General features: G+C 63.3%; 52 protein-coding genes (2 of these 52 running past the window's edge). 32 read left to right on the top strand and 20 right to left on the bottom strand.

The annotated features are described in order from the left end of the window. Both KCX59_RS18245 and KCX59_RS18240 read left to right on the top strand, forming a co-directional pair. Positions 1-242: the 3' end of a RidA family protein gene (locus tag KCX59_RS18245; RefSeq protein WP_091470391.1), read on the top strand. 295 nt of this gene lie to the left of the window's left edge; 242 of the gene's 537 nt are visible here — the last part of the coding sequence; its start codon lies beyond the left edge, outside the window; it ends in the stop codon at positions 240-242. Positions 243-259: 17 nt separating this feature from the next. Further along, complete coding sequence (locus tag KCX59_RS18240) at positions 260-1,171, top strand: NUDIX hydrolase (protein ID WP_179017075.1); 912 nt, start codon at positions 260-262, stop codon at positions 1,169-1,171. A 130-nt stretch (positions 1,172-1,301) separates the two neighbouring features. Here the strand turns inward: KCX59_RS18240 and aroQ are convergent, their stop codons facing one another. Together aroQ and KCX59_RS18230 are read right to left on the bottom strand one after the other, a co-directional pair. Further along, positions 1,302-1,766 carry a type II 3-dehydroquinate dehydratase gene (gene aroQ / locus KCX59_RS18235; RefSeq protein WP_026005528.1) on the bottom strand — a complete coding sequence of 155 codons (465 nt, stop codon included), beginning with the start codon at positions 1,764-1,766 and terminating at the stop codon, positions 1,302-1,304. A 40-nt stretch (positions 1,767-1,806) separates the two neighbouring features. Further along, positions 1,807-2,991 carry a MarP family serine protease gene (locus tag KCX59_RS18230; RefSeq protein ID WP_091470396.1) on the bottom strand — a complete coding sequence of 395 codons (1,185 nt, stop codon included), beginning with the start codon at positions 2,989-2,991 and terminating at the stop codon, positions 1,807-1,809. A gap of 234 nt (positions 2,992-3,225) precedes the next feature. On the opposite strand from KCX59_RS18230, the gene KCX59_RS18225 reads away from it, so the two are divergent. Beyond that, the gene (locus KCX59_RS18225) at positions 3,226-3,903 is read left to right on the top strand and encodes a Crp/Fnr family transcriptional regulator (RefSeq protein WP_011775987.1); all 678 of its coding nucleotides are present in this window, start codon (positions 3,226-3,228) and stop codon (positions 3,901-3,903) included. Between the two features lie 165 nt (positions 3,904-4,068). On the opposite strand, the gene KCX59_RS18220 is transcribed toward KCX59_RS18225, so the two are convergent. From KCX59_RS18220 to KCX59_RS18205, 4 genes are all read right to left on the bottom strand, one after another. Continuing rightward, positions 4,069-6,258: an alpha-galactosidase gene (locus KCX59_RS18220; protein WP_179017074.1), complete on the bottom strand. Its 2,190-nt coding sequence runs from the start codon at positions 6,256-6,258 to the stop codon at positions 4,069-4,071. A gap of 106 nt (positions 6,259-6,364) precedes the next feature. Then, complete coding sequence (locus tag KCX59_RS18215) at positions 6,365-7,729, bottom strand: ABC transporter substrate-binding protein (protein WP_179017073.1); 1,365 nt, start codon at positions 7,727-7,729, stop codon at positions 6,365-6,367. A gap of 73 nt (positions 7,730-7,802) precedes the next feature. After that, positions 7,803-8,729, bottom strand: coding sequence for a carbohydrate ABC transporter permease (locus KCX59_RS18210; RefSeq protein WP_178995238.1), 927 nt, complete (start codon positions 8,727-8,729; stop codon positions 7,803-7,805). 9 nt (positions 8,730-8,738) lie between these two features. After that, positions 8,739-9,698, bottom strand: coding sequence for a carbohydrate ABC transporter permease (locus tag KCX59_RS18205; RefSeq protein WP_178995236.1), 960 nt, complete (start codon positions 9,696-9,698; stop codon positions 8,739-8,741). 214 nt (positions 9,699-9,912) lie between these two features. Between KCX59_RS18205 and KCX59_RS18200 the strand changes: the two genes are divergently transcribed. Both KCX59_RS18200 and KCX59_RS18195 read left to right on the top strand, forming a co-directional pair. Further along, positions 9,913-11,112, top strand: a complete 1,200-nt coding sequence (locus KCX59_RS18200; protein WP_091470405.1) for a Gfo/Idh/MocA family protein — start codon at positions 9,913-9,915, stop codon at positions 11,110-11,112. A gap of 14 nt (positions 11,113-11,126) precedes the next feature. After that, positions 11,127-12,146: a LacI family DNA-binding transcriptional regulator gene (locus KCX59_RS18195; RefSeq protein ID WP_091470407.1), complete on the top strand. Its 1,020-nt coding sequence runs from the start codon at positions 11,127-11,129 to the stop codon at positions 12,144-12,146. 110 nt (positions 12,147-12,256) lie between these two features. Here the strand turns inward: KCX59_RS18195 and KCX59_RS18190 are convergent, their stop codons facing one another. The 4 genes from KCX59_RS18190 to acs form a co-directional block, all read right to left on the bottom strand. Then, positions 12,257-13,612, bottom strand: coding sequence for an FtsX-like permease family protein (locus tag KCX59_RS18190; protein WP_179017091.1), 1,356 nt, complete (start codon positions 13,610-13,612; stop codon positions 12,257-12,259). 7 nt (positions 13,613-13,619) lie between these two features. Further along, the gene (locus tag KCX59_RS18185; protein WP_179017072.1) at positions 13,620-14,369 is read right to left on the bottom strand and encodes an ABC transporter ATP-binding protein; all 750 of its coding nucleotides are present in this window, start codon (positions 14,367-14,369) and stop codon (positions 13,620-13,622) included. Positions 14,370-14,520: 151 nt separating this feature from the next. Further along, complete coding sequence (locus KCX59_RS18180; RefSeq protein WP_178995230.1) at positions 14,521-15,309, bottom strand: DeoR/GlpR family DNA-binding transcription regulator; 789 nt, start codon at positions 15,307-15,309, stop codon at positions 14,521-14,523. A 177-nt stretch (positions 15,310-15,486) separates the two neighbouring features. Continuing rightward, positions 15,487-17,532: an acetate--CoA ligase gene (gene acs / locus KCX59_RS18175; RefSeq protein WP_179017090.1), complete on the bottom strand. Its 2,046-nt coding sequence runs from the start codon at positions 17,530-17,532 to the stop codon at positions 15,487-15,489. Between the two features lie 470 nt (positions 17,533-18,002). Between acs and KCX59_RS18170 the strand changes: the two genes are divergently transcribed. The 3 genes from KCX59_RS18170 to KCX59_RS18160 are packed head-to-tail and all read left to right on the top strand — an operon-like array spanning position 18,003 to position 20,897. Continuing rightward, positions 18,003-19,418 (top strand): hypothetical protein, encoded by a 1,416-nt coding sequence (locus KCX59_RS18170; RefSeq protein ID WP_179017071.1) that lies wholly within the window; start codon positions 18,003-18,005, stop codon positions 19,416-19,418. Between the two features lie 10 nt (positions 19,419-19,428). Continuing rightward, the gene (gene nth / locus KCX59_RS18165; RefSeq protein ID WP_179017070.1) at positions 19,429-20,223 is read left to right on the top strand and encodes an endonuclease III; all 795 of its coding nucleotides are present in this window, start codon (positions 19,429-19,431) and stop codon (positions 20,221-20,223) included. Further along, the gene (locus tag KCX59_RS18160) at positions 20,220-20,897 is read left to right on the top strand and encodes an NUDIX hydrolase (RefSeq protein WP_178995224.1); all 678 of its coding nucleotides are present in this window, start codon (positions 20,220-20,222) and stop codon (positions 20,895-20,897) included. The genes nth and KCX59_RS18160 overlap by 4 nt, the downstream gene beginning before the upstream one ends. Positions 20,898-20,935: 38 nt before the next feature. Here KCX59_RS18160 and KCX59_RS18155 read toward each other — a convergent pair whose 3' ends face one another. Both KCX59_RS18155 and KCX59_RS18150 read right to left on the bottom strand, forming a co-directional pair. Then, positions 20,936-21,136 carry a YegP family protein gene (locus KCX59_RS18155; protein WP_054808913.1) on the bottom strand — a complete coding sequence of 67 codons (201 nt, stop codon included), beginning with the start codon at positions 21,134-21,136 and terminating at the stop codon, positions 20,936-20,938. Positions 21,137-21,324: 188 nt separating this feature from the next. Continuing rightward, positions 21,325-23,016: a bifunctional 3'-5' exonuclease/DNA polymerase gene (locus KCX59_RS18150; RefSeq protein ID WP_179017069.1), complete on the bottom strand. Its 1,692-nt coding sequence runs from the start codon at positions 23,014-23,016 to the stop codon at positions 21,325-21,327. A gap of 154 nt (positions 23,017-23,170) precedes the next feature. Here KCX59_RS18150 and ssd point away from each other — a divergent pair, with 154 nt between their 5' ends. The 7 genes from ssd to KCX59_RS18115 all read left to right on the top strand — a co-directional run bounded on the left by ssd (position 23,171) and on the right by KCX59_RS18115 (position 28,278). Next, a complete protein-coding gene (ssd, locus tag KCX59_RS18145) occupies positions 23,171-24,325 on the top strand; it encodes a septum site-determining protein Ssd (protein ID WP_256871361.1) in 1,155 nt (384 codons plus the stop codon). Beyond that, positions 24,322-25,569, top strand: a complete 1,248-nt coding sequence (locus tag KCX59_RS18140) for a TadA family conjugal transfer-associated ATPase (RefSeq protein WP_179017068.1) — start codon at positions 24,322-24,324, stop codon at positions 25,567-25,569. The genes ssd and KCX59_RS18140 overlap by 4 nt, the downstream gene beginning before the upstream one ends. Positions 25,570-25,751: 182 nt before the next feature. Further along, positions 25,752-26,360 (top strand): type II secretion system F family protein, encoded by a 609-nt coding sequence (locus tag KCX59_RS18135; RefSeq protein ID WP_370629173.1) that lies wholly within the window; start codon positions 25,752-25,754, stop codon positions 26,358-26,360. Further along, positions 26,360-26,956, top strand: coding sequence for a type II secretion system F family protein (locus KCX59_RS18130; RefSeq protein ID WP_178995217.1), 597 nt, complete (start codon positions 26,360-26,362; stop codon positions 26,954-26,956). Before KCX59_RS18135 ends, KCX59_RS18130 begins: the two co-directional genes overlap by 1 nt. 169 nt (positions 26,957-27,125) lie before the next feature. Then, positions 27,126-27,536 carry a DUF4244 domain-containing protein gene (locus KCX59_RS18125; RefSeq protein WP_178995215.1) on the top strand — a complete coding sequence of 137 codons (411 nt, stop codon included), beginning with the start codon at positions 27,126-27,128 and terminating at the stop codon, positions 27,534-27,536. Next, the gene (locus tag KCX59_RS18120) at positions 27,533-27,919 is read left to right on the top strand and encodes a TadE family type IV pilus minor pilin (RefSeq protein ID WP_179017066.1); all 387 of its coding nucleotides are present in this window, start codon (positions 27,533-27,535) and stop codon (positions 27,917-27,919) included. Before KCX59_RS18125 ends, KCX59_RS18120 begins: the two co-directional genes overlap by 4 nt. An 11-nt stretch (positions 27,920-27,930) precedes the next feature. Continuing rightward, on the top strand, positions 27,931-28,278 hold the full coding sequence (locus KCX59_RS18115; protein WP_370629172.1) for an Rv3654c family TadE-like protein: 348 nt from the start codon (positions 27,931-27,933) through the stop codon (positions 28,276-28,278). A gap of 85 nt (positions 28,279-28,363) precedes the next feature. On the opposite strand, the gene KCX59_RS18110 is transcribed toward KCX59_RS18115, so the two are convergent. Together KCX59_RS18110 and KCX59_RS18105 are read right to left on the bottom strand one after the other, a co-directional pair. Then, a complete protein-coding gene (locus tag KCX59_RS18110) occupies positions 28,364-30,706 on the bottom strand; it encodes a DEAD/DEAH box helicase (protein WP_179017065.1) in 2,343 nt (780 codons plus the stop codon). Between the two features lie 84 nt (positions 30,707-30,790). After that, complete coding sequence (locus tag KCX59_RS18105; RefSeq protein ID WP_179017064.1) at positions 30,791-31,483, bottom strand: GNAT family N-acetyltransferase; 693 nt, start codon at positions 31,481-31,483, stop codon at positions 30,791-30,793. 137 nt (positions 31,484-31,620) lie between these two features. Here KCX59_RS18105 and KCX59_RS18100 point away from each other — a divergent pair, with 137 nt between their 5' ends. After that, positions 31,621-32,517 carry a rhodanese-related sulfurtransferase gene (locus KCX59_RS18100; RefSeq protein WP_091470428.1) on the top strand — a complete coding sequence of 299 codons (897 nt, stop codon included), beginning with the start codon at positions 31,621-31,623 and terminating at the stop codon, positions 32,515-32,517. Between the two features lie 8 nt (positions 32,518-32,525). On the opposite strand, the gene KCX59_RS18095 is transcribed toward KCX59_RS18100, so the two are convergent. Further along, positions 32,526-33,056, bottom strand: a complete 531-nt coding sequence (locus KCX59_RS18095) for a hypothetical protein (RefSeq protein ID WP_179017063.1) — start codon at positions 33,054-33,056, stop codon at positions 32,526-32,528. Positions 33,057-33,117: 61 nt separating this feature from the next. Further along, a complete protein-coding gene (locus KCX59_RS18090) occupies positions 33,118-33,561 on the bottom strand; it encodes a hypothetical protein (protein WP_256871360.1) in 444 nt (147 codons plus the stop codon). 94 nt (positions 33,562-33,655) lie between these two features. Between KCX59_RS18090 and KCX59_RS18085 the strand changes: the two genes are divergently transcribed. The 7 genes from KCX59_RS18085 to proC all read left to right on the top strand — a co-directional run bounded on the left by KCX59_RS18085 (position 33,656) and on the right by proC (position 42,568). Then, complete coding sequence (locus KCX59_RS18085) at positions 33,656-35,305, top strand: DUF7059 domain-containing protein (protein ID WP_370629171.1); 1,650 nt, start codon at positions 33,656-33,658, stop codon at positions 35,303-35,305. Next, positions 35,302-36,012 carry an ArsR/SmtB family transcription factor gene (locus KCX59_RS18080; protein ID WP_178995202.1) on the top strand — a complete coding sequence of 237 codons (711 nt, stop codon included), beginning with the start codon at positions 35,302-35,304 and terminating at the stop codon, positions 36,010-36,012. Before KCX59_RS18085 ends, KCX59_RS18080 begins: the two co-directional genes overlap by 4 nt. Positions 36,013-36,136: 124 nt before the next feature. After that, positions 36,137-38,860 carry a type I DNA topoisomerase gene (gene topA / locus KCX59_RS18075; protein ID WP_091470435.1) on the top strand — a complete coding sequence of 908 codons (2,724 nt, stop codon included), beginning with the start codon at positions 36,137-36,139 and terminating at the stop codon, positions 38,858-38,860. Between the two features lie 66 nt (positions 38,861-38,926). After that, entirely contained in the window at positions 38,927-39,361 is a 435-nt protein-coding gene (locus tag KCX59_RS18070) for an SseB family protein (RefSeq protein WP_017199191.1), read from the top strand. Between the two features lie 89 nt (positions 39,362-39,450). Next, positions 39,451-40,572 (top strand): Ppx/GppA phosphatase family protein, encoded by a 1,122-nt coding sequence (locus tag KCX59_RS18065; protein ID WP_179017060.1) that lies wholly within the window; start codon positions 39,451-39,453, stop codon positions 40,570-40,572. A 1-nt stretch (position 40,573) separates the two neighbouring features. Next, the gene (locus KCX59_RS18060; RefSeq protein WP_179017059.1) at positions 40,574-41,407 is read left to right on the top strand and encodes a sugar phosphate isomerase/epimerase family protein; all 834 of its coding nucleotides are present in this window, start codon (positions 40,574-40,576) and stop codon (positions 41,405-41,407) included. 330 nt (positions 41,408-41,737) lie between these two features. Continuing rightward, positions 41,738-42,568 (top strand): pyrroline-5-carboxylate reductase, encoded by an 831-nt coding sequence (proC, locus tag KCX59_RS18055; RefSeq protein WP_179017058.1) that lies wholly within the window; start codon positions 41,738-41,740, stop codon positions 42,566-42,568. A gap of 33 nt (positions 42,569-42,601) precedes the next feature. Here proC and KCX59_RS18050 read toward each other — a convergent pair whose 3' ends face one another. Together KCX59_RS18050 and KCX59_RS18045 are read right to left on the bottom strand one after the other, a co-directional pair. Continuing rightward, positions 42,602-43,240 carry a potassium channel family protein gene (locus tag KCX59_RS18050; protein ID WP_178995321.1) on the bottom strand — a complete coding sequence of 213 codons (639 nt, stop codon included), beginning with the start codon at positions 43,238-43,240 and terminating at the stop codon, positions 42,602-42,604. A 40-nt stretch (positions 43,241-43,280) separates the two neighbouring features. Then, a complete protein-coding gene (locus KCX59_RS18045; protein ID WP_179017057.1) occupies positions 43,281-44,714 on the bottom strand; it encodes a TrkH family potassium uptake protein in 1,434 nt (477 codons plus the stop codon). Between the two features lie 102 nt (positions 44,715-44,816). On the opposite strand from KCX59_RS18045, the gene KCX59_RS18040 reads away from it, so the two are divergent. The 3 genes from KCX59_RS18040 to gdhA all read left to right on the top strand — a co-directional run bounded on the left by KCX59_RS18040 (position 44,817) and on the right by gdhA (position 48,199). Then, positions 44,817-46,043, top strand: coding sequence for an acetoin utilization protein AcuC (locus KCX59_RS18040; RefSeq protein WP_179017056.1), 1,227 nt, complete (start codon positions 44,817-44,819; stop codon positions 46,041-46,043). Positions 46,044-46,102: 59 nt separating this feature from the next. Then, entirely contained in the window at positions 46,103-46,654 is a 552-nt protein-coding gene (locus KCX59_RS18035; protein WP_178995187.1) for an ArsR/SmtB family transcription factor, read from the top strand. A 207-nt stretch (positions 46,655-46,861) separates the two neighbouring features. Beyond that, positions 46,862-48,199: an NADP-specific glutamate dehydrogenase gene (gdhA, locus tag KCX59_RS18030; protein ID WP_179017055.1), complete on the top strand. Its 1,338-nt coding sequence runs from the start codon at positions 46,862-46,864 to the stop codon at positions 48,197-48,199. Positions 48,200-48,279: 80 nt separating this feature from the next. On the opposite strand, the gene KCX59_RS18025 is transcribed toward gdhA, so the two are convergent. Continuing rightward, positions 48,280-49,626: an alpha-hydroxy acid oxidase gene (locus KCX59_RS18025; protein ID WP_306294648.1), complete on the bottom strand. Its 1,347-nt coding sequence runs from the start codon at positions 49,624-49,626 to the stop codon at positions 48,280-48,282. A gap of 76 nt (positions 49,627-49,702) precedes the next feature. Here KCX59_RS18025 and KCX59_RS18020 point away from each other — a divergent pair, with 76 nt between their 5' ends. Continuing rightward, a complete protein-coding gene (locus tag KCX59_RS18020) occupies positions 49,703-50,401 on the top strand; it encodes a FadR/GntR family transcriptional regulator (RefSeq protein WP_179017054.1) in 699 nt (232 codons plus the stop codon). Between the two features lie 41 nt (positions 50,402-50,442). On the opposite strand, the gene KCX59_RS18015 is transcribed toward KCX59_RS18020, so the two are convergent. Next, complete coding sequence (locus KCX59_RS18015) at positions 50,443-51,474, bottom strand: LacI family DNA-binding transcriptional regulator (RefSeq protein ID WP_178995183.1); 1,032 nt, start codon at positions 51,472-51,474, stop codon at positions 50,443-50,445. Between the two features lie 180 nt (positions 51,475-51,654). Here KCX59_RS18015 and KCX59_RS18010 point away from each other — a divergent pair, with 180 nt between their 5' ends. The 5 genes in view from KCX59_RS18010 to KCX59_RS17990 are tightly spaced (at most 29 nt apart) and all read left to right on the top strand, a layout consistent with a single transcriptional unit that may run on beyond the window. Beyond that, positions 51,655-53,061 carry a Gfo/Idh/MocA family protein gene (locus KCX59_RS18010; protein WP_179017053.1) on the top strand — a complete coding sequence of 469 codons (1,407 nt, stop codon included), beginning with the start codon at positions 51,655-51,657 and terminating at the stop codon, positions 53,059-53,061. Between the two features lie 29 nt (positions 53,062-53,090). Further along, positions 53,091-54,089 carry an NAD-dependent epimerase/dehydratase family protein gene (locus KCX59_RS18005; RefSeq protein WP_179017052.1) on the top strand — a complete coding sequence of 333 codons (999 nt, stop codon included), beginning with the start codon at positions 53,091-53,093 and terminating at the stop codon, positions 54,087-54,089. Next, complete coding sequence (locus tag KCX59_RS18000; RefSeq protein ID WP_178995178.1) at positions 54,086-54,991, top strand: 5-dehydro-4-deoxyglucarate dehydratase; 906 nt, start codon at positions 54,086-54,088, stop codon at positions 54,989-54,991. The genes KCX59_RS18005 and KCX59_RS18000 overlap by 4 nt, the downstream gene beginning before the upstream one ends. Continuing rightward, positions 54,991-56,133, top strand: a complete 1,143-nt coding sequence (locus KCX59_RS17995) for a mandelate racemase/muconate lactonizing enzyme family protein (RefSeq protein WP_179017051.1) — start codon at positions 54,991-54,993, stop codon at positions 56,131-56,133. The genes KCX59_RS18000 and KCX59_RS17995 overlap by 1 nt, the downstream gene beginning before the upstream one ends. Next, positions 56,114-57,190, top strand: partial view of an aldehyde dehydrogenase (NADP(+)) gene (locus KCX59_RS17990; RefSeq protein WP_179017050.1) — the 5' portion only. The gene runs 375 nt beyond the window's last position; the window shows 1,077 of its 1,452 coding nt (coding positions 1-1,077); the start codon lies at positions 56,114-56,116; its stop codon lies off the right edge, out of view. Before KCX59_RS17995 ends, KCX59_RS17990 begins: the two co-directional genes overlap by 20 nt.

Raw genomic sequence — 57,190 nt, 5'->3', positions numbered from 1 at the left:
CCCTCGCTGCAGTCAAGAGCGTCATCGGCGACCTCGACCGTGTTACCCGCATCGTCAAGGTAGTGGGTTTCGTATCCTCCGAACCCACCTTCACCGGTCAGCCCGGCGTGATCAACGGTGCGTCCGAACTCCTCGGACAGGTATTCGGCGACGCCGGCAAGCACGCACGCTCCGCCGTCGGCGTCTCTGTCTTGCCGCTCGACTCTCCCGTTGAAGTCGAGCTCATCGCTGAATTCAGCTAAGGAACCGGTTCACCCAATTGCCGCAGCTTGCCCGCCGTCTGTTCGTACTGCCCCCGGAACTTGAGGGGGCAGCACGAAACTGGCTTGAGCTTGGCGAACGGACCCCCAGGGCCGCCCGCTACGCCTCCTCAGTTGTGCTGTTGCGCGACTCGCCCACCGGCTTGGAAACCTGGCTTGGATACAGGCCGGGTTCCTCGCCGTTGGGCGTTGTCGCGTTCCCGGGCGGCTCCCTGGACCCGTCCGACGACGACCCCGTGGGTTGGTTGGGCCCCTCACCCCAGCATTGGGCTGAGCAGATGGGAACGGACGACGTCGGACTCGCCCGCCGTCACGTTGTGGGCGCCATCCGCGAACTCTTCGAAGAAACCGGTGTCCTGCTCGCAGGCCCTGATGCTTCCTCTACGGTCGAGGCGAACTCCACCGTCGACTGGATGCGCGCCCGCGAAGCCGTGGCCGCCCAAGAGAAGTCCTTCACGGAGATGCTCTCCAAACGCGGACTCTCCCTCCGCACCGACCTCCTGAAGCCACTGGTGAATTGGCTCAGCCCGGACTTCGCCCATGCGCGTTTTAACACCCGATACTTCGCCGCCACCGTCCCCGTGAACCAGCAACCCACCATCCTGGGCAGTAAGGGGGTTTGGGGCCGCTGGGTCACCGCCGCCGAAGCCATTGCCCTGCGGGACACTTCAGCACTCGGTGACGAAGTCGGCCAGGAAAATACCGTCGGCCTGAAGCTTGGTCAGCTCCTGGTGCCAGGCTCCGAGATCATGCTCGAAAAGATGGCCAACGCCAACGGCTGCATCGCCTACCTGAGCTACAAACGCAAGGCCCACGTGTACCAGGCGAAACTGGTGGACGAGGGCGGAATTCTGATGCTCGAGGTCGAAGCCGCCCGCACCGTGGCAGGGGAGCCCCAGCGCGAGCGCTAACCGCCATTTGACGCTCGCTCACATCCCTCGGGCTTGAGCCGGTCGCTCTCTCACGTCCCTCGGGTTTGGGCCGGTCGCTCGCTCACGTCCCGCGGGTTTGGGGCGGTCGCTCTCTCACGTCCAGCGTGCGTTAGACCGTGTCTGCCAGATACTCGATGGCCAGCTTGTAGCCCAGCACACCCGCTCCTACGATGATCGCGTTGCACACACCCGACAGGTAGGAGTGGTGGCGGAACTCTTCACGTTGGTGCACGTTGGTGATGTGGACCTCGACGGCGGGCAGTTGCACAGCCGCCAGGGCGTCACGAAGGGCCACGGAGGTGTGCGTGTACGCGCCGGCGTTGATCACAATTCCGACGGCGGTGCCCCGGGCAGCGTGGATGGCGTCCAGGAGGTCGCCCTCATGGTTCGACTGAACGCAGTCAACAGTGAAGCCATGGGCAGCGGCCGCAGTCATGGCCAGTTGCTCCACATCGGCCAGGGTGGACGTGCCGTACTTCTCCGGTTCGCGGGTTCCCAGAAGGTTCAGGTTGGGGCCGTTGATCACAAGGATGGTGCCGCGACCGGTTTCGGTGGCAGGAGTGGCTTCAGTCATGGCTCCCAATCTATAGCGGTCCGGAGGAGTCCGGGAATCGTTACTTACGGGTGCACTGACCTGCCGAGACGGGGTCGCTGAGGCCGGGAGCCTGCGCGGCCACCGGTTCCAGGTCCTGCATGGTGAGGGCGAAGCCGAGGGCGGCGTCTGTAGTGGTCTTGGCGAAGATCAGCCCGGCCACCTGCCCCTGCATAGTCAGCAGCGGGCCGCCCGAATTACCCGGCTGGACGTCGCCCGCCAGCCTGTAGACCAGCTCCGGCGAAGGATTGTTGCCGTAAATATCGGGAACCAGAATGGTTGAAATGCCTTGAATTGTAGCCGGCTTGGATTGGAACGGACCGCCGTGCGGGTACCCCGCAAAAGCGGCGGGACTGCCCGCGGCCAAGTCGGCGCTCAGAGGAAGCGGATTGGACTGCAGCCCATCAACGGCCAGGACTGCGATGTCCCGCTGGGAGTCGAAGTACACCACCCGACCCGGCAACGCGCCGCCGTCGGGAACTTCCACAACCGGCTGCGACACGCCCGCCACAACATGCGCGTTGGTGACGACGCGCCCGGGCGAGACAACGAATCCGGAACCGGTCTGGTTCTGCCCGCATTCGAATGCGGTGCCGGCGATCTTGAGGACAGAATCGGCGGCCTGGTTGAGGGCTGGAGTGTCTGTGGACTCGTTGGGAACGGGCACCGGCGTGACGGGGCCGACGCCCTCAATGAGCTTCGGAATCCCGTCGCCGATCACGGTGGACCGCAGCTGTGCCATGGTGCTCTTGACGGGCGTGGGAGTCACATTGTCGATGTAACGAATGACGCGGGACTCGGCCAATTGCTGCGAAACGAACGGCACGCCGAGAGAACTGATGCTGAACGCCAGCATGGACATCACCAGCGCCGCCACCACCACGCTCACCACGCCACCGATCAGCCGGTCCACGGCATGCAACGGCTTGATCCGCACGGCGTGGCGGACTTTACGCCCGATCATGGTGCCCAGCCCGTGCCCCAAAGCGATAAGCACGACGGCGGCACCCACCGTGGCGGTCAGCCTCCAACCGCTGTCGGTCACCCAGCCGCTGACGAGTGGAACTGCCATGAAGGCCGCAATGGCGCCGACGACGAATCCTGCGATTCCACCCAGCGTGACCATAAAGCCGTTGCGCAGGCCATAGATCAGGTAGGACAGCAGCATCAAGATCAATGCCAAATCCAATATCGTCAAGCCAAACACCAATGCTCCTCATAGCCGGGGTAGCGCCAATTCTAGGTGGCCACCCTGACAACCAACCGTTAGTCCGGTCACGATATGGGCCACTTCTACCGCCGTTAAGGGCGTCAGGAGGGGTTGGATGCCCCGAAACCCGCGCCATTTCAGCGTTTCACGTGCCAAGTACGTCACAGAAGCTTAAAAATTCTGAAACAATGGCCTGAGCGCCACGACCGAAACTTATATTCAGGAGATTTCATGGACATCGAGGTATTGCGCCGCGCACCCCTCTTCGCCACCCTTGACGACGACGCATTCCGCTTGCTGACGGACGAACTCACCGAGGTGGACCTTTCACGTGGAGCTTCGGTGTTCCGCGAAGGCGACCAGGGTGACCAGCTCTACTTCATCGTTTCCGGCAAGGTAAAGCTCGGCCGCACGTCCCCCGATGGCCGCGAGTCGCTCCTGGCCATCCTCGGCCCGGGTGAGCTCTTCGGCGAAATGGCGTTGTTCGACCCCAGCCCGCGTACCGCAACGGCCACTGCCGTCTCGGAAACCCGCCTGGCTGGCCTCAAGAACGAGAGCCTCAACGCCCTGCTCCGCACGCGCCCCGAGGTTTCCGCGCAGCTGCTGCAGGCTCTGGCCCGCCGTCTCCGCCGGACCAACGACTCCCTGTCCGACCTCGTTTTCTCCGACGTCCCTGGCCGTGTAGCCAAGGCACTCCTCGATCTGGCAGACCGCTTCGGCCGCCCCGCCACTGACGGCGTCCTGGTAGCGCACGAGCTCACCCAGGAAGAGCTTGCCCAGCTGGTAGGAGCTTCCCGAGAAACCGTGAACAAGGCACTTGCCGAGTTCGTTCAGCGCGGCTGGCTCCGCCTGGAAGCCCGCGCCGTGGTGATCCTGGACATGCAGCGCCTGCGCCAGCGCTCACGCTAAACAGCAACAAAAGAAGCCGCCCTGGTTGCGAACCAGGGCGGCTTCTTTTGTGTTGACCGTGAGCGAGCGTTCGTCTCAAGTCGGTGGGATGTGAGAGAGCGTGCGGCTCAAGCCGGTGGGACGTGAGAGAGCGTGCGGCTCAAGTCGGTGGGATGTGAGCGGGCGTCAGAGGGTCGTGAACCGCAGCAGGATGGCGTGCTCCGGGTTCAGGACCGGCATGGGAAGGCCCACCTCGCCAAGGAACCGCCCCGAAGCGTCAGCCCCGGACGCCAGCCACGGCACCGGCTTTGCCTCGGTGAACGTGTGCCCGTAGTCGGCATCCCCGGGTGCAGGGAAGATGGCTTCCACCCGGTATGAACGGGAGGCATCCAGCCCCGGGAAGGTTACCCGTCCGGGTTGTTCGTCAAAACCTGTCCGGGTCTTCACCACGGCGAAAAGAGCAGCCGTGGCACCACCTGGCGTGCCGCCGTCGAGCCCTTCAGTGTCAGCCACCACGCCGTGCACCATCAGCGATTCGTCCGGCACATCGGCCCGCACCATTCGGCCACTGTGGATGAGGCCGCGGTGTTCCTTGTAGAGGCCGATGAAGCGCTTGAGTTCCTCGCGCTCCGCACCCGTGACGGAGCGGACGTCCCACTCCATGCCGAAGTGTCCAAACAACGCCGTAATAGCGCGGAACGAGAGGTCGTGCGTCCGCCCCGTTGTGTGCGAGGTGGTGGGTCCAATGTGCCCGCCCACCAGTTCCGGCGGGACTACCATTCCGGTCCATCGTTGGATGGTTTGCCGTTCCAAGGCGTCGTTGCAGTCTGAAGCCCAGATCCGGTCAGTCCGCTCCAGGATCCCAAGGTCCACGCGGGCGCCGCCGGAGGAGCAACTTTCAATTTCAACCCCGGGATGGGCCGCATGGAGCGCATCGAACAGCCGGTACGCGGCCAGGGTTTGCTCGTGCACCGAAGCCCGGCCCGCATGCCCGTGTTCCAGGAGGTCGCGGTTCTGGTCCCACTTGAGGTAGCTGATGTTGTTCTCGCGCAGCAAGCTGTCCATGCGTTCGTAAATGTACTGCCACGCATCCGGGTTCACGAGGTCGATCACGTGCTGCTGCCGCCACCCAAGGGGCAGTCGGCCGCCGTCCTTATGGGAAACTGCTGAGGGGCCCACAACCCATTCCGGATGAGCTCTGGCGATGTCGGAGTCAAGGTTGACCATTTCCGGCTCGACCCACAGACCAAACTCCATGCCCCGGCTGGTCACGGCATCAATCAACGGCGTCAGGCCGTTGGGCCAGAGTGTCTCGTCGACGTACCAGTCGCCCAACCCGGCGTGGTCGTCGCGGCGCCCGCGGAACCAGCCGTCGTCGAGCACGAAACGCTCAACCCCGAGGTCCGCAGCCGACTCGGCCAGCTCGATCAAGGTGTCCAGGTTGTGGTCGAAGTACACCGCTTCCCAGGTGTTGAGGACTACTGGGCGGGTCTTTGCGGAAGCTGCGCCCACATGGTGCGGCCGCGAACGGAACCACGCGTAGAAGGCCTCGGAGATCCCGTCCAGCCCACGGTCTGAGTAAGCCGCAAACAGGGCAGGGGTTGTGTAGCTTTCGCCCGGCTGCAGGACTACTTCGGCTGGTCCCAGCAGTTCGGAGCCGCCCACCATCGTGCGGCCATCGGCTACGCTGTCCGCAAACTGCTCGTGGTTCCCGCTCCATGCCAAATGTGTGGCCCACACCTTGCCGTGCCGGTTCCCAAAGCCCGCAGTTCCGGCCGCCAGCAGCAGGGAGGAGTCATGCCCGGTGCGGCCATGGCGGCCGGTGCGGACCCAGGTTCCTTGTTGGATGGCCCTGCGCTGGGGGTGGCGCTCACGGCACCAGCGGCCGGTCAGGTCCAAAAGTTCGACGGCGTCAGGCGCCACCGGAAGCATGGTCGCCAACTCATCTACCTGGAAAGGTGACGTGCCGTCGTTCGTCACCGAGTGCCGCAGTTCGAGAAGCCCGCCCGGGTGCAAGGTGAGGTTGCTTGTCACCGCGATGCCGGCGTCGGGATCCGACTGGACAACCACCGCCGTGCTGCCGTCCGCCGTAGCGCTCGCAACCCGCAGGCGTAGTGAGAAATCGAAGCCAGGTGTGCCGTCTGTGATGCGGTGCCCGCGAAGTCCCGGCCGTCCTTGCCACGACGACGACGCCTGGGGGAGGAGCCCCGCTGGGACGTTGGCATCGATGGACGAGGGCGGAATGGGCTCGCTGAGGATGGACAGGTCCGGCAAGGAATCGCCCAGGTCGGCTCCCCAGTGGATGATCTCAGCCTCTCCACGGTGGGTGGCGATCACCAAGCTGGTACCTGCGGAACGGAGATGGAGCGGGTGCATGTATGGATTCACTTTCACATCGGGTCGTGGGGGGTGTTGTGAGGCCCGCTCTGCGCGCTATTTCGATACGAAAACGCGCAGAGCGGGCCCCACAACGGGTGGGTTGTTACTTCGCGAAGAGGGCGTTGACTTGTTCGTTGGCCTCAGTCAGTGAACTGGCGGGGGACTTGCCGGCGATCACGGCGTCCATTGCCGGCTTCATGATTCCAGAAACCTTGGAAGCGTTGTCAGTGATCGGGAGCATGAAAGTGGTCTTGTCCTTCACGTGCTGGGTGAAGGCAGTGACGTCCACGTTCTTGGCCTTGAAGGCGTCTGCGGCTTTCTCGGAGGAGGTGGTGATGGCCGGGAACACGACGGCCTTGGAAGCCACGACGTCCTGGCAGGCGGCGGAGCCGAGGTATTCGACCCACTTAATGGCGGCGTCCTTCTTCTTGGTGCCCGCCCAAACGGAATCGGCCAAGCCATTGAACATGGAGGCGCGCTTGCCTTCGGGGCCCTGAGGTGTGGGGGCGATGCCGACGTCGATGCCCTTGTAGCCGGTGTACTGGCCGATCATCCAGGAACCATTGCTGTTGATGGCGGCCTTGCCTGCGCCGAAGCTGTCGGCTGCGTTGGCGCCAACCGTGGTTTCAAGTTTGGGCATGTAGCCCTTCACTGCGAGCGAGGCCCACCAGTCGATGGTGTCCTGGAGCTTTTTGTCGTCGTAGTTGAAGTGGGTGCCCCAGGGGTTCTTGTCTGTGGTGGTCCAGCCAGTGGTGGCGGAGAGGTAGCTCCACTGTGTCTGGCCGGCGTTCTCAGCATCGGAGCCTGGCAGGCCCAATCCGTAGACGGCAACATTGTTCTTGTCGAAGCCTGCCTCGTCGCCGCGTTTGCCGTTCTTGTCCACAGTGAGTCGGGCGATTGCCTTCTCGTAGGTTCCGCCGTCCTCGGGGTTCCAGGTCAGGGAGCCCATTTGTTCAGGGGTGATGCCGGCGTCGGTGGCCATCTTCTGGTTGTAGAACAGTGCGACGGTGTCCCAGTCTTTGGGCAGGCCGTAGCGCTTGCCATCCTGACCCACCCAGAGGTCCGCGAGGCCTTCGTTGTACTGGGAAAGGTCTATCTTGTCCTGAGTGATGCTGTCGTCAAGGGCCACCAACTGCTTGGTCTTGAGGAAATCGGGATACTTGGACAGGTGGTCCGTAAAGACGTCCGGCGCCGTGCCGGAGGCCATGCCATTGGTGAGCTTGGACCAGTAGTCGTCCCAACCGGTCTGGGTGATCTTGACGGTGATGTCCGGGTTGGCCTTGGTGAAGTCAGTGGCGCACTGCTGGTAGGCAGGGAGCTGATTGGCGTCCCAGAGCCAGTAGCTGATCTCGCCCTGGGCAGCGTCTCCTCCGGAACTCCCTCCGGAGCTGCCGCCCGAGCAGGCCGACAGTGCGAGGACAGCAGCTGCTGCGACGGCGACGGTGCCTAATGCCTTCTTGTTCATCATGGTTGGTCCTTTCAGGACGGGATGGGGTGCGTTCCGGCACATGCCGGTTTCCGCGTGCGGGAGGTGGAGAAAGCTATTTGGTGCCGTTGAAGCCGATGGAGTTGACGATTCGTTTGCCGAAGATGGCGAAGAGGATCAGCACAGGCGTGGCGGACACGAGCGTTGCGGCCATGAGCCCGGACCAGTCCGGCGCCCCTTGCGGCGACTGGGATTTGAAGACTCCCAGTCCCACGGTGAGCACCCTGGATTCCTCGGAGGTGCCTACGAGCAGGGGCCAGAAGTATTCGTTCCATTGACCCATGAAGGTCAGCAGGGCCAGGGTCGCGATTGGGGCAGCGGCGTTGGGCATGATGATTTGGAAGAAGATCCGCCAGTGCTTGGCGCCGTCGAGCATTGCAGCCTCTTCAACTTCCCTGGACATGTTCAGGAAGAACTGGCGCATGAAGAAGATCGCGAACGGGGTCATGAACAAGTAAGGCAGCACGAGTCCGAGCATGGAATTCAGCAGGCCCAGGTTCTTGATGAGCAGGAAATTGGGCAGGGCGGTGAAGATCGGCGGAACCAGCATGGTGGCAAGGAACAGGGAGAAGACCGCGTCGCGGCCCTTCCACCGCAACCGGGAGAAAGCGTAGGCGGCCATTGAGCTGAAGAACACAGCGCAGGCTGTCGTGATGCCGGAGAAGAGCAGTGAGTTCCAAAGGTACTGCCAGAAGTTGATCGAAGCGCCTGAACCGCCTTCTGCGATGGCTTCGGAGGCACTCTGGAGGCCGAAGACACGCTTGAATGCGCCCAGGTTGAAGTCGGCCGGCAGCAGGTTGGCGGAGTTTGCGGCGAGGGAGCCGTTGGAGGACAGGGCTGTGCGCAGCACCCAGTAGAAGGGCAGGATGCTCACGGCGACGGCCAGGGCAAGGAGGGTCAGGGCGATGGCTCGGCGCCAGTTGAAGGGACGGCTGAGCGGGCGACGGCGGCCGTCGTTCTTGGGCGATGCAAGAGTGGTCATGGCGTGTCCTTAGTCCAGGTCCGACTGGTTGCCGCGGAGGAATTTCATCTGGATGAAAGCGACGATGGCGAGGATGAGGAAGAGGATGACAGCCAGGGCGGATCCATAGCCGAAATCCTGTTCATTGAAGGCGCGCTGGTAGATGTAGAACTGCAGCACGCGGGTCGCGTTGACAGGCCCACCGGCCGTGGTGACGGCAACGGTGTCAAAGACCTGGAAGGAACCGATCACGGTCACTACGAGGACGAGTACCAGGACTGGTCGCAGCAGCGGTAGGGTGATCCGCCAGAAAGTGCTCACGGCCTTGGAACCGTCGATGCTGGCGGCCTCGTAGACGCTGTTCGGGATGGCTTGGAGCCCGGCGAAGATCAGGAGCGCTGTGTAGCCCATGTGCCGCCACGTGTTGATGAGCGCCTGGGTGGGGATGGCCCATTGCTCGCTGCCGAAGAAGGCAACCCTGGGCAGTCCGGTCCATTCGATGATTTGATTGATGACGCCGATCTGGTAGTCAAGCATCCAGAACCACAGCAGGGCCGCAATGACGTTCGCCATCAGATAGGGCATCAGGAGCGCACCGCGGATGAGGGTCGACTTTGCGACCCGGTGCATCAGGATTGCAAGGCCCAGGGCCAACGCCGTCTGAAGGACAATGTTGATAACCACGTATTCCGACGTGACGCCCAAGGCGTTCCAGAACAGCGGATCCTTGGCTATGCGTTCGTAGTTCCGTGCACCAATCCATTCCGGGTCGCCCAGAATGCTGTACTCGGTAAAGCTGAGGTAAATGCCCCGGATGGTCGGGACGAGGTAGAAGAGGATCAATCCGACCATCGCCGGAGCGATGAAGAAGAGTGCGACCTTCAGGTCCCCGATGCCGCGGAACCCGTCGGATGGCTTTCCCCGCTTCCGTGACTTCCGCGGCACCCTGGCGGAGAGCCCTGGATCTGGTTGCTTGGTTAGCGTGGTCATCGTCGACCCTTTCCTAACTGTGATGTGAGTAACAACTGGATGAGAATCTACACGAGTAGATCCCGATAGTGCAAGAGCGTCCGCAACATTTTGGTGGGAAATGTTCAATTATGTTGCTTCTGTTGACTCGAGTAGATGGCAGTGCAAGACTCGACGGGAAATCACATGAGGGACGTAGCGGAGGCTGCTTCGGCAGCCCCAGGGAAGGTAAACAATGACGTTTTCGATCGGTGTTGTGGGTGCCGGACAGTTCGGCAGTCAATTCGCCCACTTGTTCAAGCTCCACCCCGGCGTCAGTGCGGTCTACGCCATCGACGAACTTCCCGAGCGGGCTACTGCTGCGCAGGAACGCTGGGGGCTGGACGGCGTGATGGGCAGCTTCGAGGAGCTGTTGGAGTCCGACGTCGATGCTGTCGCCATCTTCACGCAGCGGTGGACGCACGGGCCACTCGTCGAGCGTGCCCTGCGGGCCGGAAAGCACGTCTATTCAGCGGTACCCATGGCCATCTCCGAAGAGGAAATCGAACGGATCATCGAGGCCGTGCGTGAGACCGGGTTGGTCTACGCGATGGGCGAGACCAGCTACTACAACCCCGCCACAGTCTTCGCCCGGCAGCAACATGCGGCCGGCAAGTTTGGCCGGATTTTCTACACCGAAGGCGACTACGTCCACGACATGGATCTCGGTTTCTATGAGGCATACCAGTACAGCGGCGGAGAGCGGTGGAAGGAAACCGCCAGCTACCCGCCCATGCTCTACCCCACTCACGCAATCGGCGGCGTCCTCGGAGCCGTCCCCGGACATGCGGTCAGCGTCAGCTGCATCGGCGTGAAGGACCAGCGTGGCGATGGCGTCTTCGACAAGGACGTCAGCATGTTCGCCAACGACTTCTCGAACGCCACGGCGCTGTTTGAAATGAACGACGGCGGCGCGATGCGCACCAACGAGATGCGCCGCGTAGGATACCCGTCGCATATCCGCGAGTCCCGCTTCCGTTTCTTTGGCACCGATGCCAGCTTTGAGCAACTTGCCACCACCACCGTGTGGCAGGACAAGTCCACCGTGGAAGACGTGTCCCAGCAGGTGGAAACCAAGCCAACCATGTCCCTGGATGACCCCTCGCTGGCAGACGTGGCCCCTGAGCTGCGGGACGCCTTCATCTCTGGGCTGGCTCCAGTACACGACCAGTCCAGGCTTCCCCAAGAGTTCCTGGGAGCGCCCAACGGGCACGAAGGAAGCCATCAGTTCCTGGTGGACGACTTCGTCACTGCCGTGAATAACCGCAGCCTTCCTCCGGTAAACGCCTGGGTGGCGGCCCGGTTCACGTTGCCGGGAATCGTAGCCCACGAGTCTGCGCTTCGTGGCGGGGAGCGCCTTCCCATCCGCGACTTCGGTGATGCTCCCGTGGAGTAGCTAGCATTTACCTCATGACAACTTCGGCGGTACAAACCTCGCGCGGCCCGGTTACACGCAAAGACGTGGCCCGGTACGCCGGGGTGAGTACCGCCGTCGTGAGTTATGTGGTGAACGGTGGACCCAAGAACGTTGCCCCGGCGACGGAAGCCAAGGTTCGCGACGCCATCCGCGTTCTCGGTTACCGGCCCAACGCCGCCGCCCGGGCCCTGAAGCTGGGATCCAGCGAGACCATTGGCGTGGTGGTTCCGGATAACACCAACCCGTTTTTCACGCAGCTGGCCCACGCTGTGGAAGACGCCGCAGCGGAACTTGGCTTTGGCATGGTGCTCACCAACTCGGACGGAAGCCTGACGCGCGAACGCAAGAACATCCGCACGTTGGCCGCCCGCCAGGTGGACGGTGTATTTTTGGCCAGCTGTGTGTTCGATCCCGATGTCACCGAACTGGAAGCTTCGGAGATTCCGTCGGTGCTCCTGAACAATGCAGGGTCGCCCCCGGGACTTAGCAGCGTGGGTGTCGATCTCCAAGCAGGAGCGCGGGCTGCCGTGGAACATCTCATTGGTCACGGGCACACGAATATTGGCTTGGCAATCGGAACCAATACCGGCAACCAACTGGATGGGCGCGAGGTGGGCTGGCTGGCCACCTTGCGCGATGCCGGGCTGCCGGACGGGCCTATGCTGCACGGTCCCTTTAGCCGTCCGGGCGGCTACGAGGTAGGCAAACGCTTCCTCGCCATGGCCAATCGCCCCACCGCGATCTTCGCGAGCAACGATATGCAAGCCATCGGCATCCTCCGGGCGCTGCATGAGGCAGGCGTTCGTGTGCCCGAGGACCTTGCGCTGGTGTCCTTCGACGGCTCACTGGACGCCGAATACTGCTGGCCCGCGCTGACTACTGTTGCGCAGCCCGTCAAAGCGATGGCCGAAGCCGCAGTGCAGGCATTGGTGGGCAAGGGCCGCGGCGATGAACTGCAACACCAGATCCTGCCCACCGAGTTGATCATCCGACAGTCCTGCGGCTGCAAATAGCCCCGGCGGCTGCGATCAGCCCCGCCGAGATGGCATTTAATGCCAATGTTTGTGGGAAACACCGTCATTAACTGCCATCTCGCGGGGGATTACGACGGCGGCTGGCTGGGTTACGAGTCCATGCTGGCGTAACGCTCGGGGCGGGCCAGCACCTGGCCGATCTGCGCCGTGCCCGCGGCCACGGCCAGCCGGACCAGCAGGAAGCCGGCGGCGAACACCCCGCCGATGGTCAGGATCACCACAGGCTGGGTCAGCAGCGCAGCACCCGTGAGCGGCAGGACCAGGACGGCAGCCGCGGCAGCTGAAATGCCCGCCACCAGGAACAGCGGCGACATCACGGCTTTGACCCGCGCCGCCACCATGAGCTTCCGTGGCATCCCAACCCGGTCCAGTGCCACCAAGGTGGAAGCCCGGTCCAGCACGGCGGCGGCCTGGTTCACACCCGCGGAACACGCAACCATCAGGAACGAGCCCAGCAGGGTGATCATCACTCCGGTGTTGATGTCCCGGACCAGCAGCGTTGCTTCAGCGTCAGCGCCGGTGCCCATGGTGTCGGCTACAGCCATGCCGACACCCACGAATACCCCCACAAAACTGGTCATCGCGACGCCCCCGACTTGTCGCCACGATTCCTTGGGGCTCTCCAAAACGGTCCGCGCGGCCAGCAGTTGCTCGGGTCGTTTGGCCCGCTTGAGCTGGGACGATGCCCTCAATCGCAGGATCCACGGTCCCATGAGGTTCAATGCCAGCAGCGCCAGCCCGAAGCAACCGCCCATCACGGCAATGATCACTATGAACGCACCGAAGCTGCTGAGCATCCCCATCGCCACCACTCCAACAACCACCACCACAGCCGCGATGAGTCCGCGAACCCAGTGCGCGCCGTCGGCCGTTTGCCGGGTCCGGACACCCAGCGGTGTCACCACAACTTTCCGGAGCCCCAATGCGGCGCTCGCCGCAGCAAGGACACAGACGGCCAGAACGCAGCCGAGGATGGACGGCACTGACAGCCACGCGTGGCTCCCGATTTTCTGGCCCCGAAACTGGATCAGCCCCAGGAACGGCGCCATGCAGGCATATAGCCCAGCGCCTGCCAACGCTCCCACGGCGGCGAGGACGGTGGACTCAATGACTGTCATCCAGACCACCGTCGCGCTGTTGGCGCCAAGTAACCGCAGGGAAGCCAAGCGGTCATCACGACGTCGGGCGGCGAGTCGGGCGGCCGAGGCACCGAGCGTCAACAACGGGATGATGAGCAAGACCACGGCGACGACGGCCAATGCCTGGTAGGTGCCTGCGATGTCGTCGGACCAGGACCAGAAGACCTGTGAACCTCCGGCCACGGTGAGCAGCAGGGCGGTGACCGTCCCAAAAGCCAAGATCGGGAGCCCGGCATCGCGGAGACCTGTTTCCCGGAAGCTGCTCCCGTTGCTTCGGGCGAGATATGGCGTGAGGCGCAGGGCCATGGAGAGACTAGACATTAAAGGCACCCTTGAAGTTGGCGGTGGCAGGCTCGGCCTGCGTCGGAGCCGGAACGGGGCTGCTGCTATCCGCCACGATCCTGCCGTCGCGCAACTCCACAACGCGCTGGCAACGGGAAGCAACGTTGGGATCGTGGGTGACCACCAGAAGCGTCCGGCCATTGGCAGCTACGGAGTGAAGGAGTACGTCCAGGACTTCCTTGGAGGTCGCCGAGTCCAAAGCGCCGGTGGGCTCGTCCGCGAAGACAACCCGGGCGCCCGTGACCTGGGCACGGGCGATAGCCACACGCTGCACCTGTCCACCCGAAAGCTCGCCCAATCGGCGTTGTTCCATCCCGGCCAGCCCCAACGCGCCAAGCCATTCGGCGGCCCTCGCCTCTGAAGTATTGCGGTCCGTGCCGTTGAGCATGAGCGCCAGCGCCACGTTTTCCAAGGCAGTGAGCTCCGGAAGCAGCATGCCTTGTTGGAAGACGAAGCCGAACTCCTCGCGCCTCAGGTGGGACAGCGCTGCATCTCCCAACGTGTCCAGCCGCAAAGGTGCGGACGGCGTGTTCAAGGTGATGGCACCGGCGTCGGGCCTCAAAATCCCGGCGAGGCAGTGCAAAAGGGTTGTCTTACCGGAACCTGAGGGTCCAATAATCGCAATGGACTCGCCGGAGTTTGCTGTGAAGTCGACGTGGTCCAAAGCGATGCTTCCGGGGTAGTGCTTGGTGAGCTGCTGGGCGTGGAGGATGGCGTTCATATATCCAGCATCCCTGCGGCCCCTATCCTGGGGCGTCAGTCCCGCGGCTGAACTCTGCGGGCAGGCCTCCACCCGGGGTATGAGACCCAACTGAGTCGCAGATAACGTCGTTTTGAGCTCTCAGAACGCGCTCAACTGCGACCTACTTGGGTTAGGCCTCGGCGATCCTAAGTTTTGCAACGTTCTCGGCCAGTACGCGCCGGGCGTCTTCACCCAGCAGTGAGTCCGTGATCAGTTCGTCAGCCTCTTCCAGTTGGGCGATCGAGGCTATGCCCACCACGCCCCACTTGCTGTGGTCGGCCAGGACAACGGTGCTCCGGGCAGATGCCATGAAGGCGCGGTTGGTTTCCGCTTCCAGGAGGTTGGGGGTTGTGAAACCTGCGTGGCCATCCATGCCGTGGACACCCAGGAACAGGACGTCCAGGTGGAGCTGCTTCAGCGAGGATGTGGCTATCGGGCCCACCAGGGCGTCGGACGGTGTTCGCTCGCCGCCGATCAGGATCACTGTGGATCCGAAGCGTGCGGGGCCGGATGAGGAGCCGTGGTGGAAGAGGTCGGCGATGCGCACCGAGTTGGTGACCACGGTGATGCGGGGCCCGTTGACGAGTTCCTTCGCCAAGGCCCACGTGGTGGTGCCGGCGCCGAGGCCGATTGCCATTCCTTCCTGGACAAGGGACGCGGCCTCAACGGCGATTGCGTGTTTCTCCGCGGTCAGCTGCGTGGACTTGAGCTCGAAGCCGGGTTCGTGGGTGCTCGCATCACCGGGCAGTTTGGCTCCGCCGTGGATGCGCTCAACGCGGCCGGCTTCCTCAAGGGCTTCGATGTCGCGGCGCACGGTCATGGGGGACACGCCCAGCAATTGCGCGAGGTCCGAGACCCGCACCACGCGTTCCCGCTGGACGGCGTCGATGATGGCGGAGTGGCGTGCTGCCTGAAGCATCAGGGCCTTTCTGGGAACCTCGTCAAACATGGGGCTGAATCTGGCTCCAGTCTAGGGCGGGAGGCTTCCGGAGCCGGGCAGGCCCAGCGCGGCGGCGTCACCGCTGCGTCACGCAAGGCATTTAACGCACGACGGCGCCGCTCGCCTCAAGAGGTGAGTGGCGCCGTCGTGAACTACTTACTTGCGGAGGGACTCCGCGATCTGGGTCATGATGCCGGGGTCTGCCAGGGTGGTGGCATCGCCGGTGTCGCGGCCTTCTGCGATGTCCTTAAGGAGGCGGCGGACGATCTTTCCGGAGCGCGTCTTGGGCAGTTCCGGAACGATGAGAAGCTGCTTGGGCTTGGCGATCGGGCCGATTTCCTTGCCCACGTGGTTGCGCAGTTCCAGGACGGTTTCGTCGCCGTTGTTCACTGCGTCACCGCGGAGGATGACGAACGCGACCACTGCCTGGCCGGTTGTTTCGTCTGCGGCGCCAACCACGGCTGCTTCGGCGACGGACGGGTGGCTGACGAGGGCGGACTCGATCTCCGTGGTGGAGAGGCGGTGGCCGGAGACGTTCATGACGTCGTCCACGCGGCCCAGGAGCCAGACGTCGCCGTCTTCATCCTTCTTGGCGCCGTCTCCGGCAAAGTACATCGCCTCGAACCGGGACCAGTAAGTGTCCTTGAAACGCTCGGGGTCGCCCCAGATACCACGGAGCATGGAGGGCCACGGTTCGCGGACCACCAGGTAGCCTCCTTCGCCGTTCGCCACGGATTGACCGTTCTCGTCCACGACGTCCACGGCGATACCGGGCAGCGGAACCTGCGCGGAGCCGGGCTTGGTGGCCGTGACACCGGGCAGCGGGGCGATCATCTGCGCGCCGGTTTCGGTCTGCCACCAGGTGTCCACGATCGGGGCGGGGTGTTCCTTCTTTTCGCCGTTCTTGCCGGCATTGGCACCGATGACGTCGCGGTACCACATCCACGCTTCAGGGTTGATGGATTCACCCACGGAGCCCAGGACGCGGATGGAGGAGAGATCGTACTTGTCCGGGATGTCCCGGCCCCACTTCATGAACGTCCGGATGGCAGTCGGCGCGGTGTAGAGGATGGAGACCTTGTACTTCTCCACGATTTCCCACCAGCGGCCCTGGTGCGGGGAGTCCGGGGTGCCTTCGTACATGACCTGCGTGGCGCCGTTGATCAGCGGAGCGTAGGTGACGTAGGAGTGGCCGGTGACCCATCCGACGTCGGCGGTGCACCAGTAAACGTCCGTTTCGGGGTGGAGGTCGAACACTGCCTTGTGCGTGTACGCGGCCTGTGTGAGGTAGCCGCCGGTGGTGTGCAGGATGCCCTTGGGCTTGCCCGTGGTGCCGGAGGTGTAGAGGATGAACAGCGGGTGTTCGGAGTCATGCCCGACGGCGGTGTGCTCCTTCTCTGCGAGGTCTACCGTCTCGCTCCACCAGAGGTCGCGTCCTTCTACCCAGTTAACGTCCTCGCCGTTGCGCTTGACCACAACCACGTTCTGGACAGTGTGGCCCTCTTTGGAAAGGGCTTCGTCCACTGCGGGCTTCAGGGCACTGGGCTTGCCGCGGCGGTAGGTGCCATCGGCGGTGACAACGAGCTTGGCTTCGGCGTCCTCGATCCGGGAGCGCAGGGCGTCAGCGGAGAAACCGCCAAAGACCACGGAGTGCACGGCCCCGATCCTGGCGCAGGCAAGGAGAGTGATGACGGCCTCGGGGATCATGGGCAAGTACACGGCCACGCGGTCACCCTTGGCAACACCGAGGGACTCGAAGGCGTTGGCAGCCTTCTTGACCTCTTCGGTCAGTTCCGCGTACGTGTAGGTGCGGGTGTCCCCGGGCTCGCCTTCGAAGTAGATGGCAACGCGGTCACCCAAGCCGTTCTCCACATGGCGATCCAACGCGTTGTACGCGGCGTTGACTTCGCCGCCCACGAACCACTTGGCAAACGGCGGGTTGGACCAGTCCAGCGCCTCGGTGAAGTCCTTGTCCCAGCTCAACAGCTCGCGGGCCTGCTTGGCCCAGAACGCGGGACGGTCCGCCTCTGCCTCTTTGTAGGCGTCAGCACTTGTGACGGCGTTTGCGGCGAACTCTGCCGACGGCGCGAACTTGCGGTTCTCGTGGAGGAGGTTTTCAAGTGCCTCAACGTGTGCGGCGGGACCGTTCTGAGCCGTTGAAGCTGCAGCGGTGGCCGTGGATCCGGTGGTGTCCTGGGACATGGTGAACCTCATCATTCATCGATCTTTGCTGCGCGGATCCTGCCGTGAGGTCCTCGCCCGGGCCGTCGTCGGCGTCGAGCGCGTCCCTCAAGGGTCCGCAGAGTGCTGTCCGGCATCAACACTATCGCTTAGCGAAGTGCTACGTGTGCGTCGTCACAAATGCGGCCGTGAGCGGCGCGGATTTAGCGACGAATGGCGGCTTCGGCGGTGGGGAACCGTTTACATGACGCACGACGGCGGACTCAGGCCGCCGCTGCCGGCGGGGGATCGGTGGGCTGCAATCCGTAAGGAACCTTGGAGTTTGCTGTGGGCGAAGCTGTATGGCCGTTTTCAGCTAGAACCCTGTCAGTGGGGTGACATAGGCTGAAGAAGTCTTGGGACGCACTTCTGGCGTGTCCGGTTCTCGGCGGAATCCCGCGGAGGTCGCCGGGCCGGACTGTCCAAGACGCCGCCGTACGAAGGAGAAATAGATGAACCAGCTGAGCCCAGGCCCGCACGACTCACAGCCGACGGGACCGGACACCAAGGCTGGAACGGCCACCTCTGCAGGTGGCAACGCTGCTGCTAAAAACGACGCTGCCGGCAAGAACGACGCTGCCAAGTATGACGCCGTCGCCGGGCCATTCACCATCCGCGATCTTACTGTTTTCGGCTCCGCGCTCCTGATGTTCGTCGCGTCGCTCCTGCCGATGTTCGGGGACCTTTACAACCTCTGGAACCTCGGAAACCTGTTCTTCCTGCTGCTGGGCATCATCCTGCCGCTGGTTGTGGTGGCGCTCTTCGTGGCCCGCAGGCTGCAGCCGGGAACAGTCGTCCGTGTTGGCTCGCTGTCCGTCGATCAGTTCGCGTCCGTGGTTGCCTCGTTCGCGTTCCCCTTGTTCTTCCTCACTATTGCCAACTCGTTCAATGGCAGCGTCCTGCTGGGTTTGGTCGGTTCTGTAGGCCTGCTGGCTGCAACGGTTCTGGCTCCTCACCTTCCGTGGCTTTCCGCTGATTTCAAGGACCGTGCTGAGACGCCGGCTCACGTTATTGCCCGCGAGGCAGCTGTCCCCAGCCGCAAACCGGCTGCCCCCAAAGCGCCGAAGGCCCCTAAAGCGGCGAAGCCTGCCGCCACAACGGGTTCAACTCCGGGATTCCAGGGATCGACGCCCGGATACGAAGCACCGGTCGCCCATGTTTCAGGTACAGCGGCAGCCGCAGCTTCCACCGGCGCTCCCGGCGCGGGCGCTCCTGGCGCAGGTGCCGTCACAGGCTCCAGCCCCTTCGCTCCGCCGGCCAGCTACGGAACTACGCCGTCGCCGGCTACCGAAGCCTCCGCCGTCGTGCATTCAGCCGACGATAAGCCGGCGGACGGTACCGGCTCCGGAACATCCGGACCTGCAACCGCTGGCTCCGCATCTCTTCCCGCGCCGTCCGGCGCAGGCGCTTCTCCCGCGGTTCCTTCGCCGGAGCGCACGGAGTCCGGGAAAGAGTCTGGTGCAAAGGACGCCGACGTGAAGGCCCCGGGTTCAGCGTCCGAGCCAGCCACCACCCAGCATGCAGCTCAGTCCGCTACCACCCAGCCAGCGGCTCAGCAGCCTTGGGCTGCAACCATGGCCACGCCCATAGTCTCCGGTGACACGCGCAGGGTCAGTGACTCGATTGGCGCCACCGTGGATCCGGCCAGCCGTCCGGAAGAATCAGATTCAGCACAGTACGAGGCCTTCTGGTTCGCCGTCGCCCAGCCCCGGACCGCGTACGACGAACACTCCGGCGCTCCCGCTTTCACCATCGAACCCGGCGGATGGGTCCTGGCGTTGGAGGACCGCGGTCATGAATTCCTGGTCCAGGACACCGACGGCAAGGTTGGGGTTCTCCGGGAGCTCAGCAACATCGAACGCGGCTAAGCAGCACCCCGTGGCCATCGCTGAAGCTGGTTCGCTGCTCGCACTCAAACGCCGGGCACGCAAGATCAACAGGGTTCTCGCTGACAAGTATCCCTACGCGCATGCGGAGTTGGATTTCAGGAACCCCTTTGAGCTGGTGGTGGCTACGGTCCTCTCGGCCCAAACCACTGATGTGCTGGTCAACCAGGTCACCAAGATCCTGTTTGCCCGCTACCCGGATGCCCGCGCCATGGCTGAGGCGGATCCCCTGGAGCTGGAGACCATACTTCAGCCGACGGGCTTCTTCAGGACCAAAGCGAGGAACGTCCTGGCACTCAGTACACGGCTTGTGGATGAGTACGACGGCGTGGTCCCGGGACGTCTTGAAGATTTGGTGACGCTCCCGGGCGTCGGGCGCAAGACCGCGAACGTGGTTTTGGGTAATGCGTTCGGCGTTCCCGGGATCACGGTGGATACGCACTTTGGTCGGCTGGCCCGCCGGTTCGGGTGGACGGCCTCGGACGATCCTGTGAAGATCGAGTTCGACGTCGCCGACTTGTTTGAACCCCGGGACTGGACCATGCTCTCGCATCGAGTGGTGTTCCACGGTCGCAGGGTCTGCCATTCCAGGAAGCCGGCCTGTGGTGCCTGCCCGGTCGCGAGCCTCTGTCCGAGCTATGGCGAGGGCGAAACGGACCCCGTCAAGGCGGCCAAGCTGCTGAAGTATGAGCTTGCGCCTGGAAACGAAGAGTTGCTGGAAAAGCTCCTGGCCGAGACGCACAGGGCTGCGGAGATCCGCATGGAATCGCAAAGGAGGCCCGGGTGACCGCGCTTGAGGAACTTTCAGCGCTGGTCGCCCGCTTTGAAGACGGCCAGCAACAGCACACGGCCCTCTGGGAGAAGCTTCCCGTCACCCCTGAAACCAACCGGGCCGCGGCAGTCTTGATGCTTTTCGGCGTACTGGACAACATTCCTGCCGAATCGGGGCGGCCTATCGCGCCGGCCGACCTCGATGTCCTCTTGCTGGAACGGGCGCACACCCTTGACGACCATCCGGGCCAAGTGGCGTTCCCGGGCGGCAGTGTGGATCCGGAAGATGAGTCGGTAGTGGCCGCTGCCCTTCGTGAAGCTGTGGAAGAAACGGGCCTGGATGCGGGTGGCGTCCGGGTTCTCGGAGTCATCCCGGAACTTGGCCTCATTCGCAGCAACTTCCGGGTGACGCCGGTGCTGGCGTGGTGGGATGCACCATCGCCCATTCGGGTAGTGGACTACGCCGAGTCTGCGCAGGTCTTCAGGGTGCCCGTGCGTGACCTCCTGGACCCGGTTAACCGCGTCACGGCCACCATCTCCCGGTTCGGCCGCACGTACACCAGCCCGGGGTTCACCGTAAATGGCGTGCTGGTATGGGGCTTCACGGGGCTGGTCCTCAGCGGCCTCTTTGACGAACTGGGCTGGACCGTTCCCTGGGACAAGGACAAACTGCGGGATATCGACCTCTGACGAGTCCTTACCGTATGGCCCTGCGCGCTGGTGACTGTTTAGGCAGCCTTGCGGGCCGTCGTCGAACGGTCCACGATCAGTCCGGTCGCGGCGTTTTCCCGCACCGCGTTGATGCCGGCGACCACACCTTCCAGGTGCGTGAAAGTTGGTGATACGGCCACGACGGTTCCGTCAGCCGCAGTAAGGCGGAACCGGTAACCTTCGTCGTTGTCCTTGAGAATTTCAAACCTGCCAGCCATCGAAATGCTTCCCCCTTTTGATGCTTCCTTGCACACGGATGTGGACCCGCAAAAATATCCACATAGTGAGACTAGCCAGAACCAAGGGCGAACTAAAGTTACTTTGCAGTACCCGTACCCGGCGGGTCATCCCGGCTCATATGGGGAGATATGACTGGATAGTCCAGCGGCTTCGGGTTATGGTCCGGCTACTTCGCTTTGTCGTAGGAATCGACGACGGCGACACTCACCGGAAATTCCACAGGGATCCGCCCGAACATCAGTTCTTTCGCCGCTGTTGCCGCTTCTTCGATGGCCCTGATACAGGCGTCTACCGCGTGGTCGGGTGCGTGAACCATCACTTCGTCGTGCAGGAAGAAGACGAGTTCCCCGATGGGTGAGCCTTCGGCGCGCGAAGCCCTCAACCGCCGTCGTAATTCCGCCAGCCAGCACGCCGCCCATTCAGCAGCCGAGCCCTGGACTACGAAGTTGCGGGTGAAACGGCCCCTGGACCGGGCCAGGTTGTCAGCGCGGCGCTGTTCCTCGGCAGTGGTGGATTGTTGGCTCCGCAACCAACCGGCCGACGGTGGCGGGCTGCTCCTGCCCAGCCGGGTGGTGACTGTCCGGCCTGCTTCGCCCTCCCGAGCAGCCTGCTCCACGAACCCGACGGCGCGTGGATAGGTACGCGTGAGCTGCGGCATGAGCCTGCCCGACTCACCCGTAGTAGCGCCGTAGATGGCTCCCAACAGCGCAATCTTTGCTTTGGCACGGTCACCGCCAAAACCTTGGGCAGCGATGCCGGCATAGAGGTCCTTGTCGCGAGCCGCCTCCGCCATTTTCGTGTCTTGGGCCAATGCCACGAGGACCCTCGGCTCCAATTGCGAGGCGTCGGCGACGATGAGTTTGTGACCCGGGTCCGCATGGACCGCGGCCCGGATGTTACGCGGGATCTGGAGCGCACCACCACCGCGTGATGCCCAGCGGCCGGACACTACCCCACCCACCACGTACTCCGGGTGGAACCGCCCGTCACGTACCCACGCGTCCAACCAGGACCAGCCGTTGGCGGTGTGCAGGCGGGAAAGTTTCTTGTAGGCGAGCAGGGGCTGGATGGCAGGGTGCTTCCATTCCTGGAGCTCCCATTGACGGGTGCTTTTCACCTCGATCCCGTTCCGGTGCAAGGCACGCATAAGGTCCTGCGGGGAGTCCGGATTCAGGCTGGGGGAGTTAAGGATGCTCCGAAGCTCGGCGCAGAGAGCCTCAAGTGCCGGCGGCCGGTGCCCGAGCGGCGGCCTGGGACCCAGGACATCGGAGAGGATCTGCTGATGCAGCTCTTCGCGCCAAGGGACGCCGGCGTGCTGCATCTCGATGGCGATGATGGCGCACGCCGACTCCGCGGCAAGGAGTAGTTGTAGGCGTTGTTTCTGCTGGTGGGCCTCGGAGACCTGGGAGATGGCGTGCTGCTGGGCAGCGAATTCTTCCCTGAGTTCGGCCAGCCCCGCTTTGGAGCTGGACGGTGCAATGTCCACGAAGAGCGCGCCTTGGTCCACGGGCGGTGGCGGCGGCTGAAGAGCCCGTGGCGGTGTCGAGTCGTCGTCCTGCGTGAGCTTGACCGCATGCTTGGCGTAGTCCGTATGCGCAGTGAATTCAGAGTGGGCCAGAATGGCTCCGCAGAGCGCCAGATCGTGGCAGCGCTCCAGTTCCATGCCATGGGTCAGCAGTTCCGGATACCAATCCTGGGCGCGATGCCAGACCCAGCGGGGCCGTTGCGCTTCGAATTCACGCACGACGCCGGGCAGCTCGCCACGGGTGACGACGCGCGCGTCAGCGGTGGCCTTTCCGGTGGGGGAGATCCTTTGTATGGCTGCGCCTTCCTGGTGGGCGGCGAGCAGCAAATACATGGTTCCATTCTGCCCTGTGCGGAGGGGTGCTGTGGTGGTCCTGGTCCTGGTGCGGGGCGCGACTGGTCCTCCACAGCTGCAGCCGTCCCGGGTTGTGCACATAAGGGCATGCAGACCTTATGTAGTCCCGGCCGCGTCAATCAGTGTGAATGCCATGAGCATGCGAAATCGTCGGCAAGGGCAAACCAGCAAGCACCACGGGCAAAGCAGCCGCACACCGCAGGGGGACGCGGACGGATCATGGGTGCCCCGCGACGCCGTCGGGATACTGCTTGTTTCCGGCGACCCCTATCTTCAGGAAGAAGCCAAACGGATAATCGCAGCGGCAGGCGGAAGCCTCAGAACGGCCATTGACGTGGCGGAGGCCGTCCATGGTTGGGATAACGCCGACGTCGTTTTAGTGGGCAGTGATATCCGCGAACTGCCCCCGCGGCGAAGGGCTCCCACGGTTTTGCTCGGCAAAGCCTCTGAAGGTGACGGGCTATGGCGTTTGGCTGCTGCGCTGGGAGCTGAACGGGTAGCCGTCCTTCCCGAGGCCGCCGCCTGGCTGGCTGAACACCTCAGCATGTCCGGATCTCCAGACCCCGGGGGCACGGTCATCGGGGTCATCGGCGGCAGTGGCGGGGCGGGAGCTACAACCACCGCGATTTGGCTGGCCCAGGCTGCGGCAGGGCATGGCGTCAGCACCGTGCTCATCGATGGTGACCGTTGGGGCGGAGGACTTGAACTGGCGGTGACGGCCGACGAGATTCCGGGCCTACGTTGGCCGGATTTCGCCGAAACCCGCGGCAGCATGGATCCCTCGCAGTTCCGGGACTCCCTGCCCGTCGCAGGCGGGTTCGCCTTCCTCTCATGGCCCGGGACCAGGGAACCGGCCCATATCCCCGCGGCCGGTGCTGTAGCTGCCGTGGTTGACGCCGCACGCCGAAGCTTCGAACTAGTCCTGGTGGATATCGGGCGCAGCGCGGAAGGACTGGGGACGCTCGCGTGGGACTGCGACAGGATCTTGCTGCTGAGCAAGTCCCACCTCAAATGCGCGGTGGCGGCCGCGCGCGTCCTCAACGAGCTCCCACCCGTCGACGTCGGACTTCTGGTCCGCGGAACCGGCGCTACGTCCGTGGACGCTCCGCTGATCTCCGAGTCTTTGGGATTGCCCTTGTTGGGCGTCCTTCCCGAGATGCGTGGCGTGGCGTTAGGCACCGAACGTGGACGGTTGCTGGAACTCGGACGCCGAAAACCGATCAGCCGCTTAGCCGATTCTGTGCTGGAGTTGAACTCTGTGCTGGAGTTGAACGGCGCCATCCAATGAGCCGCTTCGCCGAGGGAACCCGCCGTCGGCAGGGCCGCAGGCTGGACACCGTCCTTCTTGAGACGGTGCGGGAGTCAGTGCTCGCAGGGAACGGACCCGTAACGCCGTCTACGGTCGCAGCAGCTGTGCAGGCCAGCGGCAGGCTACTGGGTACTGCCGGGGCGTTGGAAGCGGCGGAATCCATCAATGCGGAACTGAACGGGCTGGGACCCCTCCAACACCTTGCCCAGGATCCTTCGGTCACTGACATCTTCGTTAACGGTCCCGATTCAGTCTGGTTGGACCGCGGTAAGGGCTTGGAACGTTCAGCGGTTCACTTCGATACTGAACAACAGATCAGGTCGCTGGCCACCCGCTTGGTTTCAGCCGGGGGCAGGAGACTGGACGACGGCTCCCCCTGCGTGGACGTCCGGCTCGAGGGAGGCTACCGGGTCCATGCAGTCCTCGCACCGATATCAACGGCAGGCACCCTGTTGTCCATCCGCATCCGCCGGGAAGAGGTGTTCACTCTGGCCGAGTTGAGGGAACGCGGGATGTTTTCTGAGCACGTCGAGTCGGTTCTGCGTGCCATCGTGGCGCACAAACTGAGCTTCCTTATTAGCGGTGCCACAGGCTCAGGAAAGACAACCCTGCTCTCCACCATGCTCGGGTTGAGCCATCCGGCGGAGCGATTGGTGCTCATCGAGGACGCCGCCGAGCTCAACCCCGTCCACCCGCACGTAGTGACGCTGGAATCGCGCCACGGAAACCTTGAGGGAGGAGGGGCCTTGGACTTGGGAGACCTGGTCCGCCAAGCACTACGCATGCGGCCGGACAGGCTGATTGTAGGCGAGTGCCGAGGCGCCGAAGTCCGTGAATTGCTGACCGCACTCAACACCGGTCACACCGGTGGCGGTGGGACTATTCACGCCAACACCGCCGAGGCTGTGCCAGCACGATTGGTGGCCCTCGGCGCCCTGGCTGGCTTGAACGCCGAAGCTGTCCGGTTGCAAGTCTCCAGTGCCTTGGACGTGGTGATTCACGTAGACCGATCCTCGTCGGGGCGGAAAGTGGCATCCATTGGCGTAGTCGCCGATACACGGGCGGGCCAGAAAGTAGTGCCGGCACTCAGCTGGAGCCGGTCAGGAATGATATACGGCCCAGCATGGCCCGGACTCGCCGCCCGGCTCTCCCTGGCGCCGCTTGAAGTGGACGACTATCCGCAACACGATGATTTGTTGCCACAAGCCGGCGACGGCCCATGATCGGGGCGATTGTCCTCATCGCCGCACTGGCGGCGTGGCTGCAGTTCAGCGGCCATGGTGCCGGGAGGCGACGAATTCGGACGAGCCTGCGGGAGCCGAGAGGCCGGAGTGGTAGCACCAAGGCTCGTGTGGGGGTTTGGCACGGCCGCTCACGACGAAAGCGGACTGAGCCTTTGTCACTTGTGGTGCTGGTGCAACAGCTCGCAGCCCTCCTGCGCGGCGGGCGGGGAACCACCAGGCTGTGGGAAGAATTATGGATTGTCCATGGTTCACGGCAAATCACGGACGGTTGCCCGGCCGCAGTAGCGCAGAAGGGGAATGCCGGGCTGTCGCACGAGTCGCTACAGGTACTTGCAGCAGCACGGGCAGCGTCAACCGTTGGAAATTCTTCTGCCGACGCCATCCGTGGAACGGCAGCAAAGGTGTTTCCGCGGCGCGGACGTTCCGAACGACGTGTGTGGATGGAACTGGCAGCATGCCTGGACATCGCCGAAACCAGTGGCTGTCCTTTAGCCGACCTCCTCACCCGGTTCGCAGCTCAACTGGAAGCCGAAGAGGACTCCGAAGCAGCACGCCAGACGGCGCTCGCAGGGCCCAAGGCTACCGTTCGCCTGTTGTCGTGGCTCCCGGTGTTCGGGCTTGGCCTGGGGATGGCATTGGGCGTGGATCCGTTGGGGATCTTGCTGGACAACTTCCTGGGTGTTGCCACGTTCGCGGCTGGGCTCTTCCTGACGGTGGCAGGCCGGGTTTGGTCCTCACGACTGGTCGCCTCTGCGGCTGGACGCCGCTGATGCCCGGCGCTCCGGTGTTGTTGATGATCGCAGCCATGACACTCGCCGCCTTCATCAGCTTCGCGGCACCCACGCGGCTGAGGGCGCGACTACGTCTTCGTGACTGGGATTCTGAAGCGCCGCAGAAGTCACTGATGGCAGCCCGCGTTGACCCCGCTGCGGACGGGCTCCGCGATACTGCAATGATGCTGGAGCTGGTGGCCTCGATGCTCGACGCGGGCGCTGGAATACGGCGGGCACTGGAACTTATCGCACAGTGCGCGTCACCACCAATCAGGCAATCACTCCGGCCGGTTGTTGCCGCACTTGCCCTCGGCACCGACTGGGAGACTGCCTGGCGGACTCCTATCAGGCATCCGGCTGAAGTAGTCCGGCTCAAGGACGCACTGGCTTTTGCAGCCCTGACCGGTGCGCCGTCTGCTTCCATCCTCTATGCACAGGCCGCGAGGGAACGGCGCGAGCAGTTCCGGGCCGCGGAGAAGCGGGCAGCTGCCTTGGGGGTAAAGCTGGTGGTTCCTTTGGGTCTCTGCTCGTTGCCGGCCTTTATCTGCCTTGGAATCGTCCCCGTCCTGATCGCCATGCTTCCCTCTGGCTGAGATGCACGGGCAAAGCCTGCTCGATGAGGAACTCCGACCTTTCCTCCACATCCAGCCAGTCAGGAGTGGTTATCCACTTGCAGGAATCGACTTCTTTCGGGTTGCTCCCCGCCACGGAAGAGTCGATTCTGTCGGCAGACCCGCTGGCACTTCTTGAAAGGAACCCACCGTGAAAACTACCCTTCCTGACATTCTCCGTGATCTGCCCCGGGATCGACCGGCGCCTGTTGAAGACCCGAAGGTTTCTTCCGGAGAACCGGCGACAACCCAGCAGTACGAGCTCTCCGAGTACGAGCTTGAGCATAACGACCTCGAGCGATTCGATCTCGAGGACGAACTCGGGCAGTTCGAACTGGGATTCGACGATCTTGAGGAGTTCGGGGACAGGCAACTTGCTGACGATGGCTTCTGGGCAAGGACAAGGCTGATGGGTTCGGAAGTGGGCATGGCCACCGCCGAGTACGCCATAGCTACCCTCGCTGCTGTTGGGCTCGCGGGCCTCCTTGTAGTCATCCTTCGGAGCGAGGAGGTCCGCGGCTTCCTGCTCAACCTGATCCGTACGGCATTGTCCTTGCCATGACGGAGGTGCTGCCTGCCCGCGGGAGAGTGTTCCGGGGAGAGACGGAACGGGGCGCTGTCACTGCGGAGTTTGCCGTCGCCTTGCCGGCCGTTGTGTTGCTCCTGGCATTCCTGCTGGCAGGCGGCGCAGCGGGTATCACCCAACTCCGGCTGGAGGAAGCGGTGAGGGCGGGAGCGCGCGCCTCCGCCCGGGGCGAGACGACCGGGTCGGTGGAAGGGATCGTCAAGCGACTTGCAGGGGACGGCGTCAGCGCGACACTGACCGACGACGGCGAGTGGCTGACCGTGACAGCTTCGTCGCCAGTAGGCGGAGCATTAGGACCGCTTGTCCCGTGGACGTTGAAAGCCTCTGCGTCAGCACGGGCAGAAGCGGGCACCCCGTGACGAGGGTGTTGGTGAATATCCAGCCTGAGCGCGGGGCCGGAACCGTGCTCGCCCTGGGACTTGGGGCGGTGGTCATGGCGATGCTTCTTGGACTGCTTTTCCTCGCGCAGGCAGGGGTAATGGCATCCCGGGCCGCATCGGCAGCCGATCTGGCGGCTCTCGCAGCAGCAGATGCTGCCAGGGGTCTTGCTTCCGGGGAACCTTGTGCCGTCGCCGCAGACGTGGCCGAAAAGCACCATACGCAGCTCACGTCCTGCACGGTAGCCGGCGGGAACGTGGTGGAGGTCGCCACTGAGGTGGCAAACCCCTTCCGGTGGGGCGTTGCCACTGGCCGCGCACGGGCCGGACCTCCTCCGTAGGCGGCACAAACCGGCCGGTTCCTGCAGGACGGGCTTGTTGTCGGCGCTGTTGGCTCGCGCCCTGGTGGTTGGCTGGCGCCCTTGCCTAGCTGGCGTCCTTCAACAACACGTCCAGGAGTGTGATGGCGGCTGCCTTGTCCAACGGGTTGTTCTTGTTTCCGCATTTAGGAGACTGAACACAGGACGGACAGCCGGCATCACACTCGCAGGCCTTGATTGCCTCCCGGGTTGCCGTCAACCAAATCTTGGCCTTTTCAAAGCCCCGCTCAGCGAATCCGGCACCGCCGGGGTGGCCGTCGTACACGAAGATCGTTGGCACGCCGGTGTCGGCATGCAGGGCGGTGGAGACGCCGCCGATGTCCCATCGGTCACTGGATGCCACCAGGGGGAGGAGCCCAATGGCGGCATGTTCAGCCGCATGCAGGGCACCGGGGAACTCCGCTTCCACTAAACCGGCCCCGTGCAGCGAACGGTTGTCCACCACGAACCAGACAGCTTTGGTAAACAGGTCGCGGGCTCCCAGATCGAGCGGTTCTTCACCGAGGATCTCGTTCGAAATCAAGGCCTTGCGCTGAAAGGAGACCACTTGTGTGGTTACTTTGACGTCGCCAAAGTGCACGGTGATGTCACCCCACTGGACCGATCGCGAGGTTTCAAGGACTTCGATCTGGGTTACATCCCGAGCCGTAGTGTAGAAGTCCGGATTTACCCGGCGGACCATCACGCAGTGATCGGTCTCGTTGAGGTCCTCCACCAGGTAGCTGTCACCTTGGTGGACATAGATGGCACCCGTGTGGGCCTGATAGTGGGTCTGTGGCGAGTCCATGGTTCCCAGGAGGGACCCGGTCTCGGCGTCGACGATACTGACAGGGCCGCCTCCGTCGGCCCGGAGATTTACCATCCCGGCAGCGCTCTCGGGGTGGGTCCAGAACCAACCCCCGGGACGCTTGCGAAGGTAGCCCTGCACCACCAAGCGATCAAGGAGACCCTCGGCAGTGGGACCAAAGAGATCCAGCTCCGCCGGGCCGATAGGCAACTCGGCCGCCGCAGCGCACAAGTGTGGGCCAAGGACGTAGGGATTGCCGGGATCGAAGACTGTCGCCTCCACGGAGACATCAAAGATCGCTTCCGGGTGGTTCACCAAATAGGTATCCAGGGGATCATCGCTGGCCACAAAAGCCGCAATAGCGTCCTGCCCCGCGCGGCCTGCACGGCCGATCTGCTGAAAGAGCGAGGCCCTGGTGCCCGGCCATCCGGCCACCAGTACGGCATCAAGTCCCGAGATGTCGATGCCGAGTTCCAAGGCGGACGTGCTGGAGACACCCAGCAACTGGCCGGACCTCAAAGCCTGCTCCAAAGCCCGCCGCTCCTCGGGCAAGTACCCGGACCGGTAGGCCGCCACCCGCCCGGAGAGACTGGGATCCACCTCATCCAGCAGTCTCTTGGTAATGGACGCAATGGACTCAGCGCCGCGACGCGACTTGATGAACGCGATGGTCCTGACGCGTGACGAGACGAGGTTGGCCAGGATATCCGCGGTCTCAGCTACGGCTGTCCTCCGCTGTTTAGCACCGTTCTCGCCTTTGACGTCGGTCAGGGCCGGCTCCCAGAAGGCCACAGTGGTGGAACCGTGCGGAGAGCAGTCTTCGGAAACTTCACGGACGGGGGCGCCTATGAGCCGTCCAAAGGACACCCCGGGATCGGAAGCGGTGGCGGAAGCAGCTATGAAGACAGGCTCAGGGAAGGAAGTCCCCGCACCGTAATAAGCGCAGATCCGGCGCAGGCGACGCATCAAATTGGCCACGTGCGAGCCGAACACGCCTCGGTAACTATGTGCTTCATCCACGATGACGTAGCGCAAGCGTCTGAAGAACCGGGCCCACCATGTGTGGTTGGGAAGGATGCCGAAGTGCAGCATGTCAGGGTTGGCAAGGATGAAATTGGCGTGGTCACGGATCCAGCGCCGGGACGAGACATCGGTGTCGCCGTCGTAAGTTTCTGCCCGAACCGTTGGCAGCTTCAGCGAGCGGATCGCTGAGAGCTGGTCTGCTGCCAGGGCCTTGGTGGGGGACAGGTAGAGCGTGACCGCGCCGTCGTCGTGGATCTTTCCGGGATCCGACAGGACTCGCAGCTCCGAACGGTGTATCGCGTCCAACGCGGGCAGCTGATAGGCGAGCGACTTTCCGGAGGCAGTTCCGGTGGCGATGACGACGTGCTGCCCGGAATGGGCGAGATCTGCCGCCTGGATCTGGTGCCGGTACGGTTCGTGGATGCCCAGGGTGCCGTAGGCTGCCACCACATCCGGGTGGACCCAGCCGGGCCAGGGCTCGTTGACAGCTTTCCGGGCAGGGATGGTATGGACATGGCGCAGCTGCTCAGGGTCCGGCGTCCGGCCCAGCAAGGAGATCAGTGAATTTGGTGCAGCCACCGAATCATTCTGTCACTGTGGGGGCGTGCCAACGGCGGCACCTTTGCGGCGCCGCCGTCGGGCTTGGCTGTAAGCGGGGAGTTTCTACGCTCCTGACAGGTCCGAGCCTTCGCTACCACTGGACATCATCAGGACGTGGCACACCACGTCCCACCCCAGATGGGAGTAGAGCTTCTGGCCGTCCAAGGATGCCAACAAAAGGCCGTTCTCAACGTCATGCGAGAACGCTTGGGCGGCGAGGGCCTTCATGATGAAGGTGCCCAGACCACGGCGCTGAAAGTCAGGTTCTGTGACGATCTTGTCGAAAACGGCTGTGCCGTTGACCACGTAGACCCGGCCGCTGGCAGCCACCTGTTCGCCGGAGTGGACCACCGCATGGTGGACGCCGTTCGATTCGGAAGTAACGAGCTCCAAATCGTCGTCAGGGAGCCACGGATCCTCGGAATCCTGGGTTTCCATGTCCACGATCATCATGGTCTGGGATGCGGACGTCACGGTGAGTCCGCGCTGTTCAGCGAGGTACTTGTAACGTTGGACGTCGTTGGTGAGTACCGTCAGGATCCGGTTTGGGGATTCTGCGGTCTTATCCGCAAGGGCGGCGAACTCTTCGTCTGACGGATCATGGGCAAAATACTCCCAATCACCGGTTTTGTCGGCGCGAAGTGCGGCAGGGAAGCGGCCCTCTTGGCGGAACTCATAGCCGCGGCAGCCGGACCAGCCGGCTACCCAGACTTCCAAGAGGTGCGCAATGTCTTCAACCAAGGCGTCTGGACTCATGTAGAGAGAGTATGCCAGCGCACCATGAAGCAACAGAGCCACGTCAGCCCGGTGATGGTTGCTTATGGAATTGTGACTTCCGGCCGCGGGCACCACACGAAACGAACGGATTTTACTGCACCAAGTACCCTTTAATAGTGGCTTTGAACCGAATTGTGCTCTTCTATGGCTTTACCCCGATCGCCGACCCTGACGCCGTGCGTTTGTGGCAGCGTGCCCTGTGCGAAAAACTGGGCCTCACCGGCAGGATCCTCATATCCAAGGACGGCATCAACGCCACGGTGGGCGGCGAGCTCAACAACATGAAGCAGTACGTGAAAACCACTCGTGAGTACAAGGGTTTTCACGACATCGACTTCAAATGGTCGGAGGGTAGCGCCGCAGACTTTCCGCGCCTCAGCGTCAAGGTACGCGATGAGATCGTGTCGTTCGGCGCGCCGGGTGAACTGAAGGTGGACGCCAACGGCGTGGTGGGCGGCGGGAAGCACCTCCAACCCGAGGAACTTCACGCGCTGGTGGATGCCAGGAAGTCCAGGGGCGAAGACGTAGTGTTCTTCGATGGCCGGAACGCGTTTGAAGCGCAGATCGGCAAGTTTAAGGACGCAATCGTTCCGGACGTGGACACCACCCACGACTTCATCAAGGAACTCGACTCGGGCAAGTACGACGACCTTAAGGACAAGCCGGTTGTCACCTATTGCACTGGGGGCATCCGCTGCGAAGTACTCTCCAGCCTGATGGTCAACAGGGGCTTCAAGGAGGTCTACCAGTTGGATGGCGGGATCGTCCGCTACGGCGAGACGTTCAAGGACAAAGGCCTCTGGGAGGGCTCGCTGTACGTCTTCGACAAGCGCATGCACGTCGAGTTCAGCGAGGAAGCCAAGACCATCGGCGAGTGCGTCCGCTGCTCAGCTCCCACCAACAAGTTCGAGAACTGCTCCAACCTCAGTTGCCGTACTTTGACCCTGTACTGCGAGGAATGTGCCTCCAGCCCGGAAACGCTCCGCTGCCCCGGGGGCTGCGAAGCGGCCTGACCGCTGAATCAGAGCCGGCTCACCCGATAGGTGAAGTTGGCATCGGATCTGGTCCCCACCGTGATGGACAGTATGGCGTCCTTTTCCAGTTGGACCACGCTCACGCGTGCATTGGCGCATCCCAGCGTCAGGTTCACCAGTTCCACTTCGCTCACCTTGACGGAGAAAGTCACCCTGCGAGTGCCACGGCAGGCCAGCGTCACCGCGTACGTCCCTCCAGGCAGTTGAACTGTTTGCTCAGACTTGGACTCGCCGGCATTGAGGTAGCCACTGCTTGAGTAGAACGACTGCCCTTGGGACTCAGGCAGGGCCAACTTTGCCCACTCTTCGAGCGCCTCACCGGTGACGGTTTCCTCCAAGGCCGGATCGGGCGGAAGAACTACATTGCCGGCTGGGGAGGTAGGGCTTGCATCCGGCCGTCCGCCCTCGTCATAGTTGTATTCGCAGGCCGTCAGGCTGCCGCCCAGCACAACAAGGATGACGACGGCGGCCCTCGCCAGCCGCTGTGGCATCACCGAGCGAGCTGCCTTGCTGCCCATGCACTGACTTTACGCCCGTAAAGCCACTGGCCAAAGGCCTATCGGAGCAGGTGCGCCGGCCCTAGGCGGCCGCAGGAACCACGTGGTAGGCGAAGATCAGCGGAGCATCAACACTGCTCGTCGAGATGCTGAGGGGGCCAGTGCCAGGCACCTTGATCTTCACCACATCAAGGCTGCCATTGCATGCCGCGGCCGCGTCCGCGATCTTGGTGCCGCTAGAGGAAACAGCGAAGTACGCCTTGCCGCCCCCATCGCATGCCATGGTGAGCGTGTAGCTCCCGCCCGGAACGTTGGGGGACTCCTTGACCAACGGGTCCCGGTTGAGGATCTTGCCGGAGTCCTCCAACACCACACCGCTCGCCGCAGGCAGGATCTTTTCCCTCCAAGCAGTAACGTCGGCATCTTCGATGTTGGCCGGCGCCTGGCAGCCGCAGACCCCCAGCAAGGCCGCAGCGGTGATGGCAACAAGGCCAGCATGGCGCCTTGTGGAAGAGAAGGTGAGCATGAATCCAACGCTACCGGGTTCCAGCGGCGGCCTTTGTCCACATAGCGCAGGTTCACGATCCAAAGGCAGGGTGCGTCGCCCCTACACTTGCAAGGTGACTGACACAGCTTCCACCTTTACTGCCGGCAATATTGACGATGCTCCCCGCAGTGACCGCCCCGAACTGCTTTCGGCGCTCGCCGCAGACCTTCGTGCCCTCAACTACACAGTGGACGGCGTGGCTGAACTCCTGGGAACAACCGCCTCAGAAGCGCTCGGCAGGGACCAGCTCATTCCCGCGCTCCTTGCCAGTGAGAGACTCATGGACTCCAAGGACCCGGCCCTCAGATCACAGGCTGTAATTGTTCGTCTCTGGCTGCTGGCCGTTCCGCAGTCCGTCGAGGACATCGATTCCGCCCTCCCCGGTATCCGTGCGAAAGGCCTTGAGGAACTGGGTCTGATCACCGTAGATTCAGGAATGGCTCATGCCAAGGCGGACCTGCGCCCCTACGGCTGGGACGCCAACACGGATGGCAGTGGCGGTGCAGAACTCTGGGTTGCCAGCGACCTTGCTGCCCACCAGCAGCCCGGAGTCCTGAGGCACGACCACGTCCTGGGAATCGGGCGTGCCTCCACAACGCTGGTCCAGACCACATTCAGGAAACACAGCAAACGAGCGCTGGACGTGGGCACCGGCTGCGGTATCCAGACCTTCCACCTGCTCCATCACTGCGAGCACGTCACGGCCACGGACATCTCGGAGAGGGCACTCGCGTTCACCCGCTTCAACCTTCTGCTGAACGCCGCAGAACTGGAGCTGGACCCGGACAACCTGGAGCGTCGGGTGAGCCTGCGGCTCGGATCGCTCCTGGATCCGGTAGAGGGGGAGCAGTTCGGCTTGGTGGTATCGAACCCACCGTTCGTCATCACTCCGCGAACGGGCGGCGAATCGTCGTCGGACCAGTTCACGTACCGCGATGGCGGGCTTCCCGGCGACGATATCGTTGCGTCCTTGGTACAGTCCTTGGCCGAGGTCCTCGAGCCCGGCGGAACAGCGCAAATGCTCGGCAATTGGGAGGTTACTTCCGGTACGGACTGGAAGGACCGGCCCAAGGCATGGCTCCAGGACTCCGGTCTGGACGTCTGGTTCATCCAACGGGAGCAGGTGGGTCCCGAGCAGTACGCGGAGACCTGGCTCCAGGACGCATCGCAGAACCGCGAGGGCCAGCAATACCAGGAAGCGTACGCCGCCTATCTGGACGACTTTGCTTCCAGGAACGTCCAAGGTATTGGCTTCGGCATGATTTGGCTGCGCCGCCCGGACACACCCCTCGAGGTCACCATCAGCCGCTTCGAGGAAATCACATATCCAATAGAGCAGCCGATCGGGCCGCATCTGGGTGCTGCCGTGGAACGGGCTGATTGGGTGGCCTCACATTCGGTCCCGGAGGCGCACTTGGTGGTTGCCGAGGACGTCACCGAGGAACGGCACCAGCGACCCGGAGCCGTTCATCCCGGAGTCATCCTCCTGAGGCAAGGGGCGGGACTTCGCCGGACCAATCTGCTCAGCACTGAACTGGCCGGGTTCGTTTCCGCCTGCGACGGCCAATTGTCGGTCCGGCAGATCGTCTCGGCTTTGGTATCGCTCCTGGGCGGGGGAGAGGACTTCGACGAAGAGACCTTCCGCGAAGGGCTTTTCCGCGAGGTCACCAACCTGGTTTTGGACGGGTTCCTCCTTCCGGACCCGGCGCAGGTCGACGCATGATCCGGGGTGCGGCGCCGCGCTCATCAAACACCGGGCCTCCAGGAAGTGACCCTGACTACACTGATGAAGTGAGTGCGAACAACGAATCATCCCAAGCGTCAGGCGATATTCCGCGGCGGAAGCGTGCCGAAAAGACGGTTGAGATCACTGATCCCAAGGCTATCCGTGCATTGGCGCACGCCGCCCGGATTGAGGTTATCTCTGAGCTCTACGCCACACAGGTCAGTCACACAGCCACGGAACTCGCTGCCAGGACAGGGCTGACGCCCAGTGCAATGAGCTACCACCTCCGGGCCCTCCAGAAATGGGGGATCGTGGCACCTGCGGAAAACGCCGGTGATGCCCGCGAACGTCGCTGGAAGGCGGCCGGAACGGACTTCACCATCTCGGGAGGCAGTGTTGCCAGCCCTGAGATTGCCGTGGTTGACCTGGAGCTTGATGCCTTCCGACGCCGGGCTTCAGCCTTCGCCAGGGCTCGCGGGGAACGCCGGCAACGGGGGGAAACAGGGGAAGAGCCGGCAGCAGTAGTCCTTTCCAGCAACCTGCTGTACTTGACCAACCCACAGCGCAGGGAACTTTTGGACAGAATCCGCGCTGTTCTGCGGGAGTACGAACTCGAGGATCCCAACCGGATACCGGAAGGTGCTGAACGTGTGGCAACCTTGTGGTCAATGATCCCGGATGACCGGGTAGCACCCGGTCAGTAAGAGCCCCGACGGGTCTTTGACTGTCCGCCCTGGTTCCGCACCAAAACGCAGGATTCTGCAAACTATGGTGAACTAGGCCAATATGGGCACCAGCCCAATTACACATTTTTTCTGTAGGAGCACCGTGCCCAGCAAGGCAAAAACCGGCAAGAAACTCGTGATCGTGGAGTCTCCCGCCAAGAGCAAGACCATCGCCAAGTATCTTGGCGAGGGCTTCATCGTCGAGGCTTCAATCGGCCATATCCGGGACCTCCCGCAGCCGTCGGACCTCCCTGCCGAGCTGAAGAAGACCTCGTTGGGCAAGTTCGCTGTCGACATCGAAAACGACTTCAAGCCGTACTACGTTGTTTCTCCGGACAAGAAGAAGAAGGTCGCCGAGCTCAAGGCCCAGCTGAAAGACGCTGACGCCCTCTACCTCGCAACTGATGGGGACCGCGAAGGCGAAGCCATCGCGTGGCACCTCCTGGAGGTCCTGAAGCCCAAGGTCCCCGTCTACCGCATGACGTTCGGTGAAATCACCAAGGAAGCCATCCACCGCGCCATGGACAACCTCCGGGATGTCGATACCGCTTTGGTGGATGCCCAGGAAACACGTCGTATTCTTGACCGCCTCTATGGCTACGAGATTTCCCCCGTGTTGTGGCGCAAGGTTGCCCGCGGACTGTCTGCTGGCCGTGTCCAGTCCGTGGTGACCCGCATGGTGGTTGACCGGGAACGTGAACGCATGGCCTTCCGGGCCGCGTCCTACTGGGACCTCACGGGCCAGTTCGGTTCAGATTCGGGTTCTTTCAAGGCCAAGCTTGCCGCCGTGGATGGTTCCAAGGTAGCCAGTGGCCGGGACTTCAACGACAACGGGCAGCTCACCTCCTCAAACGTCGTGCACCTCAATGAGGAACTCGCCACGTCCTTGGCCTCCGGTCTGGAGAACGCTGATTTCCGGGTCCGCTCTGTAGACACCAAGCCGTATACCCGCCGCCCTGCAGCACCGTTCACCACCTCCACGCTGCAGCAGGAAGCCGGCCGTAAGCTCCGCTTCTCGTCGAAGAGCACCATGCAGGTTGCCCAGCGCCTGTATGAAAACGGCTACATCACCTATATGCGTACGGACTCATCAGCTTTGAGCGATGAAGCACTCACAGCTGCCCGCCGTCAGGCTTCGGAGCTTTATGGTCCCGAGTACGTGCCCCAGAGCCCCCGTGTCTACGCCAATAAGGCTGCCAACGCCCAGGAAGCTCACGAGGCCATCCGTCCCGCGGGAGACTCCTTCCGCACTCCCGCGCAGGTTGCCAAGCAGCTGAGCGGTGATGAGTTCCGCCTCTACGAGCTCATCTGGAAGCGCACGGTCGCCTCCCAGATGGCTGACGCCAAGGGTTCCACGGCCACCATCCGCCTCGGTGCAGTGGCTGCTGACGGTCGCGACGCCGAATTCTCCGCTTCCGGTACGGTCATTACCTTCCCCGGTTTCCTCGCAGCCTATGAAGAGGGCAAGGACGAGAGCCGCGGTGATGAAGAATCCGATGAAGCCCGTCGCCTGCCGAACGTTGCCAAGGATGATTCCCTCACGGCTTCGGACATCGTTGCTGTCGGGCACGAAACGTCACCGCCGCCGCGTTACACGGAAGCATCGCTGACCGCTGAGCTGGAAAAGCGGGGCATTGGCCGCCCGTCCACCTACGCGTCCACGATCTCCACCATCCAAGACCGTGGCTACGTTCGTAAGCAGGGTTCTGCCCTGGTTCCCAGCTGGATCGCATTCTCCGTGATCCGCTTGCTGGAACAGCACTTCACTGATTACGTGGACTACGAGTTCACGGCAGACATGGAAGGCGACCTCGACAAGATCGCCAACGGCCAAGCCGTGGGTGCTGCCTGGCTCAAGCACTTCTACTACGGTGAAGACGCAGACCCCGGCCTGCTGAGCATCGTGAACAACCTCGGCGAAATCGATGCCCGGGAGATCAATTCCGTGCCCATCGCCGACGGCATCACGCTGCGGGTGGGCAAATTCGGCCCGTACCTGGAAAGCTCCATCCCCACCTTGGATGCGAAAACCGGCGAAGTGGTTGAGTCCGCACGGGCCAACGTCCCCGAGGAACTCGCTCCGGACGAACTCACGGCAGACAAAGCCAAAGAGCTCATGGAGACCGCAGCGCCCGAGGAACGGGTCCTGGGAACCGACCCGCACACGGGCCACACCATCGTTGCCAAGAATGGCCGGTACGGCGCTTACGTCACCGAGATCATCCCTGAGATGACCGAGGAACAGTTGGCCAACCAGCCGGTGGAGTACTACAAGAACGGCAAGCCCAAGCCTCCCAAGAAGCCTGTGAAGGCCAAGCCGCGCACCGGTTCTCTGTTCAAGTCCATGACCGTGGATACGGTCACCTTGGATGAAGCCCTCGCGCTCATGAGCCTGCCCCGGGTCCTCGGTGAGGACGCGGATGGCAACCCCATCACGGTACAAAACGGCCGGTTCGGACCGTACCTGAAGAAGGGCACTGACTCCCGCTCCATCGGTTCGGAAGAGGAAATCTTCACGATCACCCTGGAACAGGCTCTGGAGATCTACTCGCAGCCCAAGCAACGTGGTGCCCGTGCCTCCGTACCGCCGCTGGCCGAGTTCGGTCCGGACCCCGTCTCCGAGAAGAACATCGTGGTGAAGGAAGGCCGCTTCGGCCCTTACATCACTGACGGCGTTACCAACATCACCGTCCCGCGCACAACCTCCCTTGAGGAGCTGACCCGGGAACGCGCCGTCGAGCTTTTGGCGGAAAAACGTGCCAAGGGACCGGTCAAGCGAACCACTACCCGCAAGGCACCGGCCAAGAAGGCCACAGCCAAAAAGTAGTCACCATGACGGCCGGGGCAGCATTCGCGAATTGCGTCCCGGCCGGCATCGTGGTCGAGTAGAACCATGACTGAACAGACGGTGTCACCGGACAACGAACCCTTGAACGACCTCGAGGCGAAGCTCGCCTCGGCCGAACAACCGGACGCGAACCCGGTGGACGTCATCCTCGCTTTCCTGAACAACGAGGTCTACCTCGTCAGCTCGGAAGCCGTGGACGGCCCCGACTCCTCCGTGGAGCCTTTGGTGCTCTCCAACGCCGACGGCCAGCCCGTCCTGGCCGTCTTTAGCCACCCGAGCCGCGTGGATGAGCGCTTCCTGGAAGCAGCCCCGCACGTCCTGGGCACCATGGGCTCGGCGATCCTGGGAAACATCGGAGACGAACTCGGCATGGTCATCAACCCGGGAAGCGAATTCGGCTTCGAAATCGACCCCGAGGGCATTGCGAACATCCGCCGCGACTTCAAGCGTGCCGACGAAGCCGGGGAGTCCGCCGAATAGCGGTCGACCAAGCTGCCGGTAACCATCCGGTCAGCGAAACGTCGTCGCCAAGTTGCTTCACGGGCTTCGAATCGGTGAATAATGGCAGAATGCGTCTTGGCGTTCTCGACATCGGGTCCAACACCGTCCACCTACTGCTGGTGGACGCTCACCCCGGCGCGCGTCCGGTAGCTTTCGCTTCCCACAAGCGCCCGCTTTCTCTGGTGCAGTACCTCGACGGCGATGGCAACATCAACGACGCCGGGCAGCACGAGCTCATCGAATTCGTCCTGGAAGCCTGGGAGTTCGCGGCCAGCCACAAGGCGGAGGATCTCCTGGCGTTCTGTACCTCGGCCATTCGGGAGGCAACCAACGGACCCGAGGTCCTGGCCCGCGTCAAACACGAGACCACGGTGACCCTCCAGGAACTCACCGGCAGCGAAGAAGCCTCCATGACTTTCTTCGCAGTACGCCGCTGGTACGGATGGGGCGCAGGCAACATCCTTGACCTGGACATCGGCGGCGGCTCCTTTGAAATGGCGTATGGGACGGATGAACTCCCCGAGTACGCCACCTCTGTTCCCCTGGGTGCCAGCCGTTTGACGCGGGACTGGCTCCACGATGATCCGCCCAGCGCGAAGAGCGTGAAGGAACTGCGGCGCTACATCCGGTCCACGCTGAAACCGGTGGTCCGGGACTTCCACGAGTTGGGCCGGGCCAATCTGGTGGCCGGCACTTCCAAAACGTTCCGCTCCTTGGCGCGCATCGCCGGTGCAGCTCCCAGCGCTGCAGGGCCGTACGTGAAGCGTGAGCTCCACGCAGCAGACCTGGGGCTGTGGGCACAGCGGATTTCCGCCATGACCGTGGAAGACAGGTTGTACCTTCCTGGCGTCTCCGATGCGCGCGCCCGACAGTTGTTGGCGGGTGCCCTCGTTGCTGAAGCGGCCCTTGAGCTCTTTGAATTTCCCAAGATGGAGATTTGTCCCTGGGCCCTTCGTGAAGGCCTGATCCTGCGACGCCTGGACCAGCTGGTGTTCGAGGAAGCTCTGGATCCGGCACCGCACGTGGGCAAGCGCAAGAAGGACAAATCCAAGAAAAAGGCAGCCAAGGAAGCCGCCAAGGCTCCCGATAAAGAAGAGCCCCATCCGGGGTTCAGAGAATTCCCGGTCCCTGTAAACACACCGTCCCCATCACCCATCCCAGCTCCTGTGGCAGGCGGGCTGGCCTCCTGAGATGAGCAACGACGTCGAACCTGAAGTGAATGACCGCCAAATTCCCGTGGCGCTGTCCAGTGCATCCGTGTACCCCCTGAGCGTCCACGACGCTTTCGCGGTGGCGCAGGACCTGGGCTACGAAGGCGTGGAGGTGATGGTAACCAATAACGCGGTGAGCCAGAACCCGGATGCCTTGATCCAGCTAAGCCACCGGTACCACCAGGAGATCGTCTCCATCCACGCGCCCACCTTGCTGTTGACGCAACAGGTTTGGGGTACGGCGTGGAACAAGATTGAGAAATCCTGCCAAATGGCCGCGGACGTCGGATGCGACACTGTGGTGGTCCACCCGCCGTTCCGCTGGCAGTCAAATTACGCGGAGAACTTCGTGGAAGGCGTGCGTGAAATCACGGCGCGGTACCGGGTGCGTATAGCCGTGGAGAACATGTACCCATGGCGCGTTCGCGGACGTGAAGCGGTGGCCTACCTGCCGCACTGGGATCCTTTGGGCCAGGATTACGACGACGTCACGTGGGACTTCTCCCATGCCGCCACTGCCGGGGCCAACAGCCTGGAAGCCATCAAAGCGCTCGGAAACAAGCTCCGGCATGTCCATCTCACCGACGGTTCGGGTTCCGGCAAGGACGAGCACCTGGTGCCGGGCACCGGAACGCAGCAGTGCGCCGATGCTTTGCAGCATTTGGCAGCCACGGGTTTCGACGGCGTCGTAGTGGCGGAGATTTCAACCCGCAAGGCGAAGGTAGCGGGGGAGCGCGAGGAAATGCTGGCAGAAACCCTGCGTTTTGCCCGGCAGCACCTCAGCGTCCCGTTGTTGCGCAGCGTAGACAACTAACCGGCGTCGAGCGCTATACACCAGCGCCTCACCCTGTTCGCCTGACCCACCCTTCTAGGGTGCGTCAGGCGGATAAGCGTGGGGCTTCGCGCGGTCCACGGTCCTTAACAGCGAAAGCACCGGCGGCCGAATCGGGAAATGGGGGAAAACCCGCCCGGCCACCGGTGCTGCTGGCGGACATCCCCATGCCCGCCTCATCACTCGCACCCTCAATGAGGTAACTACTAAGTTACGGACCAAGAATGAGTGCTGCCTGCAATAACCTTGGGAGCTAGCTGGGAATCTGGAATTCGTTAGACCCCGTCCAAGGCCAACTGCAATGATGGAGCCATGAGCAACCGAATCGCATTCCTTGGCTGTGGATCCATGAACGAGGCAATCCTGGGAGGCCTGCTTGCCGCCGGGACGGACCCGTCCGATATCGTCGCCACCGTCCGCCGTGCCGAGCGGGCGGACGAACTGGCCCAGCGCCATGGGGTCATGGCCATCGCAGGCGAGGAGGAGCCGGACAACAACAGGCTGGCCACCAAAGGCTCCAGCATGGTCATTCTGGGCGTCAAGCCGGTAGGCATTCTGGACCTGGCCCGGGAGATCAGCCCCGCCCTGGGGAAGGACACGATCGTTGTCAGTGTCGCAGCGGCAGTCTCCCTCGCCCAGCTCGAAGCGGCGCTGCCGGACGGACAGCCGGTGATCCGCACCATGCCCAACACGCCCTCAAGATTGGGCCGCGGTGTCATATCTGTCTCCCCGGGTACTCATTGCACGCCTGAGCAGCTGGAGAAGGCGAAGAAGGCGCTGGCCGGCGCCGGCACAGTGGTCCAGATTCCCGAAGAACAGGTGGATGCGCTGTCCGCTATCAGCGGTTCCGGCCCGGCTTACGCGTTCTACCTCGCCGAAGCCATGGCTGCGGCCGGCGTGGAGCTTGGTTTGGACGAGGAGCTGTCCGTGATGCTTGCCCGCGAAACCGTGGCAGGGGCCGGCTTCATGTTGGCCGAACCGGGAGCAAACCCCTCAGCCCTCCGCATCGCCGTCACCAGCCCCAACGGCACCACCGAGCGGGCCATCGCGGCCTTCGACGACGGCGGGATCCCCAAGATCATCGCCGACGGCGCCCGCGCGGCAGCCGCCCGGGCAGCAGAGATCACCAAGCAGCTCGGCTAGCCCTACGGCCGCGCCACTACGGTCCGGCCGCCACTACGGTCGCGCTGCGAAGCGCTCCAGCAGGTCCACGTGTCCGGACACGATCAACATGTCGTGGCCGGACACTTTGGTTTCCGGTCGGGCGTACGTGAAGTCCTCGCCCGGGGTTTTCACGCCGACAATGGTCACGCCATACTTCGAACGGACCTTGGATTCCTCCAAAGTGAAGCCCACTGTTTCCTTGGGCGGGTACATCTTGACGATCGCGTAGTCGTCGTCGAACTCGATGAAGTCCAGCATTCGCCCGGATACCAGGTGGGCTGCGCGGACACCGGCATCGGCCTCCGGATAGATCACGTGGTTGGCGCCGATCCGTGTCAGGATCTTGCCGTGCGAGGGCGTGATGGCCTTGACCCAGAGATGTTGGATGCCCATATCCACCAGGTTCACAGTGATGAGCACGGAGGACTCGATGGACGTACCAACACCCACCACCGCTGAGCTGAATTCCTGGGCACCGAGCTGGCGCAGGGCATCAATGTTGGTGGCGTCCGCTTCCACGACGTGCGTGAGCACAGGCGCCCACTTCTGGACGAGGGTGCGGTCACGTTCGATAGCCAGGACTTCACGGCCTTGCTTGACCAGTTGCTCAGCCGTCGCGGAACCGAACCGGCCAAGGCCAATCACCAGCACTGGTGCGTTGTGGGCGGGGCGGTTGGCTGCCCCTGTGCTACTAGCCAATGATTGGCCTCTCTTCCGGGTAGTGGTACAGCTGGCTGCGTTGGCGCAGGGCCAACCCGGCCGCGAGGGTTACGGTGCCGACACGGCCGGCGAACATCAGCGCGGTCAAGACGTAAACGCCCGACGGCGGCAGCTCGGCACTGAGGTTTGTGCTCAGTCCCACGGTGGCGAAGGCGGAGATGGATTCAAAGAGCACCCTGTCCAGGGAAGCTCCGCTGATGGACAGGAGCAGGAAGGCGGCCACCGACACCAGGGTGGCTCCGGCCACGATCACGGAGATGGCCACCCGCATGGTGCCCTGCGGAATGGTGCGGCCGTAAACCTTCACGTCGGCGTCGCCGCGGGCTTCAGCCATGATGGCCAGGAACATGACCGCGATGGTGGTCACCTTGATGCCGCCCGCAGTAGACGCAGAACCGCCACCGGCGAACATCAGGGCGTCGGTGAGGAGCATGGTGGTGGATTCCATATGGTTTTGGTCCACCAGGTTGAAGCCGCCGGAACGGGTCATGACAGAGGCGAATAGTGAATGGATCACCTTGTCGCCCATGTCCATGTGGCCGATGGTGCGCATGTTGTCCCACTCCATCAGGGCCCACAGGACAGTGCCTGCCGCGAGCAGGATGAAGGAGACCTGGATGGTGAGCTTGGTGTGGAGGTTCCACTTTTTCCAGTTGAGCCCGTTCTGCTGCAGCACCATCACCACGGGGAAACCGAGGCTGCCGAGGAAGACGCCCAACATGAGTGGAATGAGGATCCAAAGGTCGGTTTCGTAGGGGACGATGCCGTCCGAATGTGGCGTGAATCCGGCATTGTTGAAGGCGGAGATCGAGTAGAACACACCATGCCAGACGGCCTGCCAGAATGGTTCGCCCAGCACCATGAACCGGGGAATCAGGGCTATGGCCAGGGCTGCCTCAATCACCACGGACGTGACGATGACAATGCGCAGCAGCGTACCGACCTCGCCGAGCCTGCCAGCGTTGTTCATGGCTTCCTGGGCGATGAGCTTGCCGCGCACACCCAGCCGTTTGCTGACCATGAGGGCCAACAGCGAGGCGAGGGTCAGCGTGCCGAGACCGCCAACGAAGATGCCCACCAGGATGACCAGCTGACCAAAGAAGGTCCAGTGCGTGGCGGTGGAAACCACTGTCAATCCGGTAACGCAAACAGCGGAAACCGCCGTGAACATGGACTGGTGCAGGGGTGTGACAGTGCCGGCCGTGGAAGCAGCGGGAAGGGACAGCAATCCGGTAAAAACCAGGATCACCACGGCGAAGACGGTCAATGCCAAGCGGGCTGGGGAGGTGTTGGCAATGTTGTCAACGAAGTCGCGCACGCGCGTGAAGATCCAGAGACCTTCCCGCTCCTGCTGGTTGGGTTGCCAGTTGGTCGGGCTCGTGGACCGCGACTGGCTTTGAGACATGGCGCTCTTCCTCGGTTGAACAAGCTTTCCTGAGTAGTAAACCACTATTCCTGCGGCGTAACCGGGCGGTAGGCTACTCCGGGCTCAGGTAGCCTGTTCTGGATGAACTCACGGCTTGGAACAACAGCTTCCAGCATTACGCGGTCCGCATTGCCAACGACGGTGGTGTGGGATCCAGCCATGACTGCCTACAACTTTGGCCCGGGTCACCCCATGGCGCCGCAGCGGCTGGAACTTACAGCGCGGCTGGCCGAATCCCTCGGCCTGTTTGACCACGAGCATGTGGCCGTCGAAGCGCCTACGGTGGCCACCGACGTCGAACTTTTTACTGTGCACAGCCGCGAATACGTGGAGGCCGTGCGCCGCGTCAGTGTCGATCCCTCGGCTCCCGAGGAGGACCGCGGCCTGGGAACTGAGGACGATCCCGCGTTCGCCGGGATGCACGAGGCCAGCGCCCGACTCGCCGGCGGTTCGCTGCTGGCGGCGGAGACCATCCTGTCCGGCCAAGCCGTTCGTGCTGTGAACTTCAGTGGCGGGATGCATCATGCCGCGAGGGAGCGTGCAAGCGGCTTTTGCGTTTACAACGACGTTGCGATGGCTATCCAAAGGCTGCTCGACGGCGGGGTGCAGCGGGTGGTGAGCCTCGACGTCGACGCCCACCATGGCGACGGTACGCAGAGTATTTTCTGGAACGACCCCCGTGTCATGACCATCAGCCTGCACGAATCGGGCCTCACGCTTTTCCCCGGCACGGGCTTTGCCAACGAAACCGGCGGACCAAACGCCCCGGGGACCGTGGTTAACGTCGCGCTTCCTGCGTTCACCGGCGACGCGGCCTGGCTGCGGGCTTTCCATGCGGTGGTCCCGCAGCTTGTCGGCGCGTTCCAGCCCGAAGTCATTGTCAGCCAGCACGGCTGCGACTCCCACCGGGACGACCCCCTGACGCACCTCAACCTCAGCATTGACGGTCAGCGTGAGGCGGCTTCCGCCGTCGCCGGCCTCGCCGCCCGCTACTGCGATAACCGCTGGATCGCGACTGGGGGAGGCGGCTACGACGTCACTGGCGTTGTGCCGCGTGCCTGGAGCCACCTGATCGGGATGGTGACGCAACGTCCCGTGCCGCTCAGCACGCCCGTGCCTGAAGCGTGGCGGACGTACGTGAAGGAAACGTACGGCGTGTGGGCCCCGGAGTCCATGAGCGACGACGTTGACGTCTGGTGGCGCTCATGGGAGGTCGGTTACGATCCCGCGGACGAGGTTGACCGGACCGTTATTGCCACGCGCAAAGAGATCTTCCCCCTGTATGGCCTGGATCCCTGGTTCGACTGACGCTGTAGCGCCACGAAACAGGGATGCCAATCGGCGTATATGTCGCTAGGGTGGGAGGCATGGTGACTGACGACGTATTTGCCGTCATAGCTGAGGCAACCAGGCGCGACATCCTGGTCTCCCTCCGCTCTGGGGATAAAGCTGTAGGCGAACTGGTGGAAGAACTGGCTGCGAGCCAGCCCACCATCTCCAAGCATTTGAAAGTGCTCCGCGAGGCGGACTTGGTCAGCATGCGCGCCCAGGGCCAGAAGCGCTTCTACGCGTTGAATACCAAGCCGCTCGCCGGCGTCGCCAGCTGGCTGGAGACGTTCGACGTCGGCACGCCGGCGCCCGCCGTCGTCGCACCTTCCGAGCCGGCACCCGCCGCCGGGCCTCCTGCTGCGGCTGTTGTTGTCTCTTCTCCAGAGGTTCCGGCCACGCGCACTGACGCCGTCAGCCAGGCTGTGAAGGTTCATGCGAGCGGGATCCCGGTCACTTTGGATCCTGCCTCGGACGACACCGTGCCCCAGCAGATCGGCCGTACCGTCGGCCGGGCGGCCACTAAGGCCGCTGATCTTTTGGCGAACCTACCGAACCTGCCCAACCTTCCCAAGTTCGGGCGAAAGCGATAGTTGGCCTCGACTTAACGTGATCCTGCTCACATTGTGAGTTTTCGTTAACCTCTCATTTCCTTGAGATTTCAACGATTTTCTACACTTGTGTTAACTCCTTGGCCCGGGTCACATTGCCTCCGGATGGAGATCCCATATCCCTCGGTGCAACCATGAGCGGGACTGATCGTCTCGCCGCTGGCCGGCGCACTGAGGATAGGAAGACGCATGGATTCAAGGCTCGAAACAGTCCGCGACACTGTGTTGGCGCGGAACCCGGGAGAGAAGGAATTTCACCAGGCCGTCACCGAGGTCTTCGAAAGCCTTGGCCCTGTCCATGATCGTCATCCTGAATTCCTTGAGGGCGCTGTTCTTGAACGCCTGTGCGAGCCCGAGCGGCAAATCATCTTCCGTGTCCCCTGGACCGACGACGCCGGCCGCGTCCACGTAAACCGCGGCTTCCGTGTGGAGTTCAACTCCGCCCTCGGCCCGTACAAGGGCGGACTTCGATTCCACCCCTCGGTGTATCTGGGAATCGTGAAGTTCCTTGGCTTCGAACAGATCTTCAAGAATGCGCTCACCGGCATGCCCATTGGCGGCGGCAAGGGAGGCTCGGACTTCGATCCCCGCGGACGTTCCGACGCCGAAATCATGCGCTTCTGCCAGTCCTTCATGACTGAGCTGTACCGCCACATTGGCGAGTACACCGACGTCCCGGCCGGTGACATCGGCGTGGGCGGCCGCGAAATCGGCTACCTCTTCGGCCAGTACAAGCGCATCACCAACCGCTATGAATCCGGTGTCCTCACCGGCAAGGGCATCTCGTGGGGCGGCTCCCTGGTACGTCCGGAGGCCACCGGTTACGGCACGGTGATCTTCGCCCAGGAGATGCTCAAGACCCGGGGCCAGTCCTTCGACGGACAGCGCGTTGTGGTCTCCGGTTCGGGCAACGTCGCCATCCACGCCATCGCCAAGGCCCAGGCCCTCGGTGCCACCGTGGTGGCTTGTTCCGACTCCGCCGGTTACATCGTGGATGAGGCGGGGATCGACGTCGCGCTTTTGAGCCGGATCAAGGAAGTGGAGCGGGGGCGCCTGACGGACTACGCCGCACGGCGGCCGGGAGTGAACCACGTTTCCGACGGTTCGGTGTGGGATGTCAACGGCACCGTGGCCTTGCCCTGCGCCACGCAGAACGAACTCGACGGCGAAGCTGCCGCCAAGCTGGTCAGCAACGGCCTGATCGCCGTGGCTGAAGGTGCCAACATGCCCTCCACCCGTTCAGCCGTGTCAGTCTTCCAGGAAGCCGGGATCCTGTTCGGGCCGGGCAAGGCTGCCAATGCCGGTGGTGTTGCTACGTCCGCGCTGGAAATGCAACAGAACGCCAGCCGCGACTCCTGGTCCTTCGAGCACACGGAACAGCGCCTCACCGAGATCATGGTGGGCATCCACGATCGCTGCGCCGCGACTGCCGACGAATACGGTGCGCCCGGAAACTATGTGGTGGGCGCCAACATTGGTGGCTTCGTCAAGGTAGCCGACGCGATGCTGGCGCAGGGCCTGATCTGATACCCCTTAGCCCAACTGAGTAACAGCAACTGTCGCAATGGGGCTCCAATGCGACAGTTGCTGTTACCTACATGGGTGCTTTAGCGCTGGAGCAGCCGCACGTGGTCCGGGTTCAGGTCGGAGACCTTGCTGACGCCGAGCAGTGCCATGGTGCGGGTCATGTCCTTTTCCAGGATCTGGATGGTCCGATCCACGCCTTCACGTCCACCGGCCATCAGGCCGTAGAGGTACGCGCGGCCGATCAGCGCAAAGTCCGCGCCCAAGGCCAGGGCTGCCACGATGTCCGCGCCGCTCATGATGCCCGTGTCCAGCATGACGGCAGCCTTGCTGTTGTCCGCCTTCAAGGCCGTCGTGACCTCCGGCAGCAGGTGGAACGGGATGGGGGCGCGGTCCAGTTGACGGCCGCCGTGGTTGGACAGGATGATGCCATCGGCGCCGTGGTCCACTACCTTGCGGGCGTCTTCCACGGTCTGGATGCCCTTGACCACCAGCTTGCCCTTCCAGGTTTCGCGGAGCCAGTCGAGGTCCTCGTAGGTCAGGGTGGGGTCGAACATGGAGTTGATGAGGTCAGCCACGGTGCCGGTGTAGCGCGAGAGTGAGGCAAACGTCAGGGGCTCGTGAGTGAGGAAATTGAACCACCAGGCCGGGCGGTAAGAGGCGTCCAGGACTGTCTTGATGGTCAGTGCCGGCGGGATGGTCATGCCGTTGCGGACATCGCGGAGCCGGGCGCCGGCAACTGCGGTGTCAACGGTGACCATGAGGGTGTCGTTGCCGGCCTTGGCGGCGCGTTCGATCAGTTCGAGGGAGCGGTCGCGGTCCGTCCATAGGTATAGCTGGAACCAGTTGCGGCCGTTCGGGGCGGCGGTGGCAACGTCCTCGATGGACGCGGTGCCCATGGTGGACAGGGTGTAGGGAATGCCTGCCGCTTCAGCTGCCTGCGAGCCTGCATATTCGCCCTCCGACTGCATCATGCGCGTGAAACCCGTGGGGGCGATGCCGAACGGGAGGCGTGATTCCTTGCCCAGGATGTTCGTGCGGAGATCGATCCTCGAAACGTCACGCAGGATGCCCGGGCGGAACTCGATGTCTTGGAATGCCTGGCGTGCCCGACGGAGGGTGATCTCTTCCTCGGCGGCGCCGTCCGTGTAATCGAAGGGTGCCTGCGGCGTGCGGCGCTTAGCCATTTCGCGCAGTTCCCAGATGGTGCTGGCGCGCTTGAGCCGGGCGGTCTTGCTGAATTCGGGCTTCTTGAACTGCATCAGCGGGGCCAAGTCGGAAACCTTGGGCACGCGGCGCTTCAGTGCAGGTGGCTGAGGTGCAGATGATTGCACGACGGCGGACTGCGGCTGGGCTGTGCGTGTCACGTTGTGATCGCTGCCGGCATTGGCTGGCGCGGCGGTGATTTTGGGGTCGAGGGTGTCGGTCATGCGGTTCTCCCTTGAAATCTGTGGTCTAACCACACTGTAATCTATGTGGTTGGACCACATCAACTAGTATTCCGTTATGCGTACCCACGAGTTGGTCCTTCAATGGATCGAGAAGCAGTTGTCTGACGGAGACCTCACCCTGGGCGGACGGCTCCCGGGGGAACGTGCCATGGCCGAGCAACTGCAGGTTTCCCGGACCTCGGTGCGCGAGGCTGTCAGGATCCTCGAAGCCATGGGCGTGGTCCGGGCCGGCGTGGGTTCGGGCAAGGACGCCGGTACTGTGGTGATCGCCGAGCCCGGTTCTGCGCTCGGCTCTACGCTTCGGCTGCATGTAGCCACGCGCCATCTTCCCGTGGCAGACATCGTTGAGACTCGAGTGCTGCTCGAATCGTGGGCTGCGGAACGGGCTCACGTGGGCGTACCGGCGCTGGAGGAAGCCGCGGAGCTGCTGGATCAGATGGATGCCGCCCCGGACATTGATTCATTCCTGGCCCTTGACGCGCGTTTTCACGTGGCGCTGGCCCAAGCGGCGGGCAACTCAGTGGTCAGTGCCATGATGGCGTCGCTCCGGGGCGCAATCGAAAACTATGCCGGTGAACTCACCGGAAACCTGCCCGATTGGAATGCGACGTGCAGCAGGCTTCGGGCCGAGCACCGTGCCATCCTCGCCGCTGTGAACAATAACGACGGCGGCAAAGCAGCTGAGCTTGTTGCCGCGCACATTCAAGGCTTCTACAAGGAGGCCGGCGTGGGCTCAAACCCTCCGCCCAAGTGACACTTAATGCCAATGTTCGGCCCGAACATTGGCATTAAGTGTCAACTCGCGGGTTTGAGGGCCGGCGCCGCGGTGCTCTTGCGGATCTCCACCCTGGGCGAGAACTCGTCCTGGGCCTGGGTGGTGGCTTCGCCGGCCTGCTGGATCTGTTCGCGCATCCTTCGCCAAGCCAGGCTTCCGAGCTCGTTGATGGGCACAGCCGCGGTGGTCAGCGGGGGAGTGGTGTATTTGGCGAACGGGATGTCATCGAATCCGGTTACTGAGATGTCTTCCGGGACGCGCACTCCGCGTTCGTGCAGCCCGCTGAGCAGCCCCATGGCTACGAGGTCGTTGAAGGCCAGGATGCCGGTGGCACCGCTGGCGATGATGGCCTCGGTGGACTCATGGCCCGAGTCGAAGTTGGAACCGCCGTGGAGCATCTGCAACTCGACGTCCGGGTGATCCTTGCGGAATTGGTCCAAGCCCACCAAGCGTTGGCGATTTGATGCACTGTGCTCCGGGCCGGAGAGGAACACCAAGCGGCGGTGCCCCAAGGTCACCAGGTGCTGTGCCAGTTCCTGGATGCCTTGCCCGTAGTCCACGCTCAGGCTTGGCGTATTGGTGGCGATGGTGGTGCGGTTGATCAGCACCAGCGGATGCAAGGTGGGGGCCAACTCCTCCAGCTCGGCATCGCTCATCCGGGGAGCGCAAAGCACCACGCCATCGCAGCGGCGGCGGGCCTCACCGGCGAGGATGGCTTCCTCGCTGGTAACTTCCGAGGAATCGGCAATGAGCACGCGGTACCCGTCCTGGGCAGCTGCGATGCTGAGTCCGCGAAGGATTGCCTGGAAGGTGGGGTTGGCCAGGTCCGGAACCACGATTCCGATGGTGTCTGTCTTGCCGAGTGCCAGGCTGCGCCCCACTGGATTGGGCTGGTATTTCAGTTCAACTGCGGCGGCCCGGACCCTCGCGGCAATGCCGGGATCAACTGCGGCATTTCCGTTCATGACACGTGAAACGGTGGCGTGCGAGACGCCGGCCTTTTCTGCGACATCGGCGATGCCGACGCGCCTGTTGGTGTTCCTGCGTGCCATGTGGCCCCTTCCCATTGGTCGCCTCCCGCATGCTCCGTCGTTGGAGCAATGGTTGACGTGACCACCAGAGTCTTGATACAAAGCTTATAACGCTCTGAGAAAACGCTTTCTCATGATTCTTCCCATACGAAGCCGGGCCGTCAAGCGGTTCACTCCTGCCTTCCTGAAAGGGGCACCCACATGGTCAACGTCGACTCAGCCGAAACCAAGACCGAATCTGCCGAAACGACCACCAAGACCCCCAAGCGGACCCGTATAGCCCTGATTGGCACCGGTGGCCGCTCGGAGATGTATATCCGGGCGATCTACGGGCAACACGCGGATGTCGCAGAACTTATTGCGCTCTCGGACGTCAACCAGGGTCGCGTGGACTTCTACCAGGACCTGATCAAGGAGCTTGGCGGGACTGAGCCGGTGGCTTCCTTCGCCCCTGGCGAGCTAACCAGCTTCATCCAGTCCAATGGCATCGAGCGCGTCATCGTCACGACGCCCGACTACACCCACGCGGACTACATCGTTGAAGCGCTTGAGGCGGGTGCCGACGTCGTGGTTGAAAAGCCGCTGACCATCGATGTGGAGGGCTGCCGCCGCATCACCGAGGCCGTGGCGGAGACCGGCAAAAACGTGGTGGTGACCTTCAACTACCGCTACTCGCCGCGCAACACCGCTCTCAAGGAAGTCATCCAGAACGGCGTGATCGGCAAGGTCACGTCCATCGACTTCAGCTGGGTCCTGGATACCGTGCACGGCGCTGACTACTTCCGCCGCTGGCACCGCGAAAAGAAGAACTCCGGCGGCCTGCTCATCCACAAGGCATCGCACCACTTCGACCTGGTCAACTGGTGGATCAACGACGTTCCGGAGCGGGTGTTTGCCTCCGGTGGCCTGCGCTTCTACGGCGAAAAGAACGCTGCCGAGCGAGGCTTGGGAGACCGTCCGGAGCGTGGCACTGTTGATGGCCTGGGGCACGATCCGTTCCGCTTGGACATGCGCGAGGATGAGCGCCTGAAGGCCCTGTATTACGACAACGAAAAGTTTGACGGCTACCTCCGTGACCAGGACGTTTTCACCGAGGGCATCACCATCGAGGACAACCTCGCCCTGGTGGTGGACTACCAGGGAGGCCCCACGCTGAGCTACTCCCTGAACGCCCACAGCCCGTGGGAAGGCTACCGCGTCACCGTCAACGGCACCGAAGGCCGGGCCGAACTCGAAGTGGTGGAACGCGCCGCCGTCGAGTCCAGCACCGACAAGAAGACCGTAGTGGACCCAAGCGCCACGCCCATCGAGGAAGATGACGCAGTGCGCCGGAACGGCGAGCGCCTGGTGGTTCAACGCCACTGGGAAGCAGCCTACGAAGTTCCGATCGTCAACGGCGAAGGTGGTCACGGCGGCGGCGACAACCTGCTCCTTTCGGACCTCTTCAATGGCCCGGGCGTTGACCCCTTGGGCCGCCCCTCCGGCTACATCGACGGACTTCGTTCCGTGTCGGTGGGCATCGCCGGAAACAAGTCCCTGGACTCTGACCTTCCCGTCCGCATCAGTGAGCTTGGCCTCGGCGTCGATCTCAGCCGCGGCCAGGCCTGACCGTTCACTACCCCAGCAAGGAAAAGACCATGAGCAGGATTTTCGTCACCGGCGGTTCCGGCAGGCTTGGCCGCAGTGTTGTGGCTGGACTCGCGGAGGCGGGACACAAGGTGATTTCTGTAGACCGGGACGCTATCCCGGCGGAACAACTGCCGGCCGGAGCCGAGCAATACGCGGCAGACCTTTTGGCGCCCGGGGAGGCGGAGCGGCTGATTCGGGAAACAGCGCCCGACGCCGTCATCCACCTCGCTGCTATTGCCGTGCCTTTCAGTGCGCCTGAGGACGTTATTTTCAGCACGAACACCCGGCTCGCCTATGCAGTGGTCAGCGCGGCCACCGACGCCGGTGTCACGAGGATTGTGACGGCAAGCAGCCCCACCGCCCTGGGCTATGGTTCACCGGCGGGTTGGCTGCCGCCGTCGTTCCCCTTGAACGAGCAGACACCGCCCAAACCGTGGAATGCATACGCGCTGTCCAAGCTGATCGCCGAGCAGACCGTGCAGATGTTCGCTGCCGCTCAGGGCAACAAGATCAGATATGCGGCATTCCGCCCGTGCTACGTCATTTCCCCCGAGGAGTGGGAAGGAGCGCTGACACAACAGGGGCACACGGTCCGTGAACGGCTGCAGGATCCGGCACTTTCCGCCCCGGCCTTGTTCAACTACGTGGACGCGCGGGATGTTGCTGATTTCCTGGACGTGCTGCTGGACAAGATGGATGCCATCCCCAACGGCCAGGTCTTCTTTGTTGGCGCCAAGGATGCCTTGGCTACAGCGCCCCTTGCGGAATTGTTCCCGCGCTTCCTTCCGGGCAGCGGTCCCTTGACCGGGCACCTGACCGGCACCAGCCCGGCGTTCTCCATCGATAAGGCCCGGGAACTCCTCGGCTGGGAGCCGAAGAGAACCTGGCGCACCGAACTTACGCCGCCATACGAGGGCGAAGACACAGCAGCAAGCGAACAAGCAGCACTCAATGACGAGATACCCGCCGGCTTGATTCCGGCGGGAGCAACCAAGGAGACACCATGAACTTCGACGGCGTACTGTTCTTCCCCGTCACTCCCTTCGCCGAAGACGGCACCGTGGACGTGGCGCTACTCAAGGAGCACATCACCTCCCGGCTTCCGTTCGGCCCGGGCGGTGTGTTCCCCGCGTGCGGCACAGGCGAATTCCATGCGCTCTCACTGGAGGAAGTCCGTACTGTGGTGACTGCCGCCGTCGAGGCCGTTGCGGGAGCCGTGCCAGTAGTCTCCGGTGCCGGTGGACCCTTGGGTCATGCAATTGCCGCCGCTAAGGTGGCCGAGGAAGCCGGCGCGGACGCCCTCCTGGTGCTCCCGCCGTACTTGGTGACCGGTCCCACCGACGGCGTTGTGGCCTACGTAGAAGCCATTGCCGCCGCGAGCAGCCTGCCGGTCATTGTGTACCACCGTGGCACGGCCAAGTTCACCGCAGAAGCCATCACCAGACTCACCGCCAACCCGAAGGTGGTTGGCTTCAAGGACGGAATCGGCGACGTCGGCCTGGCCCAGGAAATCGTCTCCGCGATCAACGCCAGCGGCCGCACTGACTTCGCCTTGTTCAATGGCCTGCTGACGGCCGAACTGACCCAGGGCGCGTACCGTGGCCTCGGCATTCCCCTGTACTCCTCGGCCGCATTCGCCATGGCTCCGGAAATTGCCAAGGCATACTACGACGCCTATGTGTCCGGTGACGAGGAGCGCCGCCACGCGCTGCTCGAAGGTTTCTACGCTCCGCTCGTCCGCCTGCGCGACCAGACTCCGGGCTTTGGCGTCTCCCTGATCAAGGCCGGCTTGCGCCTTGCCGGGCTTCCCGTCGGCCCCGTTCGTCCGCCGCTGGTGGACCCCTCCGAGGAACAACTGCTGGAGCTCAAGTCCATCCTGGCCAAGGGCCACGAGCTGGCGGGCAGCTGATGCCGGCCCGCATTATGGGCCTCACCACCCGGCTGATCACGGTCCCGCTGCTGCGCAGCTGGGGTGCCGAGGCGCCCGAGAACCATGTGATCGTCACCGAATTGACCACGGACGACGGCGGCACGGGCCACGGTTTCTCGTGGACACCCACCATTGGTCCACAGGCGGTCAAAGCCCTCTTGGATTACGACATCGCACCGTTCATCCTGGGTTTGGAAGCCAACCCGGAAATCGTGTGGGACCAGCTCTGGAAGCGGCTGCATGAGGCCGGCGGGGGTGGCCTCACCACCATTGCCATGGCTGGCGTTGACCTGGCACTTTGGGATGTGAAAGCGCGACAGGCAGGCGCGTCCGTCACGGGACTTCTTGGTCAACGCCAGGAGTCCGTGGAAGTGTACGGCTCCGGAGTGAATCTCCATTACACGCTGGATCAGCTCGTCGAGCAGGCCCGGCGATGGGTGGCCGCCGGGCATAATGCCGTGAAGATCAAGGTGGGCAAGCCCGAACTCCGGGAGGACGCCGAGCGTGTAGCCGCTGTCAGGCAGGTCATCGGACCGGACCGGCTTCTCATGATCGACGCCAACCAGCGATGGGATCTGGCCCATACGTTCCGTGCCCTGGAGGTTTTGGGGGAGTACGGACTGGAATGGCTGGAAGAACCCATCCGCGCTGACGACCTCTGGGCCTACCGGCGTTTGCGCAAGCAGTCGCCCGTGCCCATCGCACTGGGGGAGAACGTCCACACCATCTACCGTTTCCGTGACTTCATCGAAGCTGAAGCAGTGGACATCATCCAGCCCAACATCGTCCGCGTAGGAGGCATTACGCCGTTCCGCAGGATTGTTGAGCTGGCCCGAAGCAACAGCATCAGGGTGGCGCCACACCTGCTCCCGGAACTCTCCGGGCAGCTGGCGCTTACCCTGGCTGAAGCCGTCAGCGTGGAAGACGTGGAAGACGCCTCCTTCGAGCAGCTAGGCATCCTGGACGGGCCGTCCCCGGTACGCATCCGCAACAGCCGGCTTACGTCGTCAGGCCGTCCCGGGCTTGGCTTCGAATTCAGCGGCCAGCCGGCACCGCTGCCCGCCCCTGACAGCTCCGTCCCTGACAGTAAAGGAAACCGCATTGAGTACAGCAACTCTTGACCTGACAGCCATCACGGCCGCAGCCACCGAGGCTGCAAAGGTGACCGCAGCAGCTTCCGACGCCGAACGCGCCGCCTGGCTGACCGCCGTCGCCGACGCCCTGGACGCCAACGTCACCGAACTGGTGGCGATCGCCGATTCCGAGACGAGCCTGGGCACTGTCCGGCTCACGGGCGAGGTAGCGAGGACCAGTGGCCAGTTGAGGCTTTTCGCCAACGTGATCACCGAGGGCTCGTACCTTGAGGCGGTCATTGACCACGCCGACCCTGCCTCCACCCCGCCCAAGCCCGACCTGCGCCGCATCCTGCGTCCGATCGGCCCCGTAGCCGTGTTCTCGGCGTCGAACTTCCCGTTCGCTTTCTCCGTGGCAGGTGGCGACACCGCGTCCGCGCTTGCCGTGGGCTGCCCGGTGATCGTCAAAGCGCACTCGGGACACCTCCGCCTCTCCGAGCGCACCGCTGAGATTGTCGGCGAAGCCCTGGCCAAGGCCGGAGCGCCGGAAGGGATCTTCGCCCTGGTCAGCGGCCGCGAGGCAGGCACAGCCCTGGTTCAGGATCCCGCCATCAAAGCTGTCGGGTTCACCGGCTCCATCCCTGGCGGACGCGCATTGTTCGATCTCGCCGCGTCAAGGCCGGAGCCGATCCCGTTCTATGGCGAGCTCGGCAGCCTCAACCCCGTGGTCATCACGGCGGACGCACTCGCGGAACGCGGACAGCAGCTCGCCGCGGGGTTGGCCGGTTCGTTCACCATGGGTGCCGGCCAGTTCTGCACCAAGCCGGGGCTCGTGTTCATCCCGGCTGGTACGGACTTCGCCTCGCACCTGGCAGAGGCCAGCAAGGACAAGCCCACCGCTGCCATGCTCACGGAGCGCATCGCCGAGGCCTACCCGGATGGGCTGCGGAGCGTCGCGGACCAGCCGGGTGTCGCCGTCGTCAGTGGCACTGTGCAGCAGGACAGCCTGGCCGACGGTGCCGCACCCGTGGTGTTCTCCACCAGTGCAGCCAACGTCCTGGAACGCCCCGAGGAGTTGTTGGAGGAGTGCTTCGGCCCCACCACG

Origin of the sequence: Paenarthrobacter nitroguajacolicus, from assembly GCF_051027655.1 — a bacterium.
In the GTDB taxonomy this organism is placed as follows: domain Bacteria; phylum Actinomycetota; class Actinomycetes; order Actinomycetales; family Micrococcaceae; genus Arthrobacter; species Arthrobacter nitroguajacolicus.
This window is presented reverse-complemented; position numbering and strand designations above follow the sequence as displayed.

Bases quoted from the DNA above. Each gene is read 5' to 3' on its own strand.
- KCX59_RS18185 (WP_179017072.1), bottom strand. From the start codon at position 14,369: ATGAACGCCATCCTCCACGCCCAGCAGCTCACCAAGCACTACCCCGGA.
- proC (WP_179017058.1), top strand. From the start codon at position 41,738: ATGAGCAACCGAATCGCATTCCTTGGCTGTGGATCCATGAACGAGGCA.
- KCX59_RS18215 (WP_179017073.1), bottom strand. From the start codon at position 7,729: ATGATGAACAAGAAGGCATTAGGCACCGTCGCCGTCGCAGCAGCTGCT.
- KCX59_RS18140 (WP_179017068.1), top strand. From the start codon at position 24,322: ATGAGCCGCTTCGCCGAGGGAACCCGCCGTCGGCAGGGCCGCAGGCTG.
- KCX59_RS18025 (WP_306294648.1), bottom strand. From the start codon at position 49,626: ATGACCGACACCCTCGACCCCAAAATCACCGCCGCGCCAGCCAATGCC.
- KCX59_RS18205 (WP_178995236.1), bottom strand. From the start codon at position 9,698: ATGACCACGCTAACCAAGCAACCAGATCCAGGGCTCTCCGCCAGGGTG.
- KCX59_RS18080 (WP_178995202.1), top strand. From the start codon at position 35,302: ATGATCCGGGGTGCGGCGCCGCGCTCATCAAACACCGGGCCTCCAGGA.
- KCX59_RS18015 (WP_178995183.1), bottom strand. From the start codon at position 51,474: ATGGCACGCAGGAACACCAACAGGCGCGTCGGCATCGCCGATGTCGCA.
- KCX59_RS17995 (WP_179017051.1), top strand. From the start codon at position 54,991: ATGCCGGCCCGCATTATGGGCCTCACCACCCGGCTGATCACGGTCCCG.
- KCX59_RS18120 (WP_179017066.1), top strand. From the start codon at position 27,533: ATGACGGAGGTGCTGCCTGCCCGCGGGAGAGTGTTCCGGGGAGAGACG.
- KCX59_RS18170 (WP_179017071.1), top strand. From the start codon at position 18,003: ATGAACCAGCTGAGCCCAGGCCCGCACGACTCACAGCCGACGGGACCG.
- KCX59_RS18060 (WP_179017059.1), top strand. From the start codon at position 40,574: ATGAGCAACGACGTCGAACCTGAAGTGAATGACCGCCAAATTCCCGTG.
- KCX59_RS18090 (WP_256871360.1), bottom strand. From the start codon at position 33,561: ATGCTCACCTTCTCTTCCACAAGGCGCCATGCTGGCCTTGTTGCCATC.
- KCX59_RS18035 (WP_178995187.1), top strand. From the start codon at position 46,103: ATGGTGACTGACGACGTATTTGCCGTCATAGCTGAGGCAACCAGGCGC.
- KCX59_RS18010 (WP_179017053.1), top strand. From the start codon at position 51,655: ATGGTCAACGTCGACTCAGCCGAAACCAAGACCGAATCTGCCGAAACG.
- ssd (WP_256871361.1), top strand. From the start codon at position 23,171: ATGAGCATGCGAAATCGTCGGCAAGGGCAAACCAGCAAGCACCACGGG.
- KCX59_RS18180 (WP_178995230.1), bottom strand. From the start codon at position 15,309: ATGCTTCAGGCAGCACGCCACTCCGCCATCATCGACGCCGTCCAGCGG.
- KCX59_RS18200 (WP_091470405.1), top strand. From the start codon at position 9,913: ATGACGTTTTCGATCGGTGTTGTGGGTGCCGGACAGTTCGGCAGTCAA.
- KCX59_RS18225 (WP_011775987.1), top strand. From the start codon at position 3,226: ATGGACATCGAGGTATTGCGCCGCGCACCCCTCTTCGCCACCCTTGAC.
- KCX59_RS18195 (WP_091470407.1), top strand. From the start codon at position 11,127: ATGACAACTTCGGCGGTACAAACCTCGCGCGGCCCGGTTACACGCAAA.
- gdhA (WP_179017055.1), top strand. From the start codon at position 46,862: ATGGATTCAAGGCTCGAAACAGTCCGCGACACTGTGTTGGCGCGGAAC.
- KCX59_RS18155 (WP_054808913.1), bottom strand. From the start codon at position 21,136: ATGGCTGGCAGGTTTGAAATTCTCAAGGACAACGACGAAGGTTACCGG.
- KCX59_RS18070 (WP_017199191.1), top strand. From the start codon at position 38,927: ATGACTGAACAGACGGTGTCACCGGACAACGAACCCTTGAACGACCTC.
- KCX59_RS18065 (WP_179017060.1), top strand. From the start codon at position 39,451: ATGCGTCTTGGCGTTCTCGACATCGGGTCCAACACCGTCCACCTACTG.
- KCX59_RS18045 (WP_179017057.1), bottom strand. From the start codon at position 44,714: ATGTCTCAAAGCCAGTCGCGGTCCACGAGCCCGACCAACTGGCAACCC.
- acs (WP_179017090.1), bottom strand. From the start codon at position 17,532: ATGTCCCAGGACACCACCGGATCCACGGCCACCGCTGCAGCTTCAACG.
- KCX59_RS18190 (WP_179017091.1), bottom strand. From the start codon at position 13,612: ATGGCCCTGCGCCTCACGCCATATCTCGCCCGAAGCAACGGGAGCAGC.
- KCX59_RS18130 (WP_178995217.1), top strand. From the start codon at position 26,360: ATGCCCGGCGCTCCGGTGTTGTTGATGATCGCAGCCATGACACTCGCC.
- aroQ (WP_026005528.1), bottom strand. From the start codon at position 1,766: ATGACTGAAGCCACTCCTGCCACCGAAACCGGTCGCGGCACCATCCTT.
- KCX59_RS18005 (WP_179017052.1), top strand. From the start codon at position 53,091: ATGAGCAGGATTTTCGTCACCGGCGGTTCCGGCAGGCTTGGCCGCAGT.
- KCX59_RS18220 (WP_179017074.1), bottom strand. From the start codon at position 6,258: ATGCACCCGCTCCATCTCCGTTCCGCAGGTACCAGCTTGGTGATCGCC.
- KCX59_RS18000 (WP_178995178.1), top strand. From the start codon at position 54,086: ATGAACTTCGACGGCGTACTGTTCTTCCCCGTCACTCCCTTCGCCGAA.
- KCX59_RS18210 (WP_178995238.1), bottom strand. From the start codon at position 8,729: ATGACCACTCTTGCATCGCCCAAGAACGACGGCCGCCGTCGCCCGCTC.
- KCX59_RS18105 (WP_179017064.1), bottom strand. From the start codon at position 31,483: ATGAGTCCAGACGCCTTGGTTGAAGACATTGCGCACCTCTTGGAAGTC.
- KCX59_RS18095 (WP_179017063.1), bottom strand. From the start codon at position 33,056: ATGGGCAGCAAGGCAGCTCGCTCGGTGATGCCACAGCGGCTGGCGAGG.
- KCX59_RS18020 (WP_179017054.1), top strand. From the start codon at position 49,703: ATGCGTACCCACGAGTTGGTCCTTCAATGGATCGAGAAGCAGTTGTCT.
- KCX59_RS18040 (WP_179017056.1), top strand. From the start codon at position 44,817: ATGAACTCACGGCTTGGAACAACAGCTTCCAGCATTACGCGGTCCGCA.
- KCX59_RS18150 (WP_179017069.1), bottom strand. From the start codon at position 23,016: ATGTATTTGCTGCTCGCCGCCCACCAGGAAGGCGCAGCCATACAAAGG.